At 48.7% G+C, this 56,739-nt stretch carries 63 protein-coding genes (2 of these 63 only partly in view); 2 read left to right on the top strand and 61 right to left on the bottom strand.

What is annotated here, in order from left to right; genetic code table 11:
* Both DHAF_RS10065 and DHAF_RS10060 read right to left on the bottom strand, forming a co-directional pair.
* A protein-coding gene (locus tag DHAF_RS10065; protein ID WP_242659965.1) for a hypothetical protein crosses the window boundary here: on the bottom strand, positions 1 to 159 show its beginning. The gene continues 633 nt to the left of window position 1, outside the view; only the first 159 of its 792 coding nucleotides appear in the window; it begins with the start codon at positions 157 to 159; its stop codon lies beyond the left edge, outside the window.
* A 175-nt stretch (positions 160 to 334) separates the two neighbouring features.
* On the bottom strand, positions 335 to 559 hold the full coding sequence (locus DHAF_RS10060) for a sporulation initiation factor Spo0A C-terminal domain-containing protein (RefSeq protein WP_015943790.1): 225 nt from the start codon (positions 557 to 559) through the stop codon (positions 335 to 337).
* 140 nt (positions 560 to 699) lie between these two features.
* On the opposite strand from DHAF_RS10060, the gene DHAF_RS10055 reads away from it, so the two are divergent.
* Positions 700 to 1,008, top strand: coding sequence for a helix-turn-helix transcriptional regulator (locus tag DHAF_RS10055; RefSeq protein WP_015943789.1), 309 nt, complete (start codon positions 700 to 702; stop codon positions 1,006 to 1,008).
* Between the two features lie 297 nt (positions 1,009 to 1,305).
* Here the strand turns inward: DHAF_RS10055 and DHAF_RS10050 are convergent, their stop codons facing one another.
* The 35 genes from DHAF_RS10050 to DHAF_RS09895 all read right to left on the bottom strand — a co-directional run bounded on the left by DHAF_RS10050 (position 1,306) and on the right by DHAF_RS09895 (position 32,813).
* Complete coding sequence (locus tag DHAF_RS10050; protein WP_015943787.1) at positions 1,306 to 1,785, bottom strand: GNAT family N-acetyltransferase; 480 nt, start codon at positions 1,783 to 1,785, stop codon at positions 1,306 to 1,308.
* 140 nt (positions 1,786 to 1,925) lie between these two features.
* Positions 1,926 to 2,243, bottom strand: a complete 318-nt coding sequence (locus tag DHAF_RS10045) for a hypothetical protein (RefSeq protein ID WP_015943786.1) — start codon at positions 2,241 to 2,243, stop codon at positions 1,926 to 1,928.
* Between the two features lie 253 nt (positions 2,244 to 2,496).
* Positions 2,497 to 3,063 carry a nitroreductase gene (locus tag DHAF_RS10040; RefSeq protein WP_005813959.1) on the bottom strand — a complete coding sequence of 189 codons (567 nt, stop codon included), beginning with the start codon at positions 3,061 to 3,063 and terminating at the stop codon, positions 2,497 to 2,499.
* Positions 3,064 to 3,172: 109 nt separating this feature from the next.
* A complete protein-coding gene (locus DHAF_RS10035) occupies positions 3,173 to 3,631 on the bottom strand; it encodes a MarR family winged helix-turn-helix transcriptional regulator (RefSeq protein WP_005813957.1) in 459 nt (152 codons plus the stop codon).
* Positions 3,632 to 3,791: 160 nt separating this feature from the next.
* Entirely contained in the window at positions 3,792 to 5,345 is a 1,554-nt protein-coding gene (locus DHAF_RS10030; protein WP_005813955.1) for an efflux RND transporter periplasmic adaptor subunit, read from the bottom strand.
* Between the two features lie 34 nt (positions 5,346 to 5,379).
* A complete protein-coding gene (locus tag DHAF_RS10025; RefSeq protein WP_005813953.1) occupies positions 5,380 to 7,275 on the bottom strand; it encodes an ABC transporter ATP-binding protein in 1,896 nt (631 codons plus the stop codon).
* Entirely contained in the window at positions 7,272 to 9,005 is a 1,734-nt protein-coding gene (locus tag DHAF_RS10020; protein WP_005813950.1) for an ABC transporter ATP-binding protein, read from the bottom strand. The genes DHAF_RS10025 and DHAF_RS10020 overlap by 4 nt, the downstream gene beginning before the upstream one ends.
* Positions 9,006 to 9,310: 305 nt before the next feature.
* Positions 9,311 to 10,066, bottom strand: coding sequence for a methyl-accepting chemotaxis protein (locus tag DHAF_RS10015; RefSeq protein ID WP_005813948.1), 756 nt, complete (start codon positions 10,064 to 10,066; stop codon positions 9,311 to 9,313).
* Between the two features lie 334 nt (positions 10,067 to 10,400).
* A complete protein-coding gene (locus DHAF_RS10010) occupies positions 10,401 to 11,489 on the bottom strand; it encodes an RNA-guided endonuclease InsQ/TnpB family protein (RefSeq protein ID WP_011459437.1) in 1,089 nt (362 codons plus the stop codon).
* Positions 11,490 to 11,493: 4 nt separating this feature from the next.
* Entirely contained in the window at positions 11,494 to 11,898 is a 405-nt protein-coding gene (gene tnpA, locus DHAF_RS10005; RefSeq protein ID WP_005813943.1) for an IS200/IS605 family transposase, read from the bottom strand.
* A gap of 130 nt (positions 11,899 to 12,028) precedes the next feature.
* Positions 12,029 to 12,256 (bottom strand): hypothetical protein, encoded by a 228-nt coding sequence (locus tag DHAF_RS10000; RefSeq protein WP_005813941.1) that lies wholly within the window; start codon positions 12,254 to 12,256, stop codon positions 12,029 to 12,031.
* 155 nt (positions 12,257 to 12,411) lie between these two features.
* Entirely contained in the window at positions 12,412 to 12,993 is a 582-nt protein-coding gene (locus DHAF_RS09995; RefSeq protein WP_005813938.1) for a TetR/AcrR family transcriptional regulator, read from the bottom strand.
* Between the two features lie 132 nt (positions 12,994 to 13,125).
* Positions 13,126 to 13,899, bottom strand: coding sequence for a Uma2 family endonuclease (locus tag DHAF_RS09990; protein WP_011459434.1), 774 nt, complete (start codon positions 13,897 to 13,899; stop codon positions 13,126 to 13,128).
* A 168-nt stretch (positions 13,900 to 14,067) separates the two neighbouring features.
* Positions 14,068 to 14,640 carry an HD domain-containing protein gene (locus DHAF_RS09985; protein ID WP_011459433.1) on the bottom strand — a complete coding sequence of 191 codons (573 nt, stop codon included), beginning with the start codon at positions 14,638 to 14,640 and terminating at the stop codon, positions 14,068 to 14,070.
* Complete coding sequence (locus tag DHAF_RS09980) at positions 14,591 to 15,310, bottom strand: putative ABC transporter permease (RefSeq protein WP_011459432.1); 720 nt, start codon at positions 15,308 to 15,310, stop codon at positions 14,591 to 14,593. The genes DHAF_RS09985 and DHAF_RS09980 overlap by 50 nt, the downstream gene beginning before the upstream one ends.
* Positions 15,311 to 15,499: 189 nt before the next feature.
* Positions 15,500 to 15,682, bottom strand: a complete 183-nt coding sequence (locus DHAF_RS09975) for a FaeA/PapI family transcriptional regulator (RefSeq protein ID WP_005813931.1) — start codon at positions 15,680 to 15,682, stop codon at positions 15,500 to 15,502.
* A gap of 112 nt (positions 15,683 to 15,794) precedes the next feature.
* Entirely contained in the window at positions 15,795 to 17,495 is a 1,701-nt protein-coding gene (locus DHAF_RS09970; RefSeq protein ID WP_011459431.1) for an SWIM zinc finger family protein, read from the bottom strand.
* 34 nt (positions 17,496 to 17,529) lie between these two features.
* Positions 17,530 to 18,678: a hypothetical protein gene (locus tag DHAF_RS09965; protein WP_011459430.1), complete on the bottom strand. Its 1,149-nt coding sequence runs from the start codon at positions 18,676 to 18,678 to the stop codon at positions 17,530 to 17,532.
* 158 nt (positions 18,679 to 18,836) lie between these two features.
* Positions 18,837 to 19,544: a hypothetical protein gene (locus DHAF_RS09960; RefSeq protein ID WP_015943785.1), complete on the bottom strand. Its 708-nt coding sequence runs from the start codon at positions 19,542 to 19,544 to the stop codon at positions 18,837 to 18,839.
* A complete protein-coding gene (locus DHAF_RS09955) occupies positions 19,541 to 20,245 on the bottom strand; it encodes a fluoroquinolone export ABC transporter permease subunit (protein ID WP_015943784.1) in 705 nt (234 codons plus the stop codon). Before DHAF_RS09955 ends, DHAF_RS09960 begins: the two co-directional genes overlap by 4 nt.
* Positions 20,242 to 21,102 carry an ABC transporter ATP-binding protein gene (locus DHAF_RS09950; protein WP_015943783.1) on the bottom strand — a complete coding sequence of 287 codons (861 nt, stop codon included), beginning with the start codon at positions 21,100 to 21,102 and terminating at the stop codon, positions 20,242 to 20,244. Before DHAF_RS09950 ends, DHAF_RS09955 begins: the two co-directional genes overlap by 4 nt.
* Before the next feature lie 3 nt (positions 21,103 to 21,105).
* On the bottom strand, positions 21,106 to 21,687 hold the full coding sequence (locus DHAF_RS09945) for a TetR/AcrR family transcriptional regulator (protein ID WP_005813921.1): 582 nt from the start codon (positions 21,685 to 21,687) through the stop codon (positions 21,106 to 21,108).
* Between the two features lie 191 nt (positions 21,688 to 21,878).
* A complete protein-coding gene (locus tag DHAF_RS09940; protein ID WP_005813919.1) occupies positions 21,879 to 22,583 on the bottom strand; it encodes a transglutaminase-like domain-containing protein in 705 nt (234 codons plus the stop codon).
* A 47-nt stretch (positions 22,584 to 22,630) separates the two neighbouring features.
* On the bottom strand, positions 22,631 to 23,407 hold the full coding sequence (locus tag DHAF_RS09935; RefSeq protein WP_015943782.1) for a helix-turn-helix domain-containing protein: 777 nt from the start codon (positions 23,405 to 23,407) through the stop codon (positions 22,631 to 22,633).
* Positions 23,408 to 23,563: 156 nt separating this feature from the next.
* Positions 23,564 to 24,154 carry a DUF2680 domain-containing protein gene (locus tag DHAF_RS09930; RefSeq protein WP_015943781.1) on the bottom strand — a complete coding sequence of 197 codons (591 nt, stop codon included), beginning with the start codon at positions 24,152 to 24,154 and terminating at the stop codon, positions 23,564 to 23,566.
* A 230-nt stretch (positions 24,155 to 24,384) separates the two neighbouring features.
* Positions 24,385 to 25,098, bottom strand: coding sequence for a cytochrome c biogenesis CcdA family protein (locus tag DHAF_RS09925; RefSeq protein WP_015943780.1), 714 nt, complete (start codon positions 25,096 to 25,098; stop codon positions 24,385 to 24,387).
* A gap of 24 nt (positions 25,099 to 25,122) precedes the next feature.
* Positions 25,123 to 25,407, bottom strand: coding sequence for a GHKL domain-containing protein (locus DHAF_RS26405; protein WP_242660000.1), 285 nt, complete (start codon positions 25,405 to 25,407; stop codon positions 25,123 to 25,125).
* Between the two features lie 2 nt (positions 25,408 to 25,409).
* Positions 25,410 to 26,489 (bottom strand): GHKL domain-containing protein, encoded by a 1,080-nt coding sequence (locus DHAF_RS09920; RefSeq protein ID WP_242659964.1) that lies wholly within the window; start codon positions 26,487 to 26,489, stop codon positions 25,410 to 25,412.
* A gap of 1 nt (position 26,490) precedes the next feature.
* Entirely contained in the window at positions 26,491 to 27,201 is a 711-nt protein-coding gene (locus DHAF_RS09915) for a LytR/AlgR family response regulator transcription factor (RefSeq protein WP_015943779.1), read from the bottom strand.
* A 36-nt stretch (positions 27,202 to 27,237) separates the two neighbouring features.
* Positions 27,238 to 28,344, bottom strand: a complete 1,107-nt coding sequence (locus DHAF_RS09910; RefSeq protein WP_015943778.1) for a HemN domain-containing protein — start codon at positions 28,342 to 28,344, stop codon at positions 27,238 to 27,240.
* A gap of 111 nt (positions 28,345 to 28,455) precedes the next feature.
* On the bottom strand, positions 28,456 to 30,405 hold the full coding sequence (locus tag DHAF_RS09905; RefSeq protein WP_015943777.1) for an FAD-binding protein: 1,950 nt from the start codon (positions 30,403 to 30,405) through the stop codon (positions 28,456 to 28,458).
* 21 nt (positions 30,406 to 30,426) lie between these two features.
* A complete protein-coding gene (locus DHAF_RS26400) occupies positions 30,427 to 30,756 on the bottom strand; it encodes an FAD-binding protein (RefSeq protein WP_242659999.1) in 330 nt (109 codons plus the stop codon).
* A complete protein-coding gene (locus DHAF_RS26395; protein ID WP_242659963.1) occupies positions 30,639 to 31,592 on the bottom strand; it encodes an FAD-binding protein in 954 nt (317 codons plus the stop codon). Before DHAF_RS26395 ends, DHAF_RS26400 begins: the two co-directional genes overlap by 118 nt.
* Entirely contained in the window at positions 31,495 to 32,202 is a 708-nt protein-coding gene (locus DHAF_RS26390) for an FAD-dependent oxidoreductase (protein ID WP_242659962.1), read from the bottom strand. Before DHAF_RS26390 ends, DHAF_RS26395 begins: the two co-directional genes overlap by 98 nt.
* A 230-nt stretch (positions 32,203 to 32,432) precedes the next feature.
* Positions 32,433 to 32,813 carry a NusG domain II-containing protein gene (locus tag DHAF_RS09895; protein ID WP_015943776.1) on the bottom strand — a complete coding sequence of 127 codons (381 nt, stop codon included), beginning with the start codon at positions 32,811 to 32,813 and terminating at the stop codon, positions 32,433 to 32,435.
* Between the two features lie 354 nt (positions 32,814 to 33,167).
* Between DHAF_RS09895 and DHAF_RS09890 the strand changes: the two genes are divergently transcribed.
* Complete coding sequence (locus DHAF_RS09890; protein WP_015943775.1) at positions 33,168 to 35,060, top strand: PstS family phosphate ABC transporter substrate-binding protein; 1,893 nt, start codon at positions 33,168 to 33,170, stop codon at positions 35,058 to 35,060.
* A gap of 551 nt (positions 35,061 to 35,611) precedes the next feature.
* Here the strand turns inward: DHAF_RS09890 and DHAF_RS09880 are convergent.
* The 24 genes from DHAF_RS09880 to DHAF_RS09770 form a co-directional block, all read right to left on the bottom strand.
* Entirely contained in the window at positions 35,612 to 36,052 is a 441-nt protein-coding gene (locus tag DHAF_RS09880; RefSeq protein WP_015943774.1) for a DnaA N-terminal domain-containing protein, read from the bottom strand.
* Positions 36,053 to 36,222: 170 nt separating this feature from the next.
* A complete protein-coding gene (locus tag DHAF_RS25890; protein ID WP_158304531.1) occupies positions 36,223 to 36,363 on the bottom strand; it encodes a hypothetical protein in 141 nt (46 codons plus the stop codon).
* 71 nt (positions 36,364 to 36,434) lie between these two features.
* Positions 36,435 to 36,794, bottom strand: coding sequence for a NifB/NifX family molybdenum-iron cluster-binding protein (locus DHAF_RS09875; RefSeq protein ID WP_015943773.1), 360 nt, complete (start codon positions 36,792 to 36,794; stop codon positions 36,435 to 36,437).
* Positions 36,787 to 37,635, bottom strand: a complete 849-nt coding sequence (locus DHAF_RS09870; RefSeq protein WP_015943772.1) for an Mrp/NBP35 family ATP-binding protein — start codon at positions 37,633 to 37,635, stop codon at positions 36,787 to 36,789. The genes DHAF_RS09875 and DHAF_RS09870 overlap by 8 nt, the downstream gene beginning before the upstream one ends.
* Before the next feature lie 33 nt (positions 37,636 to 37,668).
* Positions 37,669 to 38,532, bottom strand: a complete 864-nt coding sequence (locus DHAF_RS09865; protein ID WP_011461117.1) for an ATP-binding protein — start codon at positions 38,530 to 38,532, stop codon at positions 37,669 to 37,671.
* Positions 38,510 to 39,385, bottom strand: coding sequence for a nucleotide-binding protein (locus tag DHAF_RS09860; RefSeq protein ID WP_015943771.1), 876 nt, complete (start codon positions 39,383 to 39,385; stop codon positions 38,510 to 38,512). The genes DHAF_RS09865 and DHAF_RS09860 overlap by 23 nt, the downstream gene beginning before the upstream one ends.
* Before the next feature lies 1 nt (position 39,386).
* A complete protein-coding gene (locus tag DHAF_RS09855) occupies positions 39,387 to 39,755 on the bottom strand; it encodes a NifB/NifX family molybdenum-iron cluster-binding protein (protein WP_015943770.1) in 369 nt (122 codons plus the stop codon).
* A 43-nt stretch (positions 39,756 to 39,798) separates the two neighbouring features.
* Positions 39,799 to 40,176: a DUF134 domain-containing protein gene (locus tag DHAF_RS09850; RefSeq protein ID WP_015943769.1), complete on the bottom strand. Its 378-nt coding sequence runs from the start codon at positions 40,174 to 40,176 to the stop codon at positions 39,799 to 39,801.
* 180 nt (positions 40,177 to 40,356) lie between these two features.
* Positions 40,357 to 41,370: a 2-hydroxyacid dehydrogenase gene (locus tag DHAF_RS09845; protein WP_015943768.1), complete on the bottom strand. Its 1,014-nt coding sequence runs from the start codon at positions 41,368 to 41,370 to the stop codon at positions 40,357 to 40,359.
* A complete protein-coding gene (locus DHAF_RS09840) occupies positions 41,360 to 42,004 on the bottom strand; it encodes a fumarylacetoacetate hydrolase family protein (protein ID WP_011461121.1) in 645 nt (214 codons plus the stop codon). The genes DHAF_RS09845 and DHAF_RS09840 overlap by 11 nt, the downstream gene beginning before the upstream one ends.
* 126 nt (positions 42,005 to 42,130) lie before the next feature.
* Positions 42,131 to 43,021, bottom strand: coding sequence for a dihydrodipicolinate synthase family protein (locus DHAF_RS09835; protein WP_011461122.1), 891 nt, complete (start codon positions 43,019 to 43,021; stop codon positions 42,131 to 42,133).
* Positions 43,022 to 43,099: 78 nt separating this feature from the next.
* The gene (locus tag DHAF_RS09830; protein ID WP_005813876.1) at positions 43,100 to 43,735 is read right to left on the bottom strand and encodes a hypothetical protein; all 636 of its coding nucleotides are present in this window, start codon (positions 43,733 to 43,735) and stop codon (positions 43,100 to 43,102) included.
* A 3-nt stretch (positions 43,736 to 43,738) separates the two neighbouring features.
* Positions 43,739 to 44,458, bottom strand: a complete 720-nt coding sequence (locus DHAF_RS09825) for a DUF362 domain-containing protein (RefSeq protein ID WP_011461123.1) — start codon at positions 44,456 to 44,458, stop codon at positions 43,739 to 43,741.
* 36 nt (positions 44,459 to 44,494) lie between these two features.
* Positions 44,495 to 46,006 carry a tripartite tricarboxylate transporter permease gene (locus DHAF_RS09820; RefSeq protein ID WP_005813871.1) on the bottom strand — a complete coding sequence of 504 codons (1,512 nt, stop codon included), beginning with the start codon at positions 46,004 to 46,006 and terminating at the stop codon, positions 44,495 to 44,497.
* 11 nt (positions 46,007 to 46,017) lie between these two features.
* Complete coding sequence (locus DHAF_RS09815) at positions 46,018 to 46,470, bottom strand: tripartite tricarboxylate transporter TctB family protein (protein WP_011461124.1); 453 nt, start codon at positions 46,468 to 46,470, stop codon at positions 46,018 to 46,020.
* Between the two features lie 2 nt (positions 46,471 to 46,472).
* On the bottom strand, positions 46,473 to 47,144 hold the full coding sequence (locus DHAF_RS09810; protein WP_005813868.1) for a hypothetical protein: 672 nt from the start codon (positions 47,142 to 47,144) through the stop codon (positions 46,473 to 46,475).
* A 12-nt stretch (positions 47,145 to 47,156) separates the two neighbouring features.
* Positions 47,157 to 47,897, bottom strand: a complete 741-nt coding sequence (locus DHAF_RS09805; protein ID WP_011461125.1) for a DUF362 domain-containing protein — start codon at positions 47,895 to 47,897, stop codon at positions 47,157 to 47,159.
* A gap of 155 nt (positions 47,898 to 48,052) precedes the next feature.
* The gene (locus tag DHAF_RS09800) at positions 48,053 to 49,063 is read right to left on the bottom strand and encodes a tripartite tricarboxylate transporter substrate binding protein (RefSeq protein WP_005813864.1); all 1,011 of its coding nucleotides are present in this window, start codon (positions 49,061 to 49,063) and stop codon (positions 48,053 to 48,055) included.
* Positions 49,064 to 49,218: 155 nt separating this feature from the next.
* The gene (gene ilvD, locus DHAF_RS09795; RefSeq protein ID WP_011461126.1) at positions 49,219 to 50,889 is read right to left on the bottom strand and encodes a dihydroxy-acid dehydratase; all 1,671 of its coding nucleotides are present in this window, start codon (positions 50,887 to 50,889) and stop codon (positions 49,219 to 49,221) included.
* Between the two features lie 28 nt (positions 50,890 to 50,917).
* Positions 50,918 to 51,730 (bottom strand): sugar phosphate isomerase/epimerase family protein, encoded by an 813-nt coding sequence (locus DHAF_RS09790; protein ID WP_011461127.1) that lies wholly within the window; start codon positions 51,728 to 51,730, stop codon positions 50,918 to 50,920.
* A 38-nt stretch (positions 51,731 to 51,768) separates the two neighbouring features.
* The gene (locus tag DHAF_RS09785) at positions 51,769 to 52,665 is read right to left on the bottom strand and encodes an NAD(P)-dependent oxidoreductase (RefSeq protein WP_011461128.1); all 897 of its coding nucleotides are present in this window, start codon (positions 52,663 to 52,665) and stop codon (positions 51,769 to 51,771) included.
* Positions 52,666 to 52,668: 3 nt separating this feature from the next.
* On the bottom strand, positions 52,669 to 53,697 hold the full coding sequence (locus DHAF_RS09780; RefSeq protein ID WP_015943767.1) for a 4-hydroxythreonine-4-phosphate dehydrogenase PdxA: 1,029 nt from the start codon (positions 53,695 to 53,697) through the stop codon (positions 52,669 to 52,671).
* Between the two features lie 360 nt (positions 53,698 to 54,057).
* Positions 54,058 to 55,944: a sigma 54-interacting transcriptional regulator gene (locus tag DHAF_RS09775; protein ID WP_015943766.1), complete on the bottom strand. Its 1,887-nt coding sequence runs from the start codon at positions 55,942 to 55,944 to the stop codon at positions 54,058 to 54,060.
* Between the two features lie 51 nt (positions 55,945 to 55,995).
* Positions 55,996 to 56,739, bottom strand: partial view of an Ldh family oxidoreductase gene (locus tag DHAF_RS09770; RefSeq protein WP_242659961.1) — the 3' portion only. The gene runs 315 nt beyond the window's last position; the window shows 744 of its 1,059 coding nt (coding positions 316-1,059); its start codon lies off the right edge, out of view; it ends in the stop codon at positions 55,996 to 55,998.

Here is a 56,739-nt window from a genome sequence, read left to right as displayed (position 1 = left end):
CTGAGTTATGCTTGGCAGCGCCGAAGGAATGGTCAGTTTAAGCGTGAACCCTTGTGCATTCCTCAGGATATTTCCCAGCTGCAAAAGATCAAAAATTATTGGCACCAACAGTAAGAGATAATACTTGTTGGCCAATTGAAAGCCTTTGCTCAGATTCATCTTTTCATCTCCTCCAAAGTTTCCTACACTAGTATAGTTCAGCATTTCCCCCTTATTTCCTTCCAATTTTAGCAAACGGCATAAAAAGGAGCCCTCTACCATATCCATGGGATATCAGAGGGCTCAGAAACTTCAGGTATTACTGCTAATTTCCCAAAAGCACTTTTCACTAACCTTATTTTTCTTGCTCTCTTAACTCCCCAACAGCAAATGCAATCAATTCTTTCACAGTTGGCACTCCATTCGCATGCTCAACACTTTTCTGAACCGTTTTCTCTCTTTCCGATCTGCCCGCCCTATTATAGGCAAACTCAATAGCAGCTTGCATATCCCTTTTTACTTCCTTCACCGATACCCCATGCTTTCTAGCTACCTTCCGATAAATTTCTCTCATATTCATAATCAATCACCTCATCCAACTAATCTGATAAGATATTAATTAGATTATAGACGATTTAATTATACATTTCAGCATATTCGACTAATTTAATCGGCCTTTGCTGCCAATACTATCTATTAGAATTAGATAGAGGTGATCTTATGGACGATAATTTTATTCGCAACAGAATCAGTGAATTACGGATTCAGAAAGATGTTTCTGAAAGAAGTATGAGTATTGACCTAGGACACAGCCCCAGCTACATACACAGCATAGTTTCTGGAAAGGCCCTGCCATCCATGACCGAGTTTCTCTATATCTGTGACTATTTCAAAATCTCCCCAAAAGAATTCTTTGACGAAGGAACAAGCTGCCCAGCTTTAATCCAAGAAGTCATTAAAGATTTAAGCGCCTTGGATGAAAAACAAATAAGCAATATTCATGAGATCATTAAAGGTCTAAAAAAATGAAGCAAGTTAAACAACCTGCTTCATTTTTTATTATTTAGTTTTGCGATTGCATTTGCCACACTTATGGTATTAGTCATAACCAAAAAGAAATACCGCCCCAAGCTCATCAACGCGGCGGTTATTCCTTTATAACTCACAAATTGAGCTAACCGTTTTCCGGTTAGACAGCCTGCAGGGCTGACGTGTTGCATCACGTCGGTCCTTTTCTTATATTATATCCATCGTCAGAAGAATATGCAAGTATTGGGAAAGAATGTAATGAAGGAAGTCATGTTTGTAAAAAGAAGACTCCTCCTTCTAAAGCTTGCGCCGGTAGCAGGCGGCAGTCTGATCATACTCAAAACCGCACGCAACGAGAGCTTTACATGAAGCCAGATTTTCTTCTTCAGGATTGACGATAATCTCCTTCCCTTGGGTATCCCCACGGATCCTATCAATCAACAAACAAATGATTTGCCGGCCATACCCTTGGCGAAGGCAGGCCTCTTCACCAATCAAATAATCTATGCTGTAGGTTTCGTTGGCACGGTGAACAGAATACCAGTCCTCCCCCGCTTCATAGCAGTCATAATACTGACAGAATCCGATGGGCTGACTCCCTTTCATTACGATAAAATGATGGATAAAATTATAAACACCATTTCTTTGTCTGATCTCATCCAGCCATGCCTGGGGATCTTCATACCAATTCAAAATATATGATTTATGGAGCCATCTATTCAGTAAAAGAATATCCTCATCTTCGATTTGCCGTAAATGAGGAATGTGATCCCTCATTCTAATCCGCCCTCCTAATACCCTTAGCATTTTGCAGCCAAGGAGCCTCACAATCCTTCACCCTCTAGTGCCTATAAAGTGCAAAAACAGCATTGCTTTCAGATTGTGAAAGGCAGTGCTGTTTATATTCCCGTTTATTATCAGTCAATCAGCTTTAATGAAGAGCGTTTAGCTAAGTAATCATTATCAATTTCTATTAGTTTTTCAGTAGTCCTTAATGATTTTTGAACTTGCCTGGCAACTTTCTCTAATTCCTCATGATGCTGGCTGGAATGAACTTTCAAATCTGCTAATTCACTTCTGATATCAACAAAATGCAAGTCGTGCTCATTTAACTTTGTATCAATTTTATCAAAACGCTGGTCAATCCCCTGGAAACGCTGGTCAATTCTTTGGAAATGCTCGTTCATTTCCTTAAAACCATTTAGAACCAATTTTTGAAATTCTTCATTGTCCATTTTAGACACCACCCTTGAATTCCCGTTATTTACATAATAACACAGCATAACCCCCATAACAATAACCCATCAAGAAATGAGGTGGCTAATCCAAAATCATCACTGCCCGTCCAACAGATGACCCCTTTGAAGTTATGAACCAGAAAACACCTCTTTTTTCCAGGTGATATACCCAGGAATAGAGGTGTTTTCTATAGCTAATGAACAGCCCATTTTTTTCTGCAAAAGATTTGCAGCTCCACAACTTTTGCCACTACTCCACGTAGGTGATTTTATCCTTGTCCGGGACATGGGGTGGTTTTGTCGTATTGGCATGCCCTAACAGCACCGAACAGCCAAAAGCATAGCCTTCAGGGAACCCCAACCGCTTGCTGAATTCTTCTGCCCGCAGGCCGCTGGCAAAGGCCAGGCCGGTATAGCCGCACATAATATTGGCTATCCCCAGGGATGTGGCGGCCAGGGCGATAGTTTGGCATAGGATACCGCAGTCCACCAGGGCGGGACCATATTGGGTCGGATCAATCGGGACAACAATCATGCAGGGGGCTCCGTAGAACAGCCTGCCGCCCCGCTCCATAATTCTGTTATAAGAGGATTGATCCTCCATGCCGGCAAGATAGGCCAGCCCTTCCGCTTCCATTTCCTGCATCAGTTCTTTGTTCTTGACCACAATGACCCGCCAGGCCTGACGATTCATACCACTGGGAGCCTGTATCGCTGCTTCGGCTATGGCCTGCAGCAGTTCATCCGAGGGCATTTCATTCTTGAAATCACGGCAGGAATACCGCTCGGCTATTACCTTCAAGGTTTCATTCATCATGCATTCCCCTTTATTCTATAGTATTTTTCTTGATTCTATAGTATTTCATAGAAGCATTCTTTAGATACCAAGGCTTAAAATGCTTCAGCTGCTTCGGGCCGAATGATTATTACTGTTCCTTCTCCTCACGTTCCTCACGAAGGTCTTCCTTCATGATCCGGTGGAGTTTATCCAAGAGTGCAATCAGGGTCGCCATATCCTCTTCCCCCATCTTCTCCAAATAAATCTCCAACTTTTTCTGCATCTCATGAAAGGCTACGCCCAAGGCTTCTTCCCCAAGCTCAGTCAAACGGACATAGACCATGCGGCGGTCACTTTTAGGCGTAATCCGCTCCACATAATTCTTGTCTTCCAGGGAGTTAATCATTTGTGAAACCGCCGGTTTGCTGATCTCAAGGTGCGCACTCAAGGACGAAATGGTTATTCCTCCCTCGCCTGAGTGATGCTTAATCAGCTTCAGCATCATAATTTCCCGGTGAGGAATTTCCCCGTTTCCCCGGAAATTCAAGCTCAGCTGGCGGAACTTTTTGATGCTCTCTAACAATCTCACCGTCTTACTTTCCTGCATGAGGCTTCCCGTCCTTTCCTTATGCTTTCCTTCTATTTCTATATTTCATTTAAATTTCCCTTTTTTATCCCGGACTAGATAACCGGACCGCTGCCCAACGAACATCAATTCGCTGCAACGGTCCTTTTGTTTAGGAAGAGCTCATCCCTCCACAAAAATCCTACCTCAGCTCTACATCACAGATCATTCCCGCCTTAAACAGGCTATCCGGATTCTCAAGCAGAATTTCGATTTGGAACATGCCGGTTTTAGCATCTGAGGCAGGAGCGATATTGACCACTTTACCTTGGGCGGCGGCATTAATAGCCTGCACTTTAACCTCAGCTGTACTGCCGACTTTTATCTTCGCAATATTCGTTTCGGTCACATTGATATGCACTTTTACCTGTTGAGTATTGATCAAGGTCATGGCGGCTGCTTGGGGCGAAGCCATCATACCCACCTCAATGGTTTTGGCCGCTACTTCACCAGCCATCGGCGCTCTCACAATACAGTCGTCCAATTTCTTTTGGGCAATGTCCAATCCGGCCTGAGCGCTGGCCATTTGAGCGGCGGCTGCATCGACAGCTCCTTTAGCTGAATTCTGAGCCGTTTGCAGTTGGGCATGGGTGATCTCCACTTTGTCTTGGGCATTGTTCAGCTCTACCTCTGATACCGCTCCGCCATCATAGAGTGCCTTGATGCGGATATAGTTATCCATCGCCTCATTATAGGCAATCTGGGCTGGGGTAACAGCGGTTTGGCTGTCATAGGAAGCTTTATTATGATTATAGGAAGCTGCGGCTGCATTATAATTGGCAGTAGCCTGCTTTACCTGCAACTCCAGATCCGTGCTGTCCAGTTGGAACAACACATCTCCCTTTTCCACACGCTGGCCGATGCTTACATTAATCTTGCTGACTTTACCGGCAACATTGGGGATGATCCCCATCTGCTCGGCGGCTTCAAGGACACTGCTGTAATGAACAGCCTGCTGGGAGTCGGTGTTTTCGCCCCCTTGAGCACCTGACGGAGTGTTGACAGGTTCTTCCTTAATGTGAATTTTCACTGTGGCATTCATCCCAAAGGTCAAAGGCAGATTATCCTGGTTGTCAATCACCACTTTGACAGGGATCAACTGGGTTACCTTGGCATAGGTGCCGCTGGTACTGAAGCTTGAGGCGCCGGAGAAATACGTTTGGGTAGCCCGGTCGATCTCCTGAACCCTCCCTGGAAAGGTTACACCGGGATAGGCATCCAGCTTTACATCCACCCGTTGTCCCACCTTAATCCTGGCAATATCTGTTTCTTCGATATTCACCCCGATATAAAGGTGATCCGTATCCGCAATGACCGCCAATTGGGAAGCAGGGGTCACTGCTTGCCCTTGAATTGAGTTATTTTTAATGACCGTGCCCTGAATCGGTGAAGTGATATAGGGTAAAACTGCCTGGCGTCCGAGAACTTGATTCTTCTCTACCAGATCACCCTCTTTTACCTTCCACTCCAGCAACTCCCCTGAAGCATTGGGGGTGATGGTATACATTTTCGCTGTGACTTTAGCATTATCCGTGGTGAAATAGCGGCTGTTCTCATTAAAATAGTAAAACCCTGCACAACCGGCAATCAGGACGATAACCGTTAAGATGGCCAGAACTATCCCTTTCCTGCTTTTTTTGCCTTTGACTTGCTCTTTCAGCTGTTGCTGTTCTTCGCTCTTTAATTGCACTCCCATGATACGCTCCTCCTTTTTTCAATCCAAGGAAATCTTAAACTGCTTCGGCCTCTTCAAACTGGCTCTGATAGAGATCGGCATAGAATCCATTCTGGGCTAACAATTCCTCGTGATTTCCTTGTTCCACGATATCGCCGTCTTTTAATACTAAAATCATGTCCGCATCCCGGATCGTGGAGAGCCTGTGGGCAATCACGAAGCTGGTCCGGTTGCGCATTAAGTTTTCCATGGCTTTTTGAATCAGGATCTCCGTTCGGGTGTCCACGGAGCTGGTGGCCTCGTCTAAGATCAAAATCTTCGGGTCGGCCAGGATGGCCCGGGCAATGGTAAACAACTGCTTCTGTCCCTGGGAGATATTGCTGGATTCTTCATTAAGAACCATATCATAGCCCCCCGGCAAAGCACGGATAAACTCATCACAATGGGCCGCCTTGGCTGCTTCCATGACTTCTTCATCCGTCGCCGCAAAGGTACCGTAGCGAATATTTTCCTTAATCGAAGCATTATAGAGCCAGGTATCCTGAAGCACCATGCCAAACAAGGAGCGCAGATCATGGCGGCTGAAGTCATAAATGTCATGATCGCTGATCAGGATTCTGCCACTGTCAATTTCATAAAAGCGCATTAAAAGTTTCATAATCGTGGTCTTGCCAGCCCCGGTGGGACCGACAATGGCGACTCTCTGGCCGGCTTTGATGTCCGCGGAGAAGTCATGAATAATTTGTTTATCCTTGCTGTAGCCAAAACTCACATGTTCAAAACGGACATGGCCGCTGAACTGATCCAAGGTGACCGGATGAGCTGTTTCCGGGGTTTCTTCCCCTTCCGCCAAAAATTCAAAGACCCGTTCCGCCGCTGCCGCTGTGGACTGCAGGGTATTGGAGATGGAAGAGAGCTGGGCTATGGGCTGGGTAAAGGAACGCATATATTGAATGAAAGCTTGAATGTCCCCGATGTCCACGACCCGTTTAACAGCCAGGTAGCCACCGAGAATACTGACCACCACGTAACCCAGGTTGCCTACGAAACTCATCACCGGCATCATAATGCTGGTGACAAATTGGGATTTCCAGGCCGAATGATAGAGTTGGTCGTTGACCCGTTCAAAAAAAGCCACGGACTCCGCTTCCCCATTAAAGGCCTGCACAATAGTGTGACCGCCGTACATTTCCTCAATATGGCCGTTAAGCTCGCCCAGGGAGTGTTGCTGTTCCCTGAAGAAGCGCTGAGAGCGTTTAATCACCACGCCCACAATCCCCAGGGATAAGGGGATAACCAGCAATGCGGCCACGGTCATCATCCAGCTGATGGACAGCATCATGATCAGAATACCGACGATGCTGGCCGCTGAAGTGATGATTTGATTTAAACTCTGATTGAGGGTCTGGTTGATCAGATCCACATCATTGGTGATCCTGGACAGGACCTCCCCATGGCTTCTCGTATCATAATAATTCAAAGGAACTCGGCTCATTTTCTCCGCAATCTCTTTGCGCAGCCGGTAAGTGACATCCATGGCCACCCCGGACATCAGGTACCCTTGCACGTAGGAGCAGATGGAGGAGATTACATAAAGCACCACCAAGGCCCCAATAATTTTACCGATATAATTGAAATCCGTCAGAAGCCCCGTCTGGTTATACCAGGCGAATAACCCTTCCGCCAGTTTCGTGGTGACTTTACCCAGCAATTTTGGTCCCACAATCGTAAATACAGTGGAGAAGAGGGCAAAGAAAACCACGATGGAAATCGTTGTCTTATGGGGAGTTAAATATCCCGTCAAGGTGCGGAGTGTTTTATTAAAATCCCTGGCTTTCTCGCCCCCGCCGGGCCCACCGGGCCCTCCAGGGGGACCGCCAAAAAATCCTCTGCCTCCCCCCGGACCCTGGCGACCAGGCCCGAAACCTGTTTGTTTTTCTGCAGCACTCATCTCGCCAGTTCCTCCTCACTTAATTGCGAATAGGCGATTTCCTGATAGACTTCGCATGTTTGCAAGAGTTCATTGTGAGTCCCTTTACCTACAATACGGCCATTGTCCAGGACAATAATTTGTTCGGCATTCATAATCGTACTGACCCGCTGGGCTACCAAAAGGATCGTGCTGGTCCCGGTTTCCCGCTGCAAAGCCCCCCGCAGGTTCCGATCGGTCTTCAGATCAAGGGCGGAAAAGCTGTCATCAAAAAGGTAGATTGGTGCATTTTTTACCAACGCTCTGGCAATGGACAGACGCTGCCTTTGGCCTCCGGAAACATTGGTGCCGCCCTGGGCGATGACCGAGTCATAGCCTTCTTCCTTGGCCGCGATAAATTCGGTGGCCTGGGCAATCTCGGCTGCCTTGGCTAAGGTCTCCTGGGTGGCCTTTTTATCTCCATAGGATAGGTTGGAGCGGATGGAACCCGAGAAAAGAGTGCTCTTTTGGGGAATATAACCGATCTTTTCCCGCAGGGATCGCCGGGTGACGGTGCGGATATCCTGGCCGTCCACCAGGATTTCACCGGCAGTTACATCATAGAAGCGCATGAGCAGATTCAGCAGGGTGGATTTACCGCTGCCTGTAGAGCCGATAATGGCTGTGGTCTGACCTGCTGGGGCAAGAAAATTAATATTATGCAGAACCGCATCTTCCCCTCCGGGATAAGCAAAGTTCACATTCCGGAATTCAATCGTCGGCTGAAACTCTTCCCGGAAAGAGGCCGGTTCCTCAGGGTCGGCAATGCTTTCCTCTTTCTCCAGAACCTCGGCAATCCGATCTGCCGCCACCGCTGCCCGGGGGAACATAATAAACATCATGGACATCATTAAAAAGGCCATAATGATCTGCATGGCATATTGCATATAGGCCATCATGTCGCCGATACCCATTTGAAAAGCTGAGACATGTTTGGCACCCACCCAGACGATAATCACCGTAACCAGATTCATAATCAGCATCATGACCGGCATCATCAAAGCCATAGCCCGGTTGACGAAAAGGTTCGTCTCCAGCAGATCCCGGTTGGCTTTGTCAAAGCGGGCGCCCTCGAACTTTTGGGTGTTGAAGGCCCGGATCACCAGCATTCCTTCGATGTTTTCCCGAGCCACCAAATTCAAGCGGTCGATCAGGGATTGAATGAGTTTAAACTTGGGGATGACCACGATAAATAAGATGACCACGACCCCGATGAGACAGAGAACGGCAATCCCGATAATCCAGGACATGGACGAACTGCTGGAAATGGCTTTGATGACCCCGCCCACTCCCAGAATCGGAGCATAAAACACCAGGCGGATCATCATGACTAACACAGTTTGCAATTGGGTGATATCGTTGGTGGTCCGTGTAATTAAGGAAGCCGTGGAGAAATGATCGAACTCAGCATGAGTGAACTGCTCGACTTTCTTAAAAACGCCCGAACGCAAATCCCGGGCCACCCCTGCCGCCGTCCGCGCAGCAAAATAGCCCACCATCACGGAAGCGGCCGTTCCCAGGAGCGTGATCAGGAGCATGGTCGCCCCCGTTTTCAGGATATAATTCGTATTTCCGGTCATGACTCCGGTATTGACGATATCCGACATATAATCCGGTAAAGCCAAATCACAGTTGGCCTGTAAAAACAGCAAGGCAACGGCACCAAGAATATACCCGTAATAAGAGCTAAGATACTTAACTAATTTAACCATATAACCTCCTCCACCCCATGGTCAGGTAATTTGTCCAATTATTAGCATTGAAAATGTCATAGAGTTTTTTCCTGCAGTACTTACGGGCTATTCGGTAAGTATATTAAAAGTTAATTAACTTAATAATTAACGTAGTCAAGTTTAATATTCTTATCTTCTTTTGTCAACAGGTTAAGATATGTAAATTTTTAGGTTAAATGAGAAAGTATAGTAGGCAAGCTATGCCTTCTGGTAGTAAATAAAAAACGCCCCTGCGAGGCGTTTTAAGAAATAGGCAGCATAATTATATCTATCATTCCGGTACACTATAGCTTATATTTTTTCAGTTTCACATCAAGCTCTTGCGTGATCTCATCTAATTTACGGGTAACTTCATTCATCTCTTCCAATATGGATACCTGACCGCCGGCTGCAGCAGCGATCTCCTCACTTGAGGCAGCAGCCTCTTTCGTAACAGCGGAAATATTCTCAATAACCTTTAAGACCTCATGGCGATGATTCTGAATTGAGGTCATCCCTTGCTGGATCATGGCGATTTTCGAACTGATCGATTCGGTAGCTTCGGTGATATTTTGGAAAGCGTCATTGGTATGTAAGGCAGCTTCATTCTGCTCCTGGGAGACAGCCTGAACCCGCTGCATGGAAACGATAGTCAGGGTTGACTGATTTTGAATGGTGTGTACCAAGCTGCCGATTTCCACAGTGGATACCCGGCTTTGTTCAGCTAATTTCCTGATCTCCTCTGCCACTACAGCAAATCCCCGCCCGGATTCACCGGCCCGGGCTGCTTCGATCGCCGCATTTAAGGCCAGCAAATTGGTTTGTTCGGCAATACCTTCCACCGACTCCAGAAGCTGCTCAATATTCTTAGTGGAGTTGGTCAGGCTTTCGATGGTTTGATAAATCTGTGCCAGAGCGGCATTGGTTTCCAGAGACTTTTCCTGAAGAAGGTTGACCGACTGCAGCCCGACGCTGTTCAGCTGCTTGATGTCTTTTGTATCATCGCTTACTCCCTTGAAACGGTCCGACAATAATTCGATTTCCTGGGAGAGGTTTTCCATTTTCTCTACCCCATACTGAACCTCATCGGCCTGCCTGGAAGTGCCCTTGGCAACTTCTTCAATGGATTCAGAAATCTGGCTAACTGAGCATAAGGCTTCTTCAGCTTTGCTCCTGGTTTCCTTGGAAATTTGAATAATGGCATGAAAAACCTTGACAAAGCTCGTAAGTGAACTACCCCCGCTTACGCCTCGCTAAGAAGCGGGGGCTTCTTGGCAAAAGTTTGGACGTTGGCTTCCTGCTTCATCGACCGCCGCCCTCTGCCTTAGCATTAGGTCTTACACGATTTCCACAGGCGTAACTTCGGGCGGTTCCCGCCCTATAGAAAACTTATACTTAGGCTATTTTACTCAGACCACGGGCCAGGATGAGCTTGGAGCTTACCAAGTCACGATCCATCACTAATCCACAGGACGGGCACTCATGGACCCTGACGCTTAAGTCTTTGGGGACTGACTCTCCACATAAGCAGCTCTGTGATGTGCCCTTGGGGTCAACCAGGATGAACTGTTTTCCTTGGCGTTCACATTTATACCGGATGTAATTTCTGAACTGACCCCAGCCCGCATCATGAATACTTTTGGCTAACCGCCGATTCCGAACCATGTTGTGTACCTTGAGATCTTCCATGACGATAAGATCATAGCTTCTGACCACTCTAACGCTTGCTTGATGGAGAAAGTCCTTGCGCTGATTCGCTATTTTTGCATGTATTTTAGCTACTTTTACCTTGGCTTTCCCTCGGTTGTGTGAACCTTTCCTTTTGCGGGAAAGCCTCCGCTGGGCTTTAGCCAGTTTTTTCTCCATCTTACGATAATACTTCGGGTTATCAATCACCTTTTCGTCAGAAAGCACAGCAAAATGATTCAAGCCCACATCGATCCCCACAGCTTGGCTGGGATTTTCAACGGGGGCAACATCCGGAATCTCAGCAGTAAGATTGGCGAACCATTTTCCTCCATGATATTTGATATTGACACGTTTTATCGCTTCCACCGGAAATTTCCGGTGAGTCTCCATCTTCACAAAACCTAGTTTGGACAAATAAATATAACCTGCTCTACCGAAGGTTCTTTTCACGTTATCGACTTGAGGGTAAGTCAATGATGAATAGTGATCGCGGTTTTTGAAACGGGGATACCCGGCTTCCTTGGCAAAGAAATGCTGATAAGCGCTATCTAAGCGGCGTAGAACATCTTGGAGAACTTGACTGTGAACTTGGCTGTACTCGGGATGGGCTTTCACGAATGCCGGTAAGGCATTCTGCTGCTGGTTATAGGTTAGGCCATGACCAGTTTCCTTGTAAGTTACCTGCCGTTCGTTCAGGGCGTGGTTGTAGAGTTTGCGGCAAAGCTTCAGGGTATGAAACAGCTTTTGTTCTTGTTCGCGAGAGGGATAGACCTCATAGCGATAGACCATTTGCACAATCTCACCTCTTCTCCCCTTGAGATTCGATATATTTTTTGAGAATATCCAAAGGTGCTCCGCCGGTTGTCACCATACAGTAGCTTTGAGACCAGAAATACTCCTTCCAGAGTTGGTGACGAAGGTGAGAGAATTCTTTCTTGATCAGCCGGGATGATGCGCTCTTGTAAGCATTGATGTACTTGGATAGCTCAGAATTAGGATGAGCTTTGAAGACGATGTGAATATGATCACGATCATGGTTGTATTCCAAAAATGTAATATGATAGTTTTTTCCGATCGATTCCCCGATCTCCCTTATACGGAGGGCAATCGTATCATCAATGACCTTTCGGCGGTATTTAACAACCATAACTAGATGATAGGTAAGTAAGAATACTGAATGATTGTTATTATCCAACTTTGCCATATAATCAGTCCTTTTTTATCTACGACTGATTATATTATATCGGAATATTCTACCAAACACTATGGATTTTTGTGAATGCGCATAGAGCGATTCATCCCCCGCCTGTGGAGGACGGGGGACTTCTCGCAAGTCATGTTAAACCCCGAATATCTTCAATAATCTCATTAAAAGATGACGAGATTTTACCGATAAAGCCAAGATCCTTAAATTCGGCAAGGCTTGAATAATCCCCTTCTCTGAACTGAAGGATTTGCTTTTCAAATTTGGCTAACAATTTTTTGTTGGCAAAACCGGAGAAAATGGCAATAATGCCGTAACCGACGGTACGATCAGCAAAAGCAAAGGGATAATATACCAAATATCAAGAATTCGCCAAAGAATAACCCCTAAACCCAAGCTCAATAAAAGATTGACCATGAATGAGATAAATTTAAAATTGCCTATAAATTTTTTGTAATTCATTTTAAATTTCATAGTTCATTGCTAATAAACATCTTAATTGCTGATAAACACCTAATTGCTGAATAAAACCTTTATAGCAGACAATGATGCTACAGCATCCTTTTGCTCCTCCGCCAGCATGATATGAATGGAGGTACCAAATAGAGCACCCAGGGTAATCCTGGATAATACTGACGGCGAATAGCCGTCACTATTTTGCCTTGGGGCAATATCCTTGATAATGTATTTTTCAATCAATGCTGTAGAGTCGTCGAAAAGCTGGCGAAGAGGTTCCCTGAAGGTATCGGACCAAAGAGCCATGCTGGTCACATCAAAGAGCAGCTTGAACAATCCCGGATTCTTGAGAAGCGTGTCCTGAAAAAACTCGATCAGGCAGGCCGTTTTCTCTTCTTCCGATTTGCCTTGGCTTAATTTATTCTCTAATTCCTGCAAATAGCGTTGAGCCAAAGCCCTGATGACCTCAATGAATAATCCCTCTTTGTTTTTATAGTAATAATTGACCTGACTCAGGACGACTCCGGCCTCATCGGCTATATCCCGCAGGGATACACTGGCATAGCCCTTTGTGGATATACATAGGACAGCTGCATTGAGGATTTTTTCGGACTGACCGATTTCTTTCTTTTTATACATAATGATTCGCTCCTCTGGATGGATCTTAACACTATAGACTTAATTCGGACGTACGTACGATTTGAACCTAGCATGAAGCTGCCAGAGAGTCAATTGCCTGCGCCATTATATTTAACCCTTAATCTGTTCCCCTCATTCGTACTCCGGCCTGTAAAACACCTTTGCCAAATCCAGATCCAAGCCAGGAAAATCAGGATGGGCAAACCTATCCCCCGGACCACTGACAACTATCAGAACATAACGCTCATCTCTAAGCACAAAAGCTTCCAGGATGTTCTCTTCAGGATCAACGAGCCAGTAATGGGGAACTCCTGCCCGGCGATAAATCTCCAACTTGCGGAGACGGTCTTTCCGGCGATTGGAGGGTGACATGACTTCCACCACCAGATCACAGGGTCCGTCAATACGCTCCGGACGCATGATGCTTCTGCGGCTGCCGGAGATAAAAAGGATGTCCGGCTGCACTACATTTCTGGAGGTCAAGGTAACATCCAGAGGCGCAATAAACAGTTCACCCTCCGGATCAAAGCCTTCAAAAAAATCAGCCAACTGCCGGGACAAAGCAAACACAACCCTTTGATGATGGGTAGTCGGTGACGGTTCCTTGATCAACATCCCTTCCAGCACTTCGAACCGGTAGCCTGGTTCTTCCGGAATCCTGACATAATCTTCATATGTATATTCGCCTTGTTTGGCATAACCAAAGCTTTCTTCTTTGACAGGCAGGTCTTCTGCAGGTATCTTGCCCGCGGTCAGAGCCGCCAGCACAGCCTCTTTTTCATAGCGGTATTGTTTTTTGCCCAACTCCATAACAGGTATCTTTTTTTGCCGGGTATATCTCCAGACTGTATCCACCGACAAGTTCAGCATTTCCGCCACTTCCTGGGCCGTCAGCAAACTACCCATAGAGTCGCCTCCCTTATCTTTTATCAGTAATAATTATATAACTGAAAACAACTATAATCAATTATAATCAATTAAAATAAACTCTATAAACCCCACAACTCTGCCTTGACTAAAAAGCATTTTTCATCACCGCTCTAAAAACAAGCATGGGAGAGACATCTCCATTGCTTATTCCGTCAATTCTTCCCTAACATGAGTCAGCTTTTCCGGAACCTCCCATTGATTATATAACTTCTTCTTCAGGCTGCCGTTCTTTATTTCTTTCCCCAACCGGAGAGTTTCCAGCAACGCCCAATATTTATCGATCAGAGCTATAATGAGCGCTTCCTTATATTTGGGGGGCGTCACAGTTAAAGGCCACATATGCTTAAGGATAATGTCTTTTTCCCGATCATTTAATTCAAAAAGCTCATGGGCATTTTCCAGAGCCGTCAGGGAATGGGTAAATCCGTGCAAACCATTGTCCGGTTTGGTGGTATGCCAGTCATACAGGAAGAAATCATGCAGCATTCCTCCTCTGGCAGCGGAACGCCAATCAAGCCCCAGCAGCCTGCAGACTTTATACCCGGTGTAAGATACGTATAAACTGTGTTCCAGGCAGGTTGTCCGGCCATGTTGGATGAAGTCTTCCATCATTAGGACTGATTCATGATCCAACAAACCCTGAAGGCACTCCCTATATTCAGCCAAACTATTGAAATTTGCTCTTGAGCTCAGTCTTGAGCTTATCCACTTTTTCATTGAGGATGCTCCTTACATCACGATTGATGATGTCGGCATTTAAAATGAGCAGGCGTGGGAAAGCCTGAAAAATGCGCCTGTAACGAAGAATTTTCTCATAGTATTTAAGCAGTGAAAAGCTGCTGTGGTTTAGGATGGCATTGCGTAAGTCTAAAGTATCGGCTACTGATTTAATTGTGTCGACCAGGAAATAGACAAAGAGCAATGCGGAGAGAGCTATTTTGATCTCTGACGGTATGAAGAGAAGCAGCCCGGCGATCCCGGGATGAACGATTTCCAGCAGAACCAAGGCCAGCACTCCCCACAAAAGGGAGTACTTCAGGCAAATATAGCCATGGAGGTTAGCAAAATCTTCACTGTAATCCCACCATTTGCAATGGAATACTTTTTCCAGCATGAACCCGGTAATGTATTCAAGAGCCGTGACCAGGATAACCGCCGCAACAACGCTGAAAGTACCTGCTGCTAAGGCGCCAGAGAAAATCGTTCCTACCCAGGTTGAGGATACTATAATTAAAACGGCACCCAAACCATAGATGGGACAAAAGAATCCATTTAAAAATCCGCGATTGACAAATTTCTTGTGCGTAATACTGGCGTAGATCGTTTCCATAATCCATCCTAAACAGGAATACCAAGCGAAGAGCAAAAAGATATCCAAGTAATTCATAACTCCGGTTTCCTTTCTTTTTACGCAGCTTTATATTATGGAAATTTAATTCGGACGTATGTACGAATTGATTTTAACATAAAACTGCCGGAGATTCAAATGGTGCACCGGTGCAACATTTGAATTTTCTTCCCCCCTCAAAAATTACACCCCCTCAAAACTTCAGTCTGAGGGGGATTGCTTACTTGTCTAGGCTTTATTGATTTCCCAAAAGCATCGTTTCGGTGAAACGATTTTCTCCTCTTTCTTGAGGGTATTCATAACCTTTTCAACCTCTTTTTTATCAATCCCCGTGGCTTCTGCCACATCTCCGGTGCGGGCCGGTTGCTCAGCCTTGGCGAAGAAGTCCAAGACGGCCTTATAATTATCCATTTGAAGTCCTCCTGTCTTTTCGTTTTTTGAGATTGCTTCGCTTAAATCCGACTGCTGTAATTGTGGAATATTATAACACAGAACTTCAGAATTTATAAATATTCATAGGGTTTTACAATTTAAGTTTGTTCAGCTCATCTCGGAAAGCCGGCCTTCTGGGGTACTTGAGAAGCAGGCTCTGCACCACATCCCGGGCTTCTTTTTTTCCGCCTGCTTTCTGCAGTGTCCGGATAGTGGCACAGACTCCCCGATAATGACTGCGGGTATTGGCAAGGGCTGCAGCCTGCTCAATATTGTGCTGAAAGATCCGGCAGACCTCTTCCCGATATTCAGCCATCAGATATTTATAATACGAGTCGATACTGCGTGGATTGGCAAAGACATATTGCATGAGTCTCTCCCACTCCTGCTCTTCCACCAGGATCTGGGCGTATATTCCCCGATGATCCTTCTTCTTCCCGGCCAAACGCTCAATCAGCTTCGGATAGACATCAGACCATTCATCTGTGGAGTAGGTACTTTTCAGATCCTGATAATGCTGGAAGCTTCCCTCCTCCACAAACTCCAGAGCCAGGCTGCGCCGATTATCCAACTGGCCGGTACGGATATAGGATTGGTAGCGATGTTCCCTCCAGCGATTCAGCAGTCCGGAGTAGCCTTTATCCTTTTCTTCCCCTTCCAGGCAAAGCTGGATGATTCTTGCTTCATCCCCTTCCCCCATAGCCTGATGAATGGCTATTTCCCTGAATTTGCTGTAGTTCAGATGCCTATTGAGAAAAGCAGTGGCTTGGGCCTCCCCTTCAAATCGGCAATGCAGTTCATATTGAATCAGGAGGATGTTTTCGTTCAGATATTCCGAAGTCCAAGAATCTTTTTGGCTGGCGGTTATAAGTTTCTTCAGGCAATTCTCCATACGCTCTCTTTCCGCCGGTGTAACGATAAACCCGGCACTGCGCCGGAGAAGATCGATTTGGCAGTCGATCCACCCTCGATAACGCCTGTTATCGGCTTCTTCCATGATGAGTGCGAAAATCTCTTTCCGCTCGGTCTCGGTGAGATCCTCCAGCTCCTCCCTCACTTCATCCAGCACCTCAAATCCGTCTCCCACCGCTACGCCAATTCCACCGTCGGAGTCGTCACCATATTGAGTCATATCCACCGCTTCCCCGATAACCAGCAAGGCTAAGCGAACGGCTTGCACCGCCTTGCCCTTGCCCAAGACATCCCTGCTTTTTTCCAGAACCAGCTCTGTTCCCTTTAAAGCTTCCCACATCTGGTCGTACCCAATAAATCCATGGCGGTCCGAATTCTTATCGATATAGCTCTGAATCAGCTTACGGCAGCGCTTGACCTCCTGTTGGTCGTTTTCGTCACCGAAGGCCAACTCAATTCTGGTTTTTAATTCCTCGGACCCTTCAGCCAGCATAAGCAAAAAATCAGCCAACGCTTCTTGAGAAGCCTTCTCCAGCATTTTCTTGATGGCCTCCTTTTGGGGGCCCTGCCGGCTTTTCGGCATCGGAATAACTTGCTGCTCCTGAACCTCTGATTTCCTTTCCCGCAAGGCAAAATAGACAGCTGCTTCGTGTTTGCAGAACTCACCCAGGTCATAGGGACAGTCACACTCACTGGCTAGAATAGTGTTATCTTCAGCCAATTCTACATAGATCCGATATCGGGCATTTCCCTCCACCTCAGCCTGATAAAGGCCGGCTTCCGTTTCTTTTAAAGAACGGATATGACCATCCTGATAGTATTGATACCCTCTCTCCAGGATCTTCTTTTCCATCTCATGCTCAAAGCTATCCAAATTCATGATTCTGCGCCCTTCCTTTTGCTCACTCAGTGCCTCAATCAAAATACTTCTGATACTTCAAAAACTCATCCTCTGCCAACACATCCAGCTTACCGCCGGTCTGCTGCAGGATTACTTCACGGCAAAGTCCCATGCGGTGCAGCATGGGGGCGATGATGGAGTTGGTCTGCTGCAGGTAGGCGGATATATCCTCAACGCTGATGGGCAGTTTATAACCTTGAGGGCTGCTGGCCAGAACGACCCGGGCATCCCTTAAGGGAGCGACGATTTTCCGATACAAAAAGTCTTTGCTGAGCCGGGTATCGGCATATTTAGAAAGCACGGACAAGATCTGCTTCGAAGTAATAAATTTATAGGGATTGCCGTACTGGGCTTCAAAGATCAAATACTTGAGAAAGCTAACCTGGAGGCGTTTCTCCAACTCCGCGTCCCTTTCATGTTCGCGGATATACCCTCTGGCCTTGCGGAAAGCCAGATTGGCAATCTCCTGATTAAAGCGGCTGTTGTCGGCGGCGGGATTCAAATTTACGGCATTGTCACCGGGAATCTTTTCAATGTTGAGGATTTTCCAATAGAGGATATTCAGATAATCCCCAGTATTCTCTCCATGGAGCTGTTTACTCACCGTTCCGCCGAGCCATTCTGCCAGTTGCGCCGGTCCGCTGTGCCGGCCGGCCACGAAATCAAAATCATATTGGTCAAACAGATTCTGTACCGGCCGCTCTCTTCCGACATAGTCCTTAAATCCGGCCTGAAATTCAGAACGTCCTGTTGGCTCTTCCGCAATCTGCAGTTTCGGATAAGCATGATAGAGATTTTTATAGAGCTGATCATAAAGATGCTTGACAAAGACCCCTTTAAAGTTGGGCACGGGAACATCCCGAAAGAACCGGCCTTTATCGGCAATTAAAAAAATCAGATTAAAGTCCAGGGGGAGCAGCTCATTTAAAACCTTGACCCGCAGTTGCTCCTCCTCGGTGAAGCCGATCTTCTCCAGGGATTTTTCCAACTGGGGGATAGCTGAGTTGGCCACGATGACCGCACACACAATGTAGAACTTAGAAGTACCCTCTTGGCCGAAATCGAATCCGAAATCCCCCCACTCTTTTATGAAGGCGGTGCGTCCAGGCTGATCGTTCACTTCTGCCCTGTTCAAATCATCCAATGAGATTTGTTGTTTCATGTGTACCTCCCCCGCTTTTTACTTCTTTTTACATCCCAGCCCATCTTCTTGATTTTTACAATGATTCTCCAGTCTTGCCTTATATTCCTGCTTATTCCAGTTCCATTTTCAATTACCTTTCAACTCGTCCCGGCCAGGCCGACGAGATTTCGGGGGAATCAAATCTTCCGCAGAAATCTCCGGGTGAAAGCGGTTATCCATAAGCAGCAAATCAGGAATCCTGCCCCAAAAGAAAACCAATCCGCCCCCTGCTCTACTATTTTCCCCACCCAATAACCAGGCAGAAAGGCTCCCAGGTATTGATAAGGCCTCGGGACAAACCAGACCATCAATAATCCCAGCAGATTGAGACTGGTCAGTTTGGAAATGGCCAGGCCCTCGACCCGGTTGCCGGCTAAGGATACCACCATCATTGCCAGCGCGGCCCCTGTTAAGGTGCTGAGCAACCCGGCGGCGAGGATCTGCAAGAAGGTGAGATGGGCTATGCCGCAAAGCATGGTCACCACGATCAGACAAAGAAAAGACCACACCATCGGCAAGCCTATCCTCGCCGCCAGATAAGCATATCCCTCCAGAGGAGTTATTTGATAATAAGCCCCGGTTCCTTCATCCCTTTCTTCAAGCAGCAGAAAGGCACTGACCATGGCTAACAGCATCGGCGTTAAGATAATGATCATCCCATCGGCTAAAGAATACCATGGCTTTATCGACAAGGCCCCCTGCTGAAACAGCCAGGCATCGGCCTTGGGAATGCCTATTTTGACCAGCAAGCCGAATAGGAAAGGCGCGGCCAGCAGGACTAACAGCATGCCATCATAGGTTATTTGCCGCAAGCCAATTTGAAATAACCTGAGGGTTTGCTTCATAGCTTGCCGCCCCCTTCCCCTTGCAAGGCTGAAGGAACACGCAGCAAGGCAATCCAGATGGAAATCCCCAGCCAAATCATCAATCCAAATAAAAAAACTATACTTCCCGGTTCAAGCTGGCCCTTAATTGAACCATCGATCAACCGCAAGAGGATCGTTCCCGGCATAATCTCCAAAACCGGATGGCTGATCTGAAAAGCCACTAAGAGGGGCGGGAGTATCAATATCATTCCCACTGGAACCCCCTTGACCATATAGCTGTTGACCGAGTTGGCATAGGTGGCCATCGCCAGGCCCAAGAGGGTAAAAATACAGGAGCCTACAAAGATGCTGCTGAGCAGCAAAGGATAGTCCGCTGAGCCGGGATGGCTGAAACGAACAATAAAGAAAGCGGACAAGGTGGAGATCATGGCCAAAGACAACCCTTTGGCCAAAATATATTCAATTGGCTTCAGCGGCGAAATGCCGTAAAACCGGTGGATTCCTTCATCTTTTTCCAACAGCCAAATGCCCCCGACAAAGAAGAAGCCCAGGGTTGCCGGATCGGTCAGCAGGATGAGGGAGGCACCGATTGCTTTGTGTTGATCGGGTAAAAAGTACAGAATAGCACAATACAATACCGTAATAAAAGCATACAGAAAGTAAAAGCCGTATTTGGCCTGATAGCGTATATCATGAACTGTCGCCATAAAAAGCCTCATTGCAGCTGCCTCCCCGTCAAAGCTATAAAAACCTCCTCCAAGGTCCGCTCTTTGGAGTGAATCCTTAGCAGTGAACCGTTCTGCAAAGCCTTAACAAACTCATCATCCTGGCCCAGTTGGGTGAGGGTGCTCCGTCTGTCCACCGTTCGGCCATCCCTTCTATAGGAATAATTGACCTCCGCACTGCCGCTCCGATCCACCTGAAAAGCCTGGGGGGTATTCAGGGCTCTAATTTTACCATCCACAATAAACGCCACCCGATCGCACAATTCCCCGGCATCATGCATGTTATGGGTCGTAAGAATGATGGTTTTTCCCCCTGCTTTCTGCTCCAGCATCATATCCTTTAAGATTCTGGCATTGGCAGGATCAAGACCGCTGGTGGGTTCATCCAAAAAAAGCAGCTGGGGATTGTGCAGCAGGCAGCGCACAAAACCCAGACGCATCTTCATCCCTTTGGAATAGCTGGCTACTCTTTTATGGGCATCATGCTGCAGACCCACCTGCTCCAATAAGGTCAGCGGGTCCAGGGTTTTTTGATGGTAAAGGGAGGCAAAATACTGGAGGTTTTCCAGGGCTGTAAACTTACCGTAGAAATTGGGGAATTCAAAATCCACGCCAATCCTTTCATAAAATGAACTTTTACGGTGTTTCATTTCCGTGCCTAAGACCTGAACCCGGCCTTGATAGTCTCTCAACACTCCTGTGAGGATTTTTTGCAAAGTACTTTTGCCGGCTCCCGACGGACCGAGAAAGCCAAAAATCTCTCCCTTCCTGACTGTGAAGCTGATGTCCTGAATAACATCCCGCGGAGCGCCCGGATACTTATAGAATGCACCTTCTACTTTAATCATCATGGCTTACCTCACAATCTGTTCAATCAGGCTATCCAGCAGCAGGTTTACGACCACAGCATGGTCCGCTTCTTCCTGCTGCAGATAGGCAATTGCCACATATAAGGCCTGAAGCGCCTTAGCCACCACGGGAAGTTCATAAGCAAACCGAACCCCGTATTCCTGCAATTTGACCAGTGCTTTGCTGTCCTCAAACCCATGGGCGTCCAGCACATCCTGGGGCAGCTTGCGCTGCAAATAACTCATGACAGCAGAATCCGTTTTAACCAGTATGGGATACTCCTTCACTCCCTCGAGCATCCGGCCAAAAGACCGCTTCGTCAGCTCCTGGGGCCGAAGATCCTTATGGTCTGCCAAAAAATCGTCCAGTTCCTGCCATAGCTTCATCTGACACTGTTCAATAATATCCATATATAAATGTTCTTTATTGGTGTAAAAAGCGTAAAAGGAACCTTTGGCAATCCCAGCCGCCTGGACTAAATCATCCACCGTCACTTTCTTCACCCCATGAGCAACAAACAGCCTTTCTCCTTCCCTCAAAAGCTTTTCTTTGATCATTTCTTTTTCCGTATCAGAAAATCTCGGCATCTCTTCACCTCATACAATCTATATGACTAAAATATTGTTTTAGTCATATAGATTGTATGCCTTTGCCAGGAAGAAGTCAATATTCTCTTGCCTGGCTTCCGGCCTACCTCTTTTCACACATGAAAAAACGCCCCCTGTGAGGCGTTTTAAGGAATAAGGGTTATAGAAAATAAGGGTTATAATGATGCTCTTTATCCTGAATGAGAGCGGATTTTTTCCACATTGCGATTCATCAATTTACGTCCGACGTTTTGATAGGCCCACTTTCTCAGCGGGGATAACTGCTGCTGATGGACTGCCAGGAATTCATCCGGGGAATCAAACACCCCGAAATCCTGGTTGATCCCTTCTTTTTGAATATAAGTGTCATTGACATTCCAGTCGATTTGAGGGTTTTGCAAGTTGTCGGTGGCGGCACCATACCCGCAAAAACTGCCTTCATGTGCAGAAAACTTTTCCTGAAGTTTTTGCAAATAGTCTTTATCCAGAATGAATCCCTCCAGGTTATACCACTGCCCCTTGTATTGGATTTCAACCCAGCTATGCACAATACTCCGGGGCGCAAGACTGTAAATCAGCCCTGTCATAGCCCCTTTCTGCAGTTGTTTATCAATGGTAAAGCCGTGAATCCGGCAAGGCACTCCTACCCCTCTCAAGAGAGCCATCAAGAGGGTTCCTTTAGTATTGCACTGACCATAACCATCCTTCAGCACCTCGGAGGCCGGAATTGTGTCATCCCGATTATAGCCAAAGGGGATGTCATCCCGGACAAAATCGTAGATTTTCCGGATCTTATGAAAACACTCTTCATTTGCCCATTGTTTTTCTTCAATCAAGCTCTGTATGGAGCTGTGACGGAAATCCAGCATGTTGGTTTCCTGCAAGTATTGATTCATTGTGCAATCCTCCCTGACTGTTTGATTACACATTACCGGAATACTGATCAAAAAACTTTCAAAAACTCGCTGTCTTTTATAATATTGGTAGCCGACATGCCGGTCATCATTTTATTGGTATAGGCCAGATGGGACGGACTGTCAAACCCGGCTCTGAGTGCTGCCGTTGTGATAGTTTCCCCAGCAAAAATAGACTCATAGGCCCGCTGCAATTTATGCAATACCAGATAGCTTTTCAAAGGTATGCCTGTTTCATCTTTGAACAAATGGGCTAAACGGCTTTCCGAAAGATACGTTTCCTGAGAAAAATACTTGAGCTGATGGCTCGCATCATCATCCACACAGCAAGCCAGGAGCTCCAAAACTCTGATGATCCGCTCATCGAAAGCCCCTCTATCAGCTCCTTTATCAGCTACCCTATGGTCAGATGTAAAATAAGCGGCAAGACTCTGCACAAAGGACAGAAGGGAACTATGCTCCTTCCGGGCAAGGGCTTTGCGAAAAGCCTGCTGCATCACAGCTATATCCGCCTGGGGCAAAACATAAAAACTCTGTTCTTTCAGCAGCCGCCTCGTGGCGCGTCCCAGCTCTGTGGTCGGATCAATCAGCATCGTAAAATGGATATCACCTCCGGCGTTGAAGGCATGCTCCGTATCCATGTTGACCAGCAGGGCATGGCAAGGAATAAGCTGTCCCTTGACTTTAATGTCCAGTTCCTTTTCAATGGAAAGAAACAGCTGCAGCAGCCAATGTTTATGGGAATCCGCTTCCACCCGATCTGAAATTGCCCCAACATTTCTACCGTATTTGATAATGTAATTCATCGTGCCACCTACGTTTTCAACTATGCCGGCCTAAACATATACTTTCGCTTATGCCTTTTGGATATCCTCCCGCAAGCAATAAACCCGGGACAAAACATGATCATCGATCCGTTTTGCCCCGGGTATTCACGCTTAGCTATCTCCGCCTTGGCTAGTTTAGCTGTCTATGCTTTGAGTATCCTTGCTTGGTAAGTCAAAGAGCTTTCTGTCATGCATGCCTTTGCCAAAGCCCATGTCTCCGGGGGTAAAGGTACCGTTCTTCATCGCCTCTTTTTGCTCCTCCAGGCGGGCCTGAGCCTTGGTCAGCCATTCGGCAATCTGCTCATCCGTCATCTTTCCGGAACTTTTCATGGCTTCTTCCTGATCCTGCAAACGGGCCTGGGCTTTTTCCAGCCATTCAGCGATCTGTTCTTCGGTCAGGGGCTCACCGGCTTTGAACATCATGGTATCGTGATGTCTCTCCAGACCCAGCCCCAGTCCCGGTACCTGGCCCTTATCCAGAGCTTCTTCACTGTGCTGCTTCCTCTGGCTGATGGATTCCTTCAGTTTATCCGCCTGTTCCTGAGTCAGGAGACCGGCTTCCACTTCTTTGTCCACGATTTGCTGCTGAATTCCAAACATCTGCTGAGTCAGGCTTTTGATTTCCGCCAGCTTGGCGGAATCGACCCCATCCGCTCCCAGCACGGTGGTTGCCCCGGCTGCCAGGAGCACCGCACTCAGCACTCCCACCATAAGTTTTTTCTTCATTTAAAAATTCCCTCCTTTTTTTCGTCTTAACCCTTTATGTACGCCATGGTCAAGACTACTCTTTCAGCATAACCCTCTTTGCTGAGAAGACGCTTAAAGCAACCTGAGTATCTCTTTAAGGCTTACTGAAAGTTTGCTGAAAAAGTGGAGGAACCTTTTAAACGCCCCAATCTCTCAAAAATGGCTGCAGCCTGATTAAGGCAGCAGCCATTTGCTAATTTGTTCAAGTGTTAATGTTGATGTTGATGTCCAGACATGGCCTGTTCAAATCCAGGTTGTGTCACCAGGATATAGCCTGACAGCAGAATCAATAAGATACCTATCACCGGACGCAGCTGCAGGGTCCACCTGTTCATCTTGAATAATCTTCTTACCCCGGGGACAAAAGCCATAGCCAGCAGGAGACTGTGTCCCAGCCCAAAGGCTCCTAAAGCTAAGGAAGAGTAGATCATGTGACCACTGGCCATAGCCGTTCCGCTCATCATCAGAATAACCGGAGTGGTACAAGGAGAAGGGGCCAAAGCGAAAAAACTTCCCAGAACCCAGGGGCTCAGGCCTTTTTGGTAAATATGCCGGAGGGGGCCGTTTTTCCGGGTAACATAAAACCCCGAGACCTTGACGGGGAACCGGAAACCCAGCAGGATTGCCCCGGCAACAAGGTATAAAACGCCTAAGAAGATCGCCCAGTACATACCGGGCAAACGGAAAAGTATCCCCACCTGGGCGGCCAGAGCACCGATCAGCATCAGGGTTAAGGTAAACCCTAAGATAAACTGAATAACCCGGCTATACCCTTCCTGACGTGCCCCACCTATTACTAAGGGGATCATGGCTCCCATGCAGGGATTAATGGACAGAACAATTCCTCCCATAAACATGGAGCCCATTAACCACCAGGAGCCATTTTCCATACCGAGCATCAAAGAGTGAGCTAAGGAATCCATTCTTCACCACCCTTTCTTGACCTTTTAAGGTATTTTTATGTCCAAGAAAGAGGTTAAAGAACCAGAAACGTCCTCATCCCGCTTTGTTTTCGGGAACAATATATTCAGTGCAAACCAATCTTCCGCGGCATCTATGCTGACATTCCCTCCGTATTCCTGTACGGCGAGATCGATGATGGAGATTCCGGCTCCATGACCATCGGGATCCGGCTTCGTGGAAAGCAGCTTCCCTTCATGCCACCTCAATCGACCGCTGTAATAATTTTCAAAGCGCAGGATCACCCAGTTATCCCCTTCAGAAACACGGATGGTCAGCTCTTTTTTGTTTTCTTCAACGTATTGCAGGGCTTGAATCCATTATCGATGGCATTGCCGAAAATAGTGGCGATGGCCAGAGGCTTCAGAAAGCTGAGCAGCTTGCCATCCAGCAGCAGAATCATCCTTATCCCCATTTGCGAGCATTCCATTCCTTTGCTGATCAGGACGACGTCAAGTGCTTCGTTGCCGGTATGGTGCAATTGGTCGTAAGCATTTATTTCCTGTTCGATCTGCCGGATATATTCTTCGCGTTCTTTGCCATGTTCAGCCACATCAAGGCAGAGCAGATGGTTTTTGAAGTCATGGTACCTGCGGTTCAGGATATCCACCGTTTCTTTCCTGAGCCGGTATTGCTCGTGCTGGCTTTGCAGCATGGCTTCCAGGCGTGCCAGCTCGATTTCCTTTTGACCGAGGGCCAGGGTATTGTTATATCCCATGACCACAACCAGACCGCAAAAGCTGCACACTTGAGCGATGATCGCCGTGGTCAGAGGCAGGTTTGTTTGCTCAAAGCCCATGATAAGCCCCAGATTGGTAATATAAATCACGGGGATAATCGCAATATACAGCCAGAGCAATTGACGCCAGCTCTTTTTCTGGTTGGTGTGCATTGATTTGTTAACAAGCCGGAAGCTTGCCTGCAAAAGCAGAAAATAGAGTGCCGTATAGACAATGCGCAGGGTAACGGAGGCCTCGGGAACGGTAAAATTAACCCCATGCAGGGCAAAGGATAAGCGCATGACCGTTTGGCGGAGGGCATGAACACAGAGAAAGATCAGCAGCAGGTAATACACGCCGTTATTGGGCGATATTTGGAATTTAACCATGATATAAGCATATAAGAGGGAATAATAAGCGAAGGTAATGTAAAAAAACTCGTTTTCAATGTCAGGGATTAAATAGACCATTTCCCGGGACAGCATCAGCAGAAAGGCAAATGTCAAGGTCAGGCCTATATTGATCAGCCTATGCTCTTTTCTTTTTTTACAGGCGGAAAGAAAGGAGGCAATTGCCGTTAATTCACAGATTCGCAAACTAAACAAAAACAGATTGTTAAGAACAGAAAGCTCCATTTTAAATCTTGCTCCCCAAATAATTTCCGATGGCGTCCAGAAACGCTTTGCGGCGATGCTTGCTGACAGGAATTCGGGCCGAGCCGACCATGGCATAGTCTTTGCCGACGGACCGTACATAGGCCACGTTAACCAGGTATCCGGCATGGCATCTGAAGAAATGCCCGTCATTCAGCTTTTCTTCAATGCTGTGCAGTGTATCGTTGCAGCGGTAAATCTCCGTATCCGTATAGATGAATAACTTACGCGCCACAATCTCGAAGTACAAAATTCCGGAAAGCTGCAGGTTGACAATTTGGTCAAGCACCTTGAAGCGTACACAAGAGTGGATAGTGCGGTTCAGGCGTTGAGTCGCCCGATAGAGCTTCTGGGCAAAAACACTGTATTCCACAGGTTTGACGATAAAATCAAAGGCCCGCACGGAATACCCCTGCACGGCGTACTGCACAAGGTTGGTTATGAAAATAATAAGCACATTTTCATCGCTTTTCCTGATCTCCTGTGCTGTCGCCATGCCGTTCATATACTGCATGTGAATATCCAGCAAGAGGATGTCAAATTTACCGGAGCTGAACGATTCCAGAAATTCCTCGCCGTCCGGATACACGTGTACAAACAGGGGCTCCCCTTTTTCTGCTTGGAAACGGTCCAGATATTCCTTTAACAGTTCCCGGTCTTTGTTTTCATCTTCAACAATCGCAATATGGATCATGTCAGCTACACCCACCGTATTTGCTTTTGTATCAACTTAATTGGCAAAGATAACTTTCTGTATCTCATCGATGTGAAAAAGCCCTTCTTCAGTGGGTACATACCTTCCATCCAGACAGCTTATAAAGGATTGCTTCAGCAATAGTTGCAGAGACGGGCCCATTGCCGCCCCAGCTCCTTCTCCAAAACGCGCAGCAAATTCCTCCTCCGAAAATCCTTCCGCTAATTGCAGCCGCAGAGCGGCGAAGCGTTTCTGCCGGGCCTTCTCATCCAAATACAGCACATTTTCCGTAATCTCTTCGTATTGACCGGCCCATTTCAGATATTTTGCCAAATCTGTCGTATTCGTAATTCCGTATCCGTCCACATAAGACTTGGCACCGACACCAAACCCGATGTGATCCATACCTTGGCACGTATAATAGAAATGCCTGCATTCATAGCCCTTTTTGGCAAAATGTCCGGCCGCGTATTGGCAGAAGCCTTTTCCTTTCAGGTATTCCAGGCTATACCGGTATTGATCCCTGCACTCCTCAGCGCTTACCCCCTCCTGCTCAGGCAGTTCAAACCGTTTCAGAGTGATATGGGATAGAGCCGGCAAGGCCAGGCATGTAACAAGGGAGTTGCGTAATGCGGCTTTGGTCTGACCGGGAATCCCATACATCACATCGGCGTTGACATTCCTATACTTGAACATCCCCAGCATGGTCAAGCCATCTTCAAGATCCGCCAGTCGGTAGGACGTGCCCAGATAGTCCAGCATTTTGTCACTGGCGCAAAGGGCCTCCACGCTGATCCGGTTGAAATTGCACATATTCAGCCCCGACAGGCAGGGCGATACCAGGGTTTCCGGAGCCGCCGCGATGGTCAGCTCCAGATATTCAGCCATTTGATACGCTCTCTTAAAGCGGAGCAGCAGCCGCGCCAGCTTATCCGGGGACAATACGGTAGCTGCTCCGCCGCCCACATAGATGCTTTGGACTGTTTTCCCCGCCAGCAGCTCCCCGGCATGATCGATCTCCCGTTCCAAGGCCTCCAGGTAAGCATTGCGGGTTTCTTTCCCCGCAGGCCGGATATGAGAGGATTCGCCTCTGCGCCTTCTGATGCAAAAAGGGATATTGACAAACACGGTCACTGAACTCATTGGCACAGCCTCCATCCAACCAGATCTTGTAACAAAAAGCACACACACTGTCCGAAAGCGGAGCCAGGAAATCCTTTGCCTCCGGACAGCAGCATGCCTAATGAGGGTTTGCTAGACGCCTTGGGCGGCATTCTTTCCTGCCAACCAGCCGTGGGTCATGGCCATGCCCAGGGAATTGCCGGCCATCGGGGTGACGTATTCCAGTCCATAGCGGTTGCCCAGGCAATTTCCGCAGGTATAAAGCCCTTTGATGGGATCTTCCTTGTTCCCTGCCCGGGCGACCCGGAATTCCTCGTCGGCAACCACCCCTGCCAGCGTGACCAGGCCCAGGCTTGGCTTGCTGTTCAACTCGCTTTTACCACCGTAAAAAGGCGCTTCGTCTACAGGGATCATCAGGTTCTTCTGCTTGCCGTAATCAATATCTCCCTCTGCCGAACGGCACAGCTCATTGTAGTGGGCAACTTCCGCCAGGAAGGTTTTCTTGGCGTCTCCCGTATAACCCAGAAAATCTGCCAGCTCATCCAGGGTATTGGCGGCATACACCGTTCCTTTCATATAAGCCAGACTTTCCGCTACGGCAACGCCGGAAATCTGGGTACCTTCCGGATTGCCGACCTCTATGCTGTTAAAGCCTTCCAACATAGCGTCCGCCATTTCCTTCCAGCCAAAGTTAGGGGCTCCGTGGTCAAGACCGCCCTTAAACAAGGTTTGGAACACCTTTTTATCCGTGACGAAGGAGGCCAAACCCTGGGGCTGGCGGAACATAATGCCGCTTGCCGTCGCTGTACCTGCTTCATTATGGAAGCGCCTGCCTTTTTTATTGAGCTGAAGAAAGGGGCCTGCTCCCCATGGTCCGGAAGGACCGGATTTTTTGCCCATGCAGCCTCTTGGTGTCGTTTCCATGATTCCGCCTGCCCAGCACATCATTTTATGTCCGGTCCCGCTGCGGGTTGAGGTATATTGCCAGTCGGCCACTGTCTGGCCGGAGCGCTCCGCCCATTCCATGTACTCATTAAGAAGAGCCCAGCACATCTCGGGATTCCCTTTAAAATCGCCGGCCGCCATGACAACCCCTTGGCGGGCATTAAACTGCTTGTAAGTACCGGGGCTGTTCAGATCCTCGGCAATTACGCCCGTCACATGACCGCCGGCGTCCTGAACAAGCACAACCCCTGTATGCTCAAAGTACCAGGTGGCGCCGTGTTCCTGGGCGTAATAGCAAATGTATTTATTGAAATACTCGATGTTGTTTCCCTGATGTCCATAAAACTGGATATTGCAGGGCCAGGTCTTATAATCGCCGACCTGCATAGGGTAAACCTGGTCTTCGTCATGCTGGTGATGGACGACGGATAAAGGATATTGGGTCATATCCGAATAATCCACCGTGACATCGTCTTTGCCGTGCAGCTCTTTTTTCACCACAACGGCGCTGTCCTCCTGAATCCGCCTGTCCTCCATGCTGGCGTAGATTTCCATCATCCGGTCCAGCATGGGACCGGAATTCTGAACGTATTTCTTAATTAGATCAGGATCGCAGCGACCCATGGTGCGCTTGACAAACTCATAGGCGATCTCGCCGGTATTGTAAGGACCAAAGCCGCGTCCAATCAGCCATTTGGAATTGACATGGCCGATATCCTCGCCGTACCAGCCGCTGCGGTTGGTACCATCGCCTTTAAGATCAACGAATGAACTCCAGGGCTGGGTTTCAATCACGGCGACGCTGGCGCCTTCATCCACCGCTCCCAGAGCCGCCAGCAGGCCGGAATGACCGCCGCCAACCACCACCACATCTTTCTCGATCACTTCTTTGATGGCGGTCGCCTCGATCTGAGGCGCCTTTCCCAGCCAATCGCCGGTGCTGCACATACCGAAGATGCGCTCACCCTCTGAAGCCGCAACCGGTGCGCCATTCCCCTCAGAGACCGGTGCCCCGGCCGGTGCAGAACTGTCGCAAGCGGTCAATACTCCCATTGCGGCAAGCCCGACCGCCCCCACCGCACTGCTTTTCAGAAAGTCTCTCCGGGAGAATCCTTTTTTTACTTCGTGATTGCTCATAAACTTTCCTCCTTTGTACGGTTAGACCCCTTGGGCGCAGTTTTTGCCTGCGGCATATCCGTAATATACACAAAGGGAATGGCTGATTCCGCGCATACAAATCGGATATTCCACAGCGAAGCGGTTGCCCATGACGTTGCCGCATACATAGAGTCCGGGAATGACCTGCCGCTCCGGATTTTTGGCATCCACAGCCGTGAAGGTGCGGCAATCTTCATCGCTTTCCAGACCGCCTATGCAGACAAGCATGGCGGCCGTACCCCATTTGGTCGCATAGAAAGGAGCCTTCTCGATGGGGAACATTCGCTTGGCGCTTTTGCCGAAATCTTCGTCCCTGCCGGCTTTGGCCAGTTCGTTGTAACGCTGGACAGAGGCAAGCGCCCTTTCCAACCCTTCCCCTGCAAAGCCCAAATTGCGGAGGAGCTCTGGGATGGTATTGCCCTGAGCGGCAAAACTATCCGCTTTTTTGCTGATAGCTTGGTGTACTGGCGATCGGCAAAGTTGGGATTGGACTCATCCTCATCTTCCGGAATGATGTAGCAGAGACCCCCGTGGGCCGGAGCCATAAAAGGAATCTGCTTACCCCAGTCGGAGTCAAAAATCTGAAACGAAGTCAATTCCGGCTGCAGTTCAATCTGGTTATGCAGCTGCTGGCCGGGAATATCCTCGTTCATGAACCGCTCACCATGCTTGTTGAGCTGCAGGAAAGGGGTGACTCCCATACCGCTGCCCATATGATGGGTCATCGGCGCATGATAATCCTGAACTTTAGCGCCAAGCCAGGCTCCCATGCGCAGTCCGTCGCCGGTATCGACGGGATTGCCCTCCACATCCTTGCCCAACATGCCCATGGCACCCATATTCCCAACACCCTTTTCGATAACCTCAGGGGCAAAATGCCGCAGGATCTTCTCATCGCCGGCATTATCACCCGTGGCCAGAACAACTCCCCTATCGGCATTGAACTGCAGGTATTTGCTGTTTTTCGCGTCGCGCACGATGATCCCGGTCACACGTCCCTTATCGTCTTTCAGCAATTTGGTGCCGAAGCAGCCATAGAAGATCTTGGCTCCCTTGGCCAGGGCGGCGTTAAGATTGGCTTCCACCACAAATCCCTGCTGATCCCTGCGGCTGGAGCGGAATTCCATGGATGACGGGAAGGAAGGTGGGAAAGTCTTCTTCCGCATAATTGTAGCCTGCAGGCAGAGGCCAGGACAATGGTACCAGAATCCCCTTATCGAACTGCTCCTGAGTTACAGCCTGGCGTGTGGTAGCGCAGATGGTAAGGTCCGGATAAGCTTCGATGAACCAGTCCATGACCTCGTGAGCATGCTCCGCCCATTTCTTCAGAATGGTACGCTTGTTGCGGTATGTGCATTCCTTCATGAGGCGATCGACAACAACATCGGTGGGTACAATGTTTTCACGTCCCCACCGCTTGTTCAGGGTACCGTTTAAGAGGGCGTATTCCCCCGAACGGCAGTTAAATGATTCCGATTTTTCGATAATGGCGACCCTGGCGCCTTCTTCAGCCGCTGCCCGTGCCGCGCAAATGCCTGCTAACCCTGCGCCGACAATGACCACATCAAAGGTCTGGGTCTCTGCTATGGAACCTGTTGCCGGTTCAGGGCCCAGCCAATCGTCAGCTGCTGCCGCCCCCGCAGAGGGCTGTTCGGTTTCCGGTGTTGCGGCAGCCGGTGTTTGAGGAGCGCAACCGGCCAAACCTGTGACCGCGATTGCGCCGACCGCTCCCGCGGCTCCTTTGAGAAAACCGCGCCGAGAAATTTCGTTACTCATGACAATCCTTTCCTCCCTTATAATCTGAGAAGTATACCAGCTTAAGGGGCTGATTCATTCCTCCTTTCTTATTGTTTATATTTTATAACTTTTTTCACAAAGTATAAGCTTCGATGTTTACTTGGTCCTGAATCGTGTTTATTTGGCGCATCAAAAAAGAGCCGACTCAGGATGCCCATTTTGCGCCACCTGAACAAGCTCAGTATAAATCTCAAATTGCTTATTTTCTTCTACAGTATTTCGTCGTTTTTATCATCCAGTCCCTGAATCGTAACAATAATTTTATTGGGTAAGCAAACGATGGCTTGGCTTGGCCTGGCAATCCAGCTGGTTTCCGAGCAAATCCTCTCGGGGCAAATCTCTTTAGGCATCTCCAGCATTCTTACTTTACCGTTTTTCACTTCAAGATAACCGGTTTGCTCTCCAAACTTAAATTCATAGGTTTGCATTTTCTCTTCAACCACGAGAGGGATTCTTTGCTTTACTTCATTGTCAATGACAATAACAATGCTGGCATTTGCCTGAGCGGTTTTTGCCAGGGTCATCGTGCCCAGCAAAATACTGCTTATGAGCACGATGCCGATAATGAGCAACTTCTCAACTTTTTTCATCTTTAATCCCCATAAGTTATTTCCAAAAGGTTGTTTCCATAACATTGGCATTATAGCAGGCAAATTTGATTACTCAATGAATGAGTTATGAATAACTTATGAAGAAATTATTGCTCTATAACATTTGGAAATTAGTACTCCATAGCATTTAGCAGATGATCGGGATAACCTATTCTCAATAGTTTGCATTATGGCTCAGTGGCTCCCGTTATTGATCCACTTATCTAAAAGAGGGATATGTCTCTTTTATAGAGAAAGACATTTCAAGGTATTGCCTTATAAGACGTATGAAGGTATGAACGTCTAATACATATGACAGAGGCGTTCATGGAGCTTGGGAAAGGAGCAAAAAGGATGAAAAAATTTCTGCTCATCATAATGTGCTTTGTAATCTTGGGCGGCTGTGCAAGACTTGGGAAGCCGGAAACGTTCCTGTTTACGGAGGAAAACTATCCCCGCATCGACGGCTCGACGGCTACGATTCCGCTGATTGAGGCAGTGGAGTGCGCACTGCTGGGGAAGGCCCGCACAGACGTTAAGGTCAATGTGAGCAAGACCAGCGGCGCCTATGAGGCCCTCGCAACCAACAAAGCGGACCTCCTGCTGGTGTATGACGGGGGCGATGAGACCCGGAAGCAGGTCAACGCCGATGAACTGTTTGAAACCGCCCCCATCGGGAAGGACGCTCTTGTCTTCCTGGTCAACCAGGATAACCCTGTGGAAAACCTCACCAGCGAGCAGGTACAAAAAATCTTTTCCGGCGAATACACTAATTGGAGCCATTTGGGCGGCAACGATGAGCCCATCAGAGCCTATCAGCGCGGAATCGGCTCCGGGAGCCAAGCGTTGATGGATAAGCTCGTCATGCGGGGACTTCCCATGGCGGAGCCTGCCAAGGTGCGGGTGATTGAAAGCATGGGCGGGCTGATTGACGCCGTTGCGAACTTTGTGGGCGGCCCCACGGGAATCGGTTATAATGTATTTTACTATGTGACGGAGATGCGGAAGAACAACTATATCAAGCTCCTGTCCGTCGACGGGGTAGAGCCCACCTATGAAAGCATCCAGTCGGGGGCTTATCCCTTTGTCAGCGAATTTTACTCCGTCATCCGCAAGAGCGAGCCGGCGGACTCCCCCGCCCGCGCTCTGCATGAGTGGATGCTCAGCGATGAGGCCCAAAACCTGATGGCAAGCGAGAAATATGTCGCCCTTCACGCCAATCCTAAGGCGAACACCCCCCATGTGGACGGAAACTATGCCATGTATCCCCAGGGCGAGGAGCCGGTCTATTTTCCAGGGACAAATCCCTATGCCCTGACACCGTCCAAGGCTTACGGTAAGCTGTATTTTTACCTCGGAGCCATCCATAGCGAATCGTCCTCATCGCCACAATTTTACGGTCTGTGCACCGCGGACGGAAAAATCGTCACGGAGCCGATTTACACTGTCGCGACCCTGCTGACGGACAGCAAGGGTAACACGGCCTACCTGTGCTTCCGCTCCGACCTGGCACGGAAGACGCTCAGCAATCCCGCCATTCTGTTTGCAACAGATGGAAGCTGGGTCAAGGACTATGACGACGCCCAATTCTGCTACGGTTTTAACGGAGCGGCCGATTCGGTCATCAACGCAGACTTTATCGCTGTGAAGAAGGATAGCCAGTGGGGCGCTGTGAACATGAACGGGGAAACCGTGCTCCCTTTCGACAGGAGCACTCCCGACGGTATCTATGGGCAGCCGGACTTCAGAAACTCAGGGCCAGAGCTGATGCTGGGAATCACGGCGGACCGGTATCTGGCCAGCGGGAAGCTTTACGACGCCAAGGGCAGGCTGATTGCCGACGACATCAAAGGCCTGCCCATGGCGGCGGCCGGAAACTACTTTGTGACAACAGATTTTAGTGCACAAAGCGCTCCAGTGGTCATCTATACCTACACCCTTGACGGAAAAATGCTGGCAAAGCTGGAGAGCAGCTCTGAGTTAGTCCAATGGGCTTCACCTTGCGGGGACTATGTGCTGGCGCGCCTGGAGGACCGGATTAAAGTCTATGACAGGCAACTCCAAGAGCTGTATGAACTTCCCCTCAGGCTTGATGAAACGGAGCATCGCTACGCCTATATGCGACAAGGAGCAGGCGTGCTGTATGATTCTAACCTGACTACGAAATTCCACCACACCTACCTGCCGGACGGGACAAAACTGGTCACCTGGTACGACCCCGACATGGGGGAAAACTTTGCGCAGTAAGATGCCCTATTTTAGTTCTTGTTGTTAATTTCTTTCTCCATGCGCAGGATTTCTTCCAGTGGAAGATGAGTCGCTTTAGCTATTACTTCCGGACTCATTCCCATGGTCAGCATGGTTCGGGCGGTTTCCCTTTTCTCCTCTTATCTGCCTTCTTCCCGGATCCATTGTTCAATCTGGGTCATTTTCAACACCTCCAACAATTTCCTTTTGTTACTCTCGGACATAATCTTGTCGGTGATCACGATCAGCGCGGCAATGGTGAATAGTTTCGTCTTTTCATCGGCAGCCTTGGCCAGCTCTGCCGCCGTTCTTATTCAGTGAAAATTTACGTCCAGCATGGCTTCAAGCCCTGAGAAAGGCTGCCAAGGGGTGATGACGGCGGAGTTGATAAACCCTTTGGCCAATACCCAGGAATAGCCTTTTCTTTTAACTCTGAATATAGATTTAAACTTTTCTTACTAGAAAGTCCCCCTGATCACTTCAATATGACCGGGGGGGTCAACTATAGAGCAAGGCTTCCTTGCTTTACATACTCTTTTCCAGCTGTGGCATCAACCAGCATCCATTCGCTCCTGGCAAACAGACTGCAGCATTTGCGTGAAATACTCTTCGAAAGTCCGTCCGATGCTGTTATTTTTTTCCTTTTCGTAAACCTGTTTCATCAAGTCATATAAATCTTCGTCAACCTTAAGCACCAGTTGCCGTTTGTGATCGTTTACCTGCCCTTCTTCGCGAAGAACAATCTCTTCGATCGACGGTTCGATTGATTGAACCGTCTCTAAAATTATGAACTTATAACGACTTTCAAGCCAATCCAGACAAAATGTGTTAGGACAAAATAAGACAAGGGAATTTCTTTCCGCTCCAGGGACAACCGGCTCTATCCAGGTCTTAAAAGCCGCAGGCGTTAAATTCCTTTTCAGCACTTCAAGCGCCTTTTCCCAAATCAATAACATCTCTTCGGCTGTTAGAATAAGCTTACCATCTGCCATTATTGGCACCACCTTTGAATTCCTGTTATTTGCACCCTAATCCAGTGCACCGAACTATAACAATATTTAATTATACCACTAAAAGAGCAATTATCATCAGCTCAGTCACGGAGTGAGGATAATAAAGCTGGGATACTTTCCGCCAAGCAGGAAATACGGGAAGATACCTCTCATTCCATGGCCGGCCTTTGGTCCGTGAGCAGCGCACACATCGTCTGGAAAAGCTGAAAACCTTCGTTCGCCGGCGAACCGGCAGGAGTATGGCGTGGATAACACAGGGCATACTCTATGGCAAAGAGGGCTTCTGGCATCTGCCAGTCGCCCTCTTTGGTTATTTTTCTGACTGTCTTACTGCGACAGCGCCTTTCGTATCTATCAGGATTCACTCTCCGCACTCACCATGATGTTGGTGGTCATGGCAAACGGAACCGGTGGATTTAAGAGTCCCTTTGAGATATTCTTCCACAACATCCTGGGTATTGCCGGCTGCTCCCGTGATCACTTCGATGCCCTTTTCATTAAAGATATCGATGGCACCTGCCCCCATGCCACCTGAGATGATCACATTGACGCCCATGTCATTAAGGAAGTTAGGCAAAAAACCAGGCTTATGCCCAGGGTTTGGCAGGCAGCCGCTCTTAACAATCCGGTTCTCTTCGGCTTCAAAAATATTGAAGTTTACGCAGTGGCCAAAATGCTCCGCCACTCTTTCCATTTCACTTGCTACTGCAATTTTAAGCATCTTTCATTCCCTCCATTTTTTCCATTAGTTCAGCTGCCAGGTCAAACCAATTTACCTCAACCTGTTCTATGGTTCCCTGATCGCAGGCCGCGGCTATTTGGGGTTCAATCGGCAATTTGGCGAGAATCTTTAAATGATGTTCAGCGGCGATCTCTTCAAGATGACTGTCGCCAAAGATCTGATACTCTTTGCCGTTGTCAGGGCATTTAAAATAGGACATATTTTCAACCAGACCCAGAACAGGAATCTTCATCATTTCCGCCATCTTGACGGCCTTGGTGACAATCATGGCTACCAGCTCCTGCGGAGAAGTGACGACGATAATTCCATCCACCGGCAGGGATTGAAACACTGTGAGGGGAACATCGCCGGTTCCGGGGGGCATGTCGATGAACATGAAATCCACATCCCTCCAGATGGCATCTGTCCAGAACTGCTTGACGATCCCGGCGATAATCGGTCCCCGCCAAATCACAGGATCGGTATCCTTTGCCAAAAGCAAATTAATCGACATAATATCAATACCGGCTTCACTTTTAACAGGAATCAGGCCGGATTCACCGCCCCGGGCTTTCTCCTTAAGACCAAAGGCTTTGGGAATGGAAGGCCCTGTCACATCGGCATCAAGAATCGCCGTATGGTAGCCTCTTTTCTTCATGGCAACGGCAAGCATGGAGGTGACAAGGGATTTGCCCACCCCGCCTTTGCCGCTGACGATACCGATAACCTTTTTGACCCTGCTCTGCTCATGGAGCTTTGCGGAGAAATCGGGGTTGCCTTCTTTGCGGTCTGCGCAGTCCTCCCCGCAACTGCTGCAGCTTTCATTGCATTGTTCGCTCATAGTTTTGTCTCCTTTATTATCAGATTAGATCCATCACATTGTTATAAGGTTCATCACCTTGTTGTAGACCTCTCTTACTGCTGTTCCCGATGCGCACTCACTATCGACAATCGTCAGCCCCTTATTGATAGCTTCAACGGCAGCGGCATCAAAAGGAATTTTTCCCACCAAGGGCAGTTCCTGTCTTTGGCAATACTCCTCGATTCTCTCCGCATGGTCGGGGTTGGTATCCGATTTATTGATACAGATGGCAGCTTTCGTACCGAATTTGGCCGCTGTGTTGATGATGCGCTCCATGTCGCTGATGCCTGATAAGGAAGGTTCCGCCACAATCAAAACCATATCCACGCCGCTGAGGGAGGCTATGACAGGGCAGCCAATTCCGGGGGAGCCGTCAATAATCGCCAGCTCGGCCGCACCCGCTGCCCCTTTCAGCTGTTTCTTGACCTCTGCGACCAACTTGCCGGAGGTCCCGCTCCCCATCTTCAGTTGTGCTGTTGAAAATACCTTTTCCTGATGAATATACAGCATCAATTCACCGGCCGCGGCAGGCTTTAGAGTTATGGCCCCGGCCGGACACAGAGCCTGACAGACCCCACAGCCTTCACAGGCAAAGGGATCTACCCTATATGTACTCCCTGCTGAAATAGCCTCAAACCGGCAGTTTTGCCTGCATTGATCGCATTGGCTGCACAGTTCGGGATCTATCTGGGCTTTGGGCAGCCCATAGTAATCCAGCTTCGCTGGTTCTGAGCTCTGTCCTGCAATGAGGTGCAGATTGGGAGCATCCACGTCACAATCCCCATAAGCCCTGGCGTCGGCAAGCTTTATCAAGGCACTGGCTATGGTGGTTTTTCCAGTACCTCCTTTCCCGCTAAGAATAAGCAGCTGTTTCATGCTGAACCTCCTTGGTTACTGTTTCTAGGAGAGCGGAAAACAGAGCCTTGTATGGTTCACTTTTCCTGACGGCAATTTCGGCATTGGAATTCAATCTTCCCAACTCATGATCAAAAGGCAGGCGGCTTAAGATCTTAATATTTTTTTCTAAGCAAAACGTTTCAGCTGGATTTTCTCCTTCCAGGCTTTTATTCAGCACAACTCCGCAGGGTTTATTAAAGATCTTGACCAGCTCATGGACCATATTGAGATTATGAACGCCAAACAAAGTCGGCTCGGCAACCAACAGGCAGTAATCCGCATCCTTGATGCTCTCCATAACACTACAGGCACTGCCCGGAGGACAGTCGATGAAGGTGAGTTGGTCGGATTCCGGTTCGTTCTTATCCGATTTATTCTCATTGAGAAGCTTCTTTATGATCGGGACACCTGAAACTTCACCGATATTGAGCACTCCGGTATAGACCCTTACCTGATCAGACAGCCCTTTTTGAACTTTGCCGATACCCTTTTCTTGCTCAGTCAGAGCCTTTTCGGGACAAAGGAGGATACAGCCCCCGCAGGAATGACAAACATCTTCAAACACGAGCAGCTTTTCTTTTATGTAGGCAAGGGCATTGAATTGGCAGAAATCCACGCATCTTCGGCACCCCTGGCACAGTGTATCCTCAACCCTGGGAATTTTGACTGTTATTTCTTCCTCCTGAAGGATTTCAGGTTTAAAGAAGAGATGTCCATTGGGTTCTTCAACATCACAGTCTATATAGGTGGAGCGCTGGGCTGCCGCAGCCAAGTTCACCGCTACCAGTGTTTTGCCGGTGCCGCCCTTGCCGCTGAGGACAGCTATCTTCATACTAATGGCCTCCGTGGCCATGTAATCCGGCATGAATTTCATCAAGGGCAGGAAGTTTTCCGGCCTTAAAAGCATCAATATTATCTTTAGCCCAAAGGGTTGTGGTTTTAAACAGTTTAATCTCAGCCGCTCTTAAGACCTCGGCTGCATTTTCTCCGCAGCGGGGCACAAGCAAAGCGTCAACCTTATGATCGACGATGATTTGAGCAGCTTTAACCCCTGCGCCTCCTGTGCTTGCCGCTGCGCTGTTGCTAAAAAAGCTGCCTTCTTTGGTTTCCAGATCATAGATAAGAAAATAAGGAGCCCGTCCGAAGGATACACAGACATTGGTCCCTATATTTTTCTCATCCACAGGTATAGCTATCTTCATAAGAATCCTCCCTTCTTTCTCACTGAAATAACTTCGCAGATACTCAGTCCTCTCCCTCCTCTTTACCTGAGCAACCCATTCTTCGTCTGCGCTTATAGCAGCCCTGGCCGCAGCCATTTCCTAAGCCGTCGCAAAGCCGGTATTCTCCTCCTTCGATCTGCAGCACTTTACCATTCACTAAGGATTCAGCCAGTTTCTTCCTCGCTTCGATATAGATCCCCTGAACCGTAGTACGGGCGACATTCATCTTTTTCGCACACTCTTCCTGGGTAAACCCTTCCAGGTCAATAAGCCTTATGGTTTCATATTCGTCAACTGTCATCTTTACCTGGTACTGATCACCCGCATTCAAGTCCAGAGGACCGAAGCGATTGCTTTCAGGCAGACAGCAAACCTTTCTCCATTTCATGGGTCTTGGCACCGAGTTCACCTCCTCAGAGTTTATGACATATGTCATCTATGCTCAGTATACTCCATTTATGACATATGTCAATATGGATTTTATTTTTTTAATTTTACGGGCTTCATTCATAGCGGGTGGGCAATCCGAGAAGACTCAGAATGGAAAACCCCCGATCACTTCCCTGTGACCGGGGGCTGACTATAGGACAAGATGTTTTAATTCAGGTACACACTGCGGGGGTATCTCTCTTTTTAGTCCGATGAGCAGGTTTTCTGCTGCCATCCTGGCCATAGCCAAACGAGTCCTGGTAGTTGCCGAACCAAGGTGGGGCAGGGTAACCACGTTCTTAAAGCGGAGCAAAGGATGATCCGGAGGGATGGGCTCCTTCCTGTAGACATCCAGGCCGGCACCGAGAATCCTTCCTTCACGAAGAGCCTCCACTAAGGCCTCCTCATCCACCGTCTCCCCCCGGGAAGCGCTGATAAATACAGCCGACCGCTTCATAAGCCCGAACTCCCGGCCACTCATCAGATTCACTGTCTGCGGGGAAAGAGGGGCAAGAAGCACTACAAAATCCGATCTTTGCAGAAGCTCCTCCAAGGTACAATAGCGCGCATCAAAACGCTGCTCCGCTTCAGGATGGCGGGAACGATTATGATATAAAATGTTCATATCGAAGCCCCATTTCCCTCTTTGGGCAAGGGCTCTGCCGATCCGGCCCATGCCGATGATGCCTAAGGTTTGATGGTGAACATCCATACCAAAAAGATCCGGGGTAACTGTTTCGTTCCACCGTCCTGCTTTGACATAGCGATCCAGCTCACATAAACGGCGGGCGGTGCTAAGCATAAGTCCAAAAACCAAATCGGCGACGGTGTCATCCAATACATTGGGGGTATGAGTGCCGAGAACTTTCCTGGCTTGCATCTCCCCTATATCGAAATTGTTATATCCTACAGATATATTGGCGACGATTTTCAGCTTCGGGGCTGCATCAAGAAGTTCTCCATCGATCTTTTCCCGGTTGATTAAAAGCCCATCCACATCTCCCAACTGTTTCAGCAGTTCACTCCGGGGGATATCCCCGCTGCCTTCCCATTTTGAATACTCACAGTGCCTGCCGATCCATTCTTCAACTTCCTGGGGAACTTGGCGGGCGATCAAAACTTTGGGCTTGCTTCCATCCTTCAAAATACCGCACTTACTCACCAATGAACAGCTCTCCCACTTGCTCTTCCTTCCACTTCAGTACAAAATGGTCTCCAGCAGCGGCTACACCGACACCGGCAGGCGTTCCGGTGAAAATAATATCCCCTTCAGCCAATCCGAAGTGTTGGGCACAGAATTCTATGATGGTGGGAATATCAAAAATCATCTCCTTGATATTTCCTCTTTGCACTTCCTGTCCATTCTTCTCAAGGGTAAAATCATGGCCGGCCGTCCCCTCCAGCCCTTCGAAAGGCAGCCATCGGGATAGTACCGCTGAGTTAGGGAACCCTTTAGCCAGCAGCCAGGGCAGTCCTTTTTTCTTCAGCTCATCCTGAACCTCTCTTAAAGTAAAGTCAATCCCTACAGCTATTTTATCAATAACCGCTTCGGCCTTCATGCCGGGTTCATAGTTTTTGCCCACATGAACAACCAATTCCGCCTCGTAATGGACATTCCCCTGGTCTTTGGGCATGGCAATGGTCTGCCCCTGACCTTCCACCAGAGCATGAGTGGGCTTAACGAAAAGAAACGGGGAAGTTGGAACCGCATTGTTGAGTTCCTTGGCATGCTGCAGATAATTGCGACCGACACAATAAATGTTTTTTATCATCCGATGTATCCCTCCAAAACCTTGCATTTCCGTTTAGTAAGGTTAATTATAACCTAAAATCTTTTTTCAGCGTATTTTTTCTGGTATATCTCCGGAGAGAAGAGATGAAATGTTTTCAGTGCTTTTCAGGTAGTAGAGCAGGAGGAGCGAAACTTAACGGCAGACTTCCTGGGTGTGCTTAATAATGGCCGCCAGCAGCTCCCTGTCTTCGTCACCTAAGGGCATCAACGGCTTGCGGGGTTCACCGCCATACAGACCAATCAGCTCAAGGGCCGCTTTCAAACCACCGACACCCCAGCGGGTAGTTACTGCATTATTGGCTTCGATCAAATTCAATTGCAGCTCCTTTGCTTCAGCAAATTTACCCTTGTCAACAAGCTCCTGAAGCCGGGCGCACTCGTTGGGGAACACATTGGCCAAAGCCAGGGTTCCGCCGGCAGCTCCTAAGGCCAAGCTGGCGAACAGAAAGCTGGCCGAACCGGCAAAAACTGCAAAGTCATCCGGTGCGGAGTGAATAATTTCCGCGATTTGGACAATATTGCCGCCCGAATCCTTGATTCCGATAATATTAGGGTGGTCAGCCAGTTCGGCTACCAATTTGGCGGAAAGATTGATGCCGGAGTTCCCTGGCATATTATAAAGAATGATCGGAATCGGGCTGGCCTCTGCTACTTCCAGGTAGAACTTTTTCAGCACAGTATCATTCATGGCTTTTTTGAAGTAGTTCGGGCTTAATACCAGGGCTGCGTCAGCCCCTGCTCCGGCGGCAAAATGATTGAACTCAATAGTTTCCTGAGTGGACTCACACCCCGTTCCGACAACGACCGGTTTCTTACCCTTTGCCTGAGTGCAGACGGCAGTGATGAGTTGACACTTTTCTTCCGGACTGAGCATGATAAATTCACCGTTGGAGCCCATGACCACAATTCCCTCCAGTTGGGAAGCCAGCCAGAATTCCATATTGCCGGCCAACTCATCAAGGGCAATTTTATTATCCTTAAAGGGGGTAGGAATGGGAGCATATATACCATGAAGCTTGAACATAGTCTTACCTCCATACTTTCATATAAATAAGAGTTTTGTATTTGACGGCTCCAGTTCCAGGGCTGTTATGCTCCAGTTCTAGGACTGTTGAGCACTTTGCTGCTCAAGTAATTTCTCGGCACGCTTCTGGTTAAAAATGCCGCAATAACAGGGTTTAGCCAGAATTTTGGACGCTTTCTCCGGAGTCATCCGTCCCTCAGCAACCGCCTTTTTCACTTGTTTGACAAGGCCGGCAGCGATCATGCCATGACCGCACATGGTGGTAAAGCACATAATCTCTTCTTCCGGAAGCAAAGCTGTGGCACCATGAACACCTAAGGAAATCCCTACCGAATGAGGTTCCAAACCCACTTCTTCACAAATTTCTTCCACTTGATCCACAAGCCCTGTGACCACCACGGATAATCCTACTTCTTCTTCTTTGAGCTTTTTAAGGACATTGACGATTTTTTCCCGCTCATGGAAAGCGCACATCACCGGCGAATTGTCCTCAGTTTTAGCCATTAGTTCCTGAGGATCAATGCCCATTGTGAGGTTTTCCTGGGTTGTCAGGGAACCCAGATTGGTAGGTCCTTGCTCGAAAATGATTTCCAGGGTGCGCTGAACCTTAGGAGTACAGCCCACATGGTTGATTCCCATAGCCGGCCTGGATATAAACACAAAATCCTCAGCAAAACTCTCTTCGGGACCTACCCGGTGCAGTGAATGAGTCATCGCTTAATCCTCCCCCTTCGGTCGTCCCAGTCCCACATTGACCTTCATATTCCTGGGTATATCGATGCCCAGTTCAGCCAGACGCTCCACCACAGGCAAGGTGCCGTCGGGTTCATACCTGGCCACAATCCCCCAGGAGAACATACATTTAGCCTGGCTTGCCGCTCCCCTGATTTTGCCGACAAAATCCTCCAATTGGGCTTCGGGAATGACGAATTCCACAATGGCCGACAAGACTTTCTCGTTGCGCACTTCTTCTTTGATAACCCCCGTATGAACATCTTCCATAAGATAGGTCAACGGGTTATTGGGCTCGAATTCGATGCCTGCCTGAGCAAGGGTCGTGGTAAACACCTCCACATCCCCTATGCGTGTACCCACCCCAGGGCGTCCGAATTCCAAGGCCATACCATAATAGCCCCGCTTAAAGCGGGCGGTCACATCATTGGTTTTGACTTCTTCCGTGCCCCGGCCGCGCACTCCGGTGTTTTCATGCTTTGCTGTGGGATCGCTGAAGACCTTGCGCAGGGAGCGGGGCCACATCATGGTTTCGGCCGGTTCATAAAAGGCCTCAACGGGGCATTCAATCTGGCGGATGCAGATACCGCATTCCACACATTCATCCTGATTAATCTGAGCCGTATCCCCCATTTCGATAGCTCCCATGGGGCAATAGGGAAGACATTCACCACAGCTCAAACATAATTCTTCATTGATTTTCAATAGTATCCCTCCCCGGTCCTTAAGATTTAACTTCTATCAAGCGGCCGCTTTGCCGGAATTTTTGATTACCTGAATGCCTTTCCTAATGAAGGGCCAAATAATCGCCAGGATGGAAATAACCAAGATCGTTCCGGAAATAGGTCTGGTAAAGAATACGGCAGGATTACCGTTGGAAATGATCAGGGATTGTCTCAAGGATGTTTCCAACAAGGCACCCAACACCAAGGCCAACACCATGGGGGTCGCAGGGAATTCCAACTTCTTCATGAAGAAGCCCAATATCCCAAACAGAATGGTCAGACCCACATCGAACATACTGTTATTCAGACTGTAAGCACCGATAAGAATGAACGCCATGACGACAGCGTTGAGAATCGGGCTGGATACATTTAAGACCTTGACAAATAAAGGAACGCAGAGCATAGCAGCGATCAGCAGCAGGAAGTTACCAATATACATACTGCCGATAAGGCCCCAGACAAAATCCGGATTGTTCTCGAAAAGCAGCGGTCCCGGTGTTAAACCAAACATCATCAAAGCACCCATCATAACCGCCGTACTTCCTGACCCGGGAACACCTAATGTAAGCAGAGGAACCATAGCCCCCATGGAAGCGGCGTTATTGGCTGATTCCGGGGCTGCTACCCCTTCAATAACCCCGGTTCCGAATTTATCCCCGCGCTTGGAGATTTTCCTGGCTATCCCATAAGAGATAAAGGAAGCAATGGTGGCACCCGCTCCAGGGAGCATGCCGATAAAGAACCCGATTCCGGTTCCCCGGGCGATATGGGGGCCGGCGTATTTCCAATCTTCTTTGTTAGGCAGCTGTTTGCGCCAGGTTAAGTCTTTTTTGCTGACCTTGATCTTTTCTCCCCCTTCAGAGATCACCAGCAGTTCCGCAATACCAAAGAGTCCCATGGCTACCGGGATAAAGTCAATCCCCTCATAAAGTTCATAAGCTCCGAAGGTGAAACGGGGAATCCCTTGAACCAGGTCCAGACCGATGGTCGCGATAAAGAGGCCTACTAAAGCCGACATATAGCCTTTAGCCGGAAATTTTCCGGTCATCCCCCCAATGGTGGTCAAGCCAAGGACCATCAGGGCGAAGTATTCCGGTGGGCCAAAAGTAATGGCGAACTCTGCTAAAGCGGGAGCCAGGAACATAAAGAGCACAACGCAGACGGTTCCCCCGATGATCGAGGCAAAGGCAGCCATACCCAGGGCTTGGCCGGCCCGACCCTGCTTGGCCAGGGGGTGACCATCCAAAGTGGTCATGACAGCGGAAGCATCACCAGGTGTATTGATCAGAATGGACGTGATGGACCCGCCATACATAGCGCCATAATAAATACCGGCCAGCATAATAATCCCTGCCACGGGATCAGTGCCAAAGGTCAAAGGGAGCAGGATAGCAATCCCTGCCGAAGGCCCAAGCCCCGGAAGAGCACCGATAACGATTCCGAACATTACCCCGATGACGCAATAGAGTAGATTCATGGGGTCAGTTGCTACAGATAAACCCATGGCCAGGTTTTGTAAAGTTTCCATTCATTTCACCCCTAAAACCCAAATATGCCGTTAGGCAGCGGTACCCCGAGAATCATGCCAAAGAGAACATAAGCCCCAATAGGGGTAACTATTGTTATGGCAATCACCTTTTTCCAGCTTGTCGGACCGGTGAACTTAGCAATGGCTCCGGCCATTATACCAATAGCCAGACCAAGGCCGAGGAATTTCGTCACCAACATGACGAAGATGGCACCGCCGATAATAATACCGGCATTTTTAAACTCAGCTGCATTAAAGGGATGCCTTTCTTTACTTTCGTTTTTGGAAAAACTAAGGAGCAGCAAAACTAAAGCAAGAACCATGATCAATAAGCTGACCCATCTCGGCAGGAAACCGGGGCCGGGAATACCCTTAAGCATATAGTCCAGTTTCATGGCCCCGATGAAGACATAAAGACCGATCAGGAAGATAATGATGCTGGCGATCCGATTAGCCATGCGCATACTTAAAAATCCTCCCCTCCAACTTCTACCGCAGATGCAACCTCAGCTGTAGATGGAGCCACTCTTTCCAGGATGGTTTTGGCGCGTTCCGGGTTGTAGATACCGCAGATACAAGGATGCCCCACTTTCAAGGCTCCTTTCTCCGGCGACATTTTGCCCTGACGCACTTTGGTGATGGTTTCCGCCACTAAAGTTTTGGAAATCAGGCCGTGGCCGCACATGGTGAGAAGCTCCAACGCCTCCTCGGGAGGCAGCTTCTCCTTTTTGCCCCAAATATCCAGGGAGAAGTTAATGGAATGAGGCTTGATCCCATAATCCCCGCACATTTCCAGAATATCCTGAGTAGGACCGGACACGGTGACCGACATTCCTAAATCCAATTCCAGCAGGCGTTCAATAGCCTGACGAATTTTCTCCTTACTGGCGAAATTGCAGCGCACACGGGGTACTTCCATTAAATTGGCTCTAATCTCTTCAATATCCACACCGGAAAGAATCGTTCCTGTTTCATTGGACCCGATATTGGTAGGGCCGACTTGCCAAACTTCTTCCAGGACCTGCCGCAGTTTATCCTTCGACCCCACATGATTGATTCCTGATGCTGCCGTGACCAGGAGCACATAGTCGTTTTTCAGATCGGCTTCCGCTCCCCGGCGATGTAATGAATGCGTCATGTTTTATCCCTCCTATGCCTCACGTATGATTTTATAAGGTCTGCCCATTCCCAAGTTGACTTTGGCATTGGCTCTGGGTTTCATCCCTATACGTTCCAGCTCCGTCAATACCGGTATACTGCCATCTTCTTCGAAGCAACAGATCAGATCAAGGGAGAAGACCGTATCCAGTTTCTTTGCTGTCTCCTTAATAGTTTCTAACAGTTCAGCCATTTGTTCAAGCTTCCCATTGAATTCCACAATGGCGGAAAGAACATTTTCCTGTTTGTACTCCTCTTTAAAGGTTCCTTTAACCCGGTCTGCCATTAAATGAGTCAGAGGATTGCACTCTTCATAGTCAACATGGTGTTTGGCTAAGGCCATGGTCACCTTTTCCACTTCAGCAAAAGTGGTTCCCACACAGGGACGTCCCAACTCGATGGCAATGCCGATTTCCCCGCGGCAGACACGGCCTGTGACATCATTGGTCTTGACTTCCTCGGTTCCCCGGCCGGGTACTCCCGTAACGCCATGGGTGGTGGCGGGATCACTGAAGAAACGTCTCACTTCTCTTGGTGTTCCCTTGATTTGCTCATAGGGCTCATAGATGGCTTTGGTCGGGCATCTTACGACCCGGGGACGAATGCAGGTACCGCATTCTACACACATTTCCTGGTTAATGCTGGCTTTTTTATCCGCAACACTGATGGCTTCCATGGGGCAATAAGATACACAGATACCGCAGCCAATACATTTTTCTTGATCAATCAGCATGGATTTCCCTCCTTGAAATGACGAATCACGGCAATTTCTATCATATTTTTAGTGAATATATTCACATATAATTTGGCTTATCTTTAGGGAGGAGGATGAGGGGACCTCAACTTTGGCAAGCCCCCTCTTATTCAGTTCATTTTGCTCCCTAAGTACTATTCAATCTTATCCAAGTACTTAGCATACATTTCGCTTTGCTTTTCGCTGGCTTTCAGGAACTCTTCAGGTCCCATAATCTCTTCTTCCATAAAGTTATTGGCGACGAATTCCTTCCAAGCCGGGGTATCGACGGCTTTTTTAAACATATCATGGAGATAATCCACTGCTTCCTGAGGGATATCCGCCGGAGCTACAACCCCACGCAGTTGGGATAAGACCACATCATGACCTATTTCTTTCAGGGTGGGCACATCGGCCAGCAGACCACCGGCCCGATCTTCAGTGGAAACAGCCAAGGCTCTCATTTTGCCCGCTTCGATCTGGGCGGCTGCTTCGCTTGGTCCTAAGAAACCAAAGGTAACATGGCCGCCCAGAACTGCCGTCATGGTTTCCCCGCCGCCGGCAAAGGGTACATACTTCATCTGTACTCCGGCGCTTTCACTGAGGGCATAGAAGACAACGGCATCCATGGAGAGACCGCTGGAACCACCGGCACTGATGGAATCGGGTTTGGCTTTGGCAGCTTCCAGCAGTTGTTCCATGGTTTGATACGGAGAATTAGCCGGTACAACTAATAAAGTCGGATCTTCGGCAACAGCGATAATATGGGTGAAGTCTTTATAAGATACAGGGGATTGTCCCGATATCGGACCGGTATAGAAACTGGAACTCACTGTACTTAACTCATAGGGGTTTCCTTTATGATCCTTGGCTACGTAGGACCAACCAATGGAACCGGAACCACCGGGTTTATTGACGATGGTAATGGTGGTTGGACAGAGCTTATTGTCATCAACGGTTTTGACCAGAGTACGACAGAATACATCACTGCCGCCCCCTGCTCCCATGGGTACGATAAACTCAAAATTCTTTTTGGGAAAATCTGCTGCAGCGGCTCCGGTACCGGAATTTGATCCTTGGGCCTGATTGCTGCCGCAACCTGCCAATGAACCTAACAAAAGCATCAATGTGGCTAAAATAGCAATCATCCGAAAATGCTTTTTCATGTCCCCAACTCCCTTTTTGTTTTCTGGTGATTCTTAATTTCCTTCTTACCGACTTGTTTTATTGAGTAAGAACCTCGACCCTTCCTCCTGTATAGTGCTTGTTACCTGGTTTAAACCCACATCACCTCCCTTCAGAAATCCTGCCGGTGCCCCTTCTATTCAAGAACCGCCCCTTTATCTGCCTGACTGACATTGCGGGCATACACCCCTAAAAATCCTTTATTTATGGGACTTTGGCGCGGCGCAAGCTCCGCCATGCGTTTCGTCATCTCGCCGGGGCTCAGCAAAAGGTTAAGAGACTTATGTTCGATATCAATTTCAATCTGATCCCCATCCCGGACGATGGCAATGGGCCCTCCTGCATGGGCTTCCGGGGCAACATGGCCGATGCAGAAGCCCCGGGTTGCTCCGGAGAAGCGTCCATCGGTAATCATGGCCACACTGTCTCCCAGACCCATGCCGGTAAGCAGCGCCGCCGGAATGGACATCTCTCTCATTCCCGGGCCTCCGGCAGGTCCTTCATTGCGAATCACCAGCACATCCCCCGGTTGGATTTCCTTGGTCATGATGTGCTCCAGGAGATGCTCTTCCGATTCAAAGGTTTTGGCCGTTCCTACCTGACGTTTTGGCCCACCCTTAACACCGCTGACCTTGATCACAGCGCCGTCCGGGGCCAGACTGCCTTTCAGGACGACGATTCCCCCCTTGGGCTGGAGCGGATCATGCAAAGGACGGAGGGTTTCCCAGTTCTTCACCTCACAGAAATGTCCCTCAATGGTCCCCCCGGTTACGGTCAGGGCCTCCTGATTAAGCAAGGGGGCCATGATTTTCAGAACGGCTCCCACTCCCCCTGCCTGATAGAAATCCCATAGGGTGTATTTGCTGGAGGGTTTATACTTGGCAATACAGGGAGTCTGCTCGGAAAGCCTGTCGATGTCGTCGAGGGTTAACTCCACTCCCGCTTCCCTGGCAATGGCCGGCAGATGCAGCACCGTATTGGTTGAGCCGCCAATAGCCATAACAAAGCGCACGGCATTGGCCAGGCTCTCAGCCGTCAGGATCCGGTGGGGTCGCAAATCCTCTTTGACCATTGCCATGATCCGCTGACCCGTTTCTTTGGCCTGACGTCTTTTTTCGGCATAAACCGCTGGAGTAGTCGAGGTGCCCGGCAGGCTCATACCTAAAGCTTCAATCAGGCAACCCATGGTATTCCCTGTTCCCATCATGCCGCAAACACCCACTGTGGTGCAGGTATCGGTTTCAATGGCCGCAAAGAGTTTCTCATCGATGAGCTGCTTCTTGAAAGCTCCCATGCCTTCCTTGATATCCGACATCACCCGCTGCTGTCCTTGCTCGTCAAAATGAGAAAGCATGGGACCCGGTGGCAGAAAGATGGCCGGCAGATTGAGGCGGGCGGCCGCCATCAGCATTCCTGCGGGAGATTTATCGCAGGATGGGAGAAAGACCAGTCCATCAAACCCGCCTGAACCCACCATCAGCTCAATTTCCGCGGCGACGATTTCCCTGCTGGGCAGGGAATAGTGCATGCCCATTCCCTGGGCTATAGCGTCACAGACGGCAATAGTGTGAAACTCCACAGGTGTTCCGCCGGCTGCCCAAACCCCTGCTTTGACGAATTGAGCAAGCTCCTTATTCGGGTAGCTGCCGGGATGGATCTCCGACCAGGAACTGACAACCCCGATGACCGGTTTGCGAAGATCCTCCTGGGTATAGCCTACGGATTTAAACATGGCCCGGGGATAGGCGCCTTTAATGCCCTCAAACAACTCCTGGGAATTGACTAACATTGGGGTATCCTTTTTCATCCCTTATCCCTTCTCTTTTTCCGCATTTTTAATCGTCATTCAGCAGTTGTTGGATATAGGTGTACGCTTTGGCGGCAGCTTCATAGCAGCTGGGAGACTGCTCGATTTCCATAGAAAGGTAGCGATTATATCCTAAAGCTTTGAGGACCCGGATCATATCGGGAAAATTCAAGTTCCCCGTTCCCGGAACACCTCTCTGATTGTCTGCCAAATGCACATGGATGTTATAATCTTTTGCTTTAATAAAGCTGGCCGCGATGGATTTATCTTCAATGTTCATATGGAACACATCCAGCATCAGCCGCAAATTGGGAAATTGCTTTGTTCTTAGCCAGACCAAGGCTTCTTGGGTGGATTTAAGATTGTTAATCGCAAAACGGCATTGGGGCTCCAGGGTAATCCATACCTTCTGCTCCTCGGCATACCCGCCGATCTCCTGGAACGCCTGATCCCGTAAAAACTCCGAACGTCCTTCATCTCCCCGGGCAATATCTCCCCGCAGTTTGCCCACGTTGACCTGAGCGCCAAACCGGGAAGCCAAATCAATGGCTGCCTTGGCCCTGGTGATGGCCTCCCTGCGGATCCTTTCATCGGTGGAAGTAAACCGCAATTGGTCTTCAGCAAACATCGGTCCTGTACCAATGGCTGCTAACGCCAAACTATAGTGCTCCAAATGCCGTCCTAATGCCCCCGGGTCAATTTCCCGGGGATCCCGGACAAATAGTTCGATTCCCTGGTATCCAATCTCGTGCAGGCTGGCACACATGTCTGCCAAGGGGCCCTTATAGGCCAGATAGTCAGCCTTTGTCTCAGGCCCGCATACAGTATAGGCCAGTTTCATCCTTATCCGCCCCTTTATACTACCGGAATCACATTCCGTTATTCTTCTGGGGAAGGCTGGCGGTAGTGTACCTGAAGCAGGTCTTCAAATACCCCGATCATGCCGCCCTTATCCCGATCTCCTAATCCCTTAAGCAAGGCCATTTGGTAAGTGGTCGTCGCGGCGCCGAGCACAGGCATGGGGATGCAAAGGCTGGCGGAAATTTCCGCTCCGCTGACCAAATCTTTATAGGCGTGCTTCATCGGATACCCGTCCATAAAGCTGCCCTTGAGAATCATGGGAATAAAGAATTCTGAAGCATAGCTTCTTCCTGTTCCGCTGTTGACCACCGCTCCTACCTTTTCCGGGTCAAGGCCCAGTTTTACGGACATAGGGAGGATCTCGGCCAGGGCGGCCACATTGATATCAAACAAAAGTTGATTGATCAGCTTCGTCAATTGACCGCTGCCGGGCTGGCCCATGTAGAGGATTTTGTCGGCAAAGCACTGGAGGTAAGGCTTCACGTTTTCGAACAACTCCTGCTTGCCGCCGCACATGGTGGTGAGAGTTCCCTCTTTGGCCCGGGACTCCATACCGGATACAGGAGCATCGATAAACTCTACTCCCACAGACTCCAGCTGCTTCCCGATCTCCAGGGTTGTGGAATAGTTGATGGTGCTGGTATCGACGATAATCTGCCCTGCCCTGAGAACCTTCTTAAGACCCGTCTCTCCCAGCACTACCTGACAGACCACTTCACTGTTGGGAAGTGAGCAAAAAATGATATCGGCCTCTGCCACATCCCGGATTTGGGCAGCTGTGCGTGCCCCCCGCTGTTCAAACTCCGGATAACTGGCCGGGCGCTGATCATAGACAATCAGTTCCTCACCGCTTTTGAGCAGATTCAAGGCCATATGTTTCCCCATTTGTCCCAGGCCAATAAAACCCAGTTTCACAGATCAGCCCTCCTTAACCCTTGCCAGCTTATCCACTGCAGCCATTTTGACCACAAGCCCATAGGAATTCCCCCATGCTCCGGGATTGGCAATTCCCTTACCGGCAATATCGAAGGCTGAGCCATGGGAACAGGTGGTCACCGGATTGGGCAAGCCGGCCATGACCGTAACCCCCTGGTCAAATCCTTTAAGCTTCATCGCAATCTGGCCCTGATCATGGAACATGGTCACTGCCGCATCGTATTCCCTGTTGAAGAGCTTAATAAACAGAGTGTCCGCCGGGAAAGGACCGTCTGTCTCAATCCCCATGGCTTTGGCTTTTTCCACTGTGGGAGCTATGACCTCAACCTCTTCCCTCCCGCAGGTGCCCCCTTCCCCTCCATGGGGATTCAAGGCGGCTACGGCAATGCGGGGCTTGGCAATACCGGCCCGTTTCAGAGTGTCATTGACCAGATGGATGGAGTTAAGGATTCCCTCTTCAGTGAGCCGGGCACTGATGTCTTTAACAGGGATATGGCTGGTGACCCGGGCTGTCCAGACATCATCCAATACATTCAATTCCCCTCGGTTGCCTGTGAATTGGAAAAATCCCGCCAGCAAATCGATGGCCCCATGCAGAACAAACCCCGCTTTTTTCATGGCCGCTTTGTTGTTGGGTGCAAAGCAAATTCCGTCCATCAAGCCCTGCCGGCAATACTGCACACAGGTTTGAATGTTGGTGGCGGCATCCCGTCCGCATTCCTCCCTTAATTCTCCCATCACCAAATCCGCAGCATCAAACTTCCGGGTATCTAAAACAACGATCCCGTCCATGGTTAAGGCTTCCTCCAGGGTGGCGGCCACTTGAAAATCAACCCTCACCTTGGCAATTTCCATACCGCGCTTGAATAAACGTTGATCCCCAACAATAATGGGATGAGCATCCTTAGCTAAGATTCCTTGGGCAGCGGCTTTGGCGACAATTTCCGGCCCTACTCCCGCAGGGTCTCCCATAGTAACGCCAATGACTGGTTTGTATCCTTTGCTTATCAATCAAGATTCCCTCCCACGTCTTAATCCTGACTGATTAAAAATGCAATATCCATGCCAACTATGGAGAAGTGTTGGAAAACTTTTTATTTTCAAATGCCCGATTCTCGCCTTTCCCGCCTGCTGCCTGAAGTTTTAGACTTATCTCACTCTTTGGACCAGTTCTGAATTCCTTGGTTAAATTATCAATGGGTTTTAAATTTTCCAATAACTTGGACATTTTTTAGAAAATAGCCAGTTTTCTTGAAACATCAAAACGCTTCATTTTGTTGCACTTTGTTGCATTTGTTTCATCGTTTCAGCTGCCCGGTTATATTGCACAAAAAAATAACCATACTTCCGCAAACGACGGCATGTATGGTCTTAAAGATTTTCCCCATCGGCCTTCATTTCCTGTCTTTGTTTTCTGCGCCATAATGTCGTGCGGCTGATTCCCAGCATTTCTGCCATTTGCTGCTGGGTCATTTTGTTCGGTCTTTCCTGATGAGACGAATTTTGCATGGCCGCGGTCTGAGTGATCAGATTCAAAGGGGGCTCTTTTTTTATATTCAATACTTCTTTTACTTCGTGAACTCCGCTGGTTTTGTTCTCAGAGAGCACGGATAGCCGTTCACAGACATTGCGCATTTCCCGGATATTGCCCGGCCAGTCATAGCGCATCAGTTCCATGAGCCCTTCCTGACTTAAGCGGATGGACTGCTGACGGTTTTGGGAAAATTCAGCCAAAAAGGTTTTAGCAATGGCCTTAATGTCTTCGCGGCGCTCCCGCAAGGGTGGAATGCTTAAACTCAACACATCGATACGGTAGAGAAGGTCCTGGCGGAATTTACCTTCTTGCACTTTTAAGCGCAAATCCTCGTTGGTAGCGGCGATAATCCGTACATCGATGGGGATAATCTTATCATCTCCCAGCTTACGGATTTCCCGTTCCTGGAGGACACGCAGGAGTTTCGCCTGCAAACCCATGGGCATTTCGGCAATTTCATCCAGAAAGAGGGTCCCTTTATGGGCCAATTCAAAAAGGCCCACCTTCCCTCCTTTGGCAGCTCCGGTAAAAGCTCCTGCCACATAGCCAAAAAGTTCGCTTTCCAGCAGCTGCTCGGGGAGAGCTGCGCAATTGATGGCCACAAAGGGCTGGTTTTGCCGCATGCTGTGGTTATGAATACTTTGCGCAAAAAGCTTTTTCCCTGTCCCAGTTTCGCCGATAATCAGCACATTGGAGTTGGCAACAGCATATTTTTGGGCTACGCGGATGATTTTCTGGACCACCTCACTCTGACCGATGATCGCATCAAAGGTGTACTTGGCCGCTAACCCTTTCTTGTTTAATTTCTGGCGCACATCGATCTCTGTTTTTTGCAACGCGTCCACATTTTGCAGCATTAAGACCGTGCCCAGGTTATTGTGTTCAATGATAATACTTCTTTTGTTGATCACGACCTTGCGGTTGTTGATAGTAATGATTTCATTGGCGGAGAAACTTTCTTCAGTGAGTTGGGCTTCCTTAAATTGGGGCAAAAAAACAGAGAGCTCTTTCCCCGTAAGGATCTCATTGGCGGGGAGATCCAAAATATCATAGATCCCTTGGTTATAGGCCATAACCAATCCTTGATTATCGTAAGCGAGGACAGCTCCATCCGTATTTTCCAGAATAATTCGGAAAAGCTCATTTTTCCTGCGCTCTTTAATAATGGCTTTGGCCACACTAAAGGCTTCGGTAATCGCTAAATAGTTGGCCTCATATCCCATGGTAATGGCTACAGAATTGATTCGCTCTTTCTGGGCCATGCGAAAAACCGTAAACCCGCCCAGGACGGCATCAAATCCCAGGCCCTTTACATAGTTAAAGACTTCATCCACATGGTCATAGTCTTTGACCGGGAAAACCGTCAGCTGTACATCCAAAATGTCCTCAATGAAGCTCTTCTCGACCTGAATGGTTTCCGATAGGATGATGGCAATTTTTTGAGCCTGATAGTTGTTTTTACACTCCACAATTCCCCGCAGAATATCATACCCGGTGACGGCCAGCTCAATCACCCGGGCATGCTTAAAGCTTTTACTGAGGGTCAAGTAATAGATGCCGCGGGCAATGACAATGGTGTTTTCCAGATCATACTCCATTAACGCCTGAGGGCTGGCCGTTTCCAGCACTTCCACAGAGACATCCTTTGACTCTTTGGCATGGATCAATTGATTGATAATATCCCGATTATGGCCAAGTGTCATAGTATAGACAATTCTGATCATAAGCAATCCTCCATACGGCAGAAAGGCAATGTGGCTGATTCCAAATGCATGCTAACCTAAATTAATAGTTAACTCCTGAGCAATGGTTTGCAGGGCTGCCTGCAAGTCAGCGTCAAGGATAATCCCTTGGGCCTCTGTATTTTGCTGTTGTTCCCAGGAACGTTCCCCAGGCAGTTTGATTTCTTTCGTGCCAGGAGCTAAGGGAATCTTTTTAATCTCTTCAACAAACTGTTCCGTGCGCTTGTGATAGTCTGCCATCTCCATAAAAGCATCAGCCTTGACTAAAATAATAAAATGGCCTACATTGGCGGGTTTGTTCCCCTCACTGTATTGCCATGCCACATCTTTGCCGAAACCGGCTCCCACCAGAACGCCGGCCAAATGCTCCACAACCAGGCTCAAGGCATAGCCTTTGGCACCTGCCATAGGCAGTAAAACCCCGGCCAAGGCAGCCTGGGGATCTGTCGTAGGCAGGCCTTCCCTATCAAGAGCCCACCCTTCGGGAATTTTCTCTCCCTGAGCCGCCGCCCGGATGACTTTCCCCCGGGCCGCCAATGAAGTAGCCAAATCCACTATGATATGAGGTTTTTGTGCCCGCGGCAGGCCAAAGGCCATTGGATTCGTTCCGAAATAAGCCTTCCGGCCTCCCCAAGGCGGAGTAGCCGGAGGACCGTCCGTTAGAACGATGGAGACCAGGCCTTGCTCCGCGGCAAGCTCACAATAGTAGCCGGAAGCTCCGCAATGGTTGCTCCCTTTGATCCCGACGGCACAGATTCCCAACTGCTCAGCCAGCTC

Source organism: Desulfitobacterium hafniense DCB-2 (genome assembly GCF_000021925.1).
Taxonomy (GTDB): Bacteria; Bacillota; Desulfitobacteriia; order Desulfitobacteriales; family Desulfitobacteriaceae; genus Desulfitobacterium; species Desulfitobacterium hafniense.
This window is presented reverse-complemented; position numbering and strand designations above follow the sequence as displayed.

Bases quoted from the DNA above. Each gene is read 5' to 3' on its own strand.
- DHAF_RS10060 (WP_015943790.1), bottom strand. From the start codon at position 559: ATGAATATGAGAGAAATTTATCGGAAGGTAGCTAGAAAGCATGGGGTA.
- DHAF_RS10055 (WP_015943789.1), top strand. From the start codon at position 700: ATGGACGATAATTTTATTCGCAACAGAATCAGTGAATTACGGATTCAG.
- DHAF_RS10050 (WP_015943787.1), bottom strand. From the start codon at position 1,785: ATGAGGGATCACATTCCTCATTTACGGCAAATCGAAGATGAGGATATT.
- DHAF_RS10045 (WP_015943786.1), bottom strand. From the start codon at position 2,243: ATGGACAATGAAGAATTTCAAAAATTGGTTCTAAATGGTTTTAAGGAA.
- DHAF_RS10040 (WP_005813959.1), bottom strand. From the start codon at position 3,063: ATGATGAATGAAACCTTGAAGGTAATAGCCGAGCGGTATTCCTGCCGT.
- DHAF_RS10035 (WP_005813957.1), bottom strand. From the start codon at position 3,631: ATGCAGGAAAGTAAGACGGTGAGATTGTTAGAGAGCATCAAAAAGTTC.
- DHAF_RS10030 (WP_005813955.1), bottom strand. From the start codon at position 5,345: ATGGGAGTGCAATTAAAGAGCGAAGAACAGCAACAGCTGAAAGAGCAA.
- DHAF_RS10025 (WP_005813953.1), bottom strand. From the start codon at position 7,275: ATGAGTGCTGCAGAAAAACAAACAGGTTTCGGGCCTGGTCGCCAGGGT.
- DHAF_RS10020 (WP_005813950.1), bottom strand. From the start codon at position 9,005: ATGGTTAAATTAGTTAAGTATCTTAGCTCTTATTACGGGTATATTCTT.
- DHAF_RS10015 (WP_005813948.1), bottom strand. From the start codon at position 10,066: ATGGAAAACCTCTCCCAGGAAATCGAATTATTGTCGGACCGTTTCAAG.
- tnpA (WP_005813943.1), bottom strand. From the start codon at position 11,898: ATGGCAAAGTTGGATAATAACAATCATTCAGTATTCTTACTTACCTAT.
- DHAF_RS09995 (WP_005813938.1), bottom strand. From the start codon at position 12,993: ATGTATAAAAAGAAAGAAATCGGTCAGTCCGAAAAAATCCTCAATGCA.
- DHAF_RS09990 (WP_011459434.1), bottom strand. From the start codon at position 13,899: ATGGGTAGTTTGCTGACGGCCCAGGAAGTGGCGGAAATGCTGAACTTG.
- DHAF_RS09985 (WP_011459433.1), bottom strand. From the start codon at position 14,640: ATGAAAAAGTGGATAAGCTCAAGACTGAGCTCAAGAGCAAATTTCAAT.
- DHAF_RS09980 (WP_011459432.1), bottom strand. From the start codon at position 15,310: ATGAATTACTTGGATATCTTTTTGCTCTTCGCTTGGTATTCCTGTTTA.
- DHAF_RS09975 (WP_005813931.1), bottom strand. From the start codon at position 15,682: ATGGATAATTATAAGGCCGTCTTGGACTTCTTCGCCAAGGCTGAGCAA.
- DHAF_RS09970 (WP_011459431.1), bottom strand. From the start codon at position 17,495: ATGAATTTGGATAGCTTTGAGCATGAGATGGAAAAGAAGATCCTGGAG.
- DHAF_RS09965 (WP_011459430.1), bottom strand. From the start codon at position 18,678: ATGAAACAACAAATCTCATTGGATGATTTGAACAGGGCAGAAGTGAAC.
- DHAF_RS09960 (WP_015943785.1), bottom strand. From the start codon at position 19,544: ATGAAGCAAACCCTCAGGTTATTTCAAATTGGCTTGCGGCAAATAACC.
- DHAF_RS09955 (WP_015943784.1), bottom strand. From the start codon at position 20,245: ATGAGGCTTTTTATGGCGACAGTTCATGATATACGCTATCAGGCCAAA.
- DHAF_RS09950 (WP_015943783.1), bottom strand. From the start codon at position 21,102: ATGATGATTAAAGTAGAAGGTGCATTCTATAAGTATCCGGGCGCTCCG.
- DHAF_RS09945 (WP_005813921.1), bottom strand. From the start codon at position 21,687: ATGCCGAGATTTTCTGATACGGAAAAAGAAATGATCAAAGAAAAGCTT.
- DHAF_RS09940 (WP_005813919.1), bottom strand. From the start codon at position 22,583: ATGAATCAATACTTGCAGGAAACCAACATGCTGGATTTCCGTCACAGC.
- DHAF_RS09935 (WP_015943782.1), bottom strand. From the start codon at position 23,407: ATGAATTACATTATCAAATACGGTAGAAATGTTGGGGCAATTTCAGAT.
- DHAF_RS09930 (WP_015943781.1), bottom strand. From the start codon at position 24,154: ATGAAGAAAAAACTTATGGTGGGAGTGCTGAGTGCGGTGCTCCTGGCA.
- DHAF_RS09925 (WP_015943780.1), bottom strand. From the start codon at position 25,098: ATGGATTCCTTAGCTCACTCTTTGATGCTCGGTATGGAAAATGGCTCC.
- DHAF_RS09920 (WP_242659964.1), bottom strand. From the start codon at position 26,489: ATGGAGCTTTCTGTTCTTAACAATCTGTTTTTGTTTAGTTTGCGAATC.
- DHAF_RS09915 (WP_015943779.1), bottom strand. From the start codon at position 27,201: ATGATCCATATTGCGATTGTTGAAGATGAAAACAAAGACCGGGAACTG.
- DHAF_RS09910 (WP_015943778.1), bottom strand. From the start codon at position 28,344: ATGAGTTCAGTGACCGTGTTTGTCAATATCCCTTTTTGCATCAGAAGG.
- DHAF_RS09905 (WP_015943777.1), bottom strand. From the start codon at position 30,405: ATGAGCAATCACGAAGTAAAAAAAGGATTCTCCCGGAGAGACTTTCTG.
- DHAF_RS26395 (WP_242659963.1), bottom strand. From the start codon at position 31,592: ATGCGGAAGAAGACTTTCCCACCTTCCTTCCCGTCATCCATGGAATTC.
- DHAF_RS26390 (WP_242659962.1), bottom strand. From the start codon at position 32,202: ATGAGTAACGAAATTTCTCGGCGCGGTTTTCTCAAAGGAGCCGCGGGA.
- DHAF_RS09895 (WP_015943776.1), bottom strand. From the start codon at position 32,813: ATGAAAAAAGTTGAGAAGTTGCTCATTATCGGCATCGTGCTCATAAGC.
- DHAF_RS09890 (WP_015943775.1), top strand. From the start codon at position 33,168: ATGAAAAAATTTCTGCTCATCATAATGTGCTTTGTAATCTTGGGCGGC.
- DHAF_RS09880 (WP_015943774.1), bottom strand. From the start codon at position 36,052: ATGGCAGATGGTAAGCTTATTCTAACAGCCGAAGAGATGTTATTGATT.
- DHAF_RS25890 (WP_158304531.1), bottom strand. From the start codon at position 36,363: ATGCCAGAAGCCCTCTTTGCCATAGAGTATGCCCTGTGTTATCCACGC.
- DHAF_RS09875 (WP_015943773.1), bottom strand. From the start codon at position 36,794: ATGCTTAAAATTGCAGTAGCAAGTGAAATGGAAAGAGTGGCGGAGCAT.
- DHAF_RS09870 (WP_015943772.1), bottom strand. From the start codon at position 37,635: ATGAGCGAACAATGCAATGAAAGCTGCAGCAGTTGCGGGGAGGACTGC.
- DHAF_RS09865 (WP_011461117.1), bottom strand. From the start codon at position 38,532: ATGAAACAGCTGCTTATTCTTAGCGGGAAAGGAGGTACTGGAAAAACC.
- DHAF_RS09860 (WP_015943771.1), bottom strand. From the start codon at position 39,385: ATGAAGATAGCTGTCCTCAGCGGCAAGGGCGGCACCGGCAAAACACTG.
- DHAF_RS09855 (WP_015943770.1), bottom strand. From the start codon at position 39,755: ATGAAGATAGCTATACCTGTGGATGAGAAAAATATAGGGACCAATGTC.
- DHAF_RS09840 (WP_011461121.1), bottom strand. From the start codon at position 42,004: ATGCAAGGTTTTGGAGGGATACATCGGATGATAAAAAACATTTATTGT.
- DHAF_RS09835 (WP_011461122.1), bottom strand. From the start codon at position 43,021: ATGTTCAAGCTTCATGGTATATATGCTCCCATTCCTACCCCCTTTAAG.
- DHAF_RS09830 (WP_005813876.1), bottom strand. From the start codon at position 43,735: ATGACTCATTCACTGCACCGGGTAGGTCCCGAAGAGAGTTTTGCTGAG.
- DHAF_RS09820 (WP_005813871.1), bottom strand. From the start codon at position 46,006: ATGGAAACTTTACAAAACCTGGCCATGGGTTTATCTGTAGCAACTGAC.
- DHAF_RS09815 (WP_011461124.1), bottom strand. From the start codon at position 46,470: ATGCGCATGGCTAATCGGATCGCCAGCATCATTATCTTCCTGATCGGT.
- DHAF_RS09810 (WP_005813868.1), bottom strand. From the start codon at position 47,144: ATGACGCATTCATTACATCGCCGGGGAGCGGAAGCCGATCTGAAAAAC.
- DHAF_RS09805 (WP_011461125.1), bottom strand. From the start codon at position 47,897: ATGCTGATTGATCAAGAAAAATGTATTGGCTGCGGTATCTGTGTATCT.
- DHAF_RS09800 (WP_005813864.1), bottom strand. From the start codon at position 49,063: ATGAAAAAGCATTTTCGGATGATTGCTATTTTAGCCACATTGATGCTT.
- ilvD (WP_011461126.1), bottom strand. From the start codon at position 50,889: ATGAAAAAGGATACCCCAATGTTAGTCAATTCCCAGGAGTTGTTTGAG.
- DHAF_RS09790 (WP_011461127.1), bottom strand. From the start codon at position 51,730: ATGAAACTGGCCTATACTGTATGCGGGCCTGAGACAAAGGCTGACTAT.
- DHAF_RS09775 (WP_015943766.1), bottom strand. From the start codon at position 55,944: ATGATCAGAATTGTCTATACTATGACACTTGGCCATAATCGGGATATT.